Annotated in this window: 48 protein-coding genes (1 of these 48 cut by a window edge); 26 read left to right on the forward strand and 22 right to left on the reverse strand. The window is 59.4% G+C overall.

The annotated features are described in order from the left end of the window. From NV64_RS08795 to NV64_RS08825, 7 genes are all read left to right on the forward strand, one after another. Positions 1 to 1,722: ImcF-related family protein (locus NV64_RS08795; protein ID WP_304529217.1), on the forward strand; the 1,722-nt coding region annotated here is incomplete at its 5' end. After that, complete coding sequence (tssA, locus tag NV64_RS08800; protein ID WP_101505762.1) at positions 1,722 to 3,326, forward strand: type VI secretion system protein TssA; 1,605 nt, start codon at positions 1,722 to 1,724, stop codon at positions 3,324 to 3,326. The genes NV64_RS08795 and tssA, both read left to right, overlap by 1 nt. 34 nt (positions 3,327 to 3,360) lie before the next feature. Then, positions 3,361 to 5,124: a type VI secretion system baseplate subunit TssF gene (gene tssF, locus NV64_RS08805; RefSeq protein ID WP_101505763.1), complete on the forward strand. Its 1,764-nt coding sequence runs from the start codon at positions 3,361 to 3,363 to the stop codon at positions 5,122 to 5,124. After that, on the forward strand, positions 5,079 to 6,182 hold the full coding sequence (tssG, locus tag NV64_RS08810; protein WP_101505764.1) for a type VI secretion system baseplate subunit TssG: 1,104 nt from the start codon (positions 5,079 to 5,081) through the stop codon (positions 6,180 to 6,182). Before tssF ends, tssG begins: the two co-directional genes overlap by 46 nt. Continuing rightward, positions 6,163 to 6,699, forward strand: a complete 537-nt coding sequence (tssJ, locus tag NV64_RS08815; protein WP_199177639.1) for a type VI secretion system lipoprotein TssJ — start codon at positions 6,163 to 6,165, stop codon at positions 6,697 to 6,699. The genes tssG and tssJ overlap by 20 nt, the downstream gene beginning before the upstream one ends. A 1-nt stretch (position 6,700) precedes the next feature. Continuing rightward, on the forward strand, positions 6,701 to 7,144 hold the full coding sequence (gene tssE / locus NV64_RS08820) for a type VI secretion system baseplate subunit TssE (protein WP_056231017.1): 444 nt from the start codon (positions 6,701 to 6,703) through the stop codon (positions 7,142 to 7,144). A gap of 39 nt (positions 7,145 to 7,183) precedes the next feature. Next, positions 7,184 to 8,569, forward strand: a complete 1,386-nt coding sequence (locus NV64_RS08825; RefSeq protein ID WP_101505765.1) for a VasL domain-containing protein — start codon at positions 7,184 to 7,186, stop codon at positions 8,567 to 8,569. Positions 8,570 to 8,832: 263 nt separating this feature from the next. Here NV64_RS08825 and fis read toward each other — a convergent pair whose 3' ends face one another. The 8 genes from fis to msrP form a co-directional block, all read right to left on the reverse strand. Next, positions 8,833 to 9,129, reverse strand: a complete 297-nt coding sequence (fis, locus tag NV64_RS08830) for a DNA-binding transcriptional regulator Fis (RefSeq protein ID WP_000462905.1) — start codon at positions 9,127 to 9,129, stop codon at positions 8,833 to 8,835. A 25-nt stretch (positions 9,130 to 9,154) separates the two neighbouring features. Beyond that, positions 9,155 to 10,120, reverse strand: coding sequence for a tRNA dihydrouridine synthase DusB (gene dusB / locus NV64_RS08835; protein ID WP_056232282.1), 966 nt, complete (start codon positions 10,118 to 10,120; stop codon positions 9,155 to 9,157). Between the two features lie 305 nt (positions 10,121 to 10,425). Further along, positions 10,426 to 11,307 (reverse strand): 50S ribosomal protein L11 methyltransferase, encoded by an 882-nt coding sequence (prmA, locus tag NV64_RS08840; RefSeq protein ID WP_101505766.1) that lies wholly within the window; start codon positions 11,305 to 11,307, stop codon positions 10,426 to 10,428. Between the two features lie 122 nt (positions 11,308 to 11,429). After that, on the reverse strand, positions 11,430 to 12,779 hold the full coding sequence (gene accC, locus NV64_RS08845; protein WP_056231024.1) for an acetyl-CoA carboxylase biotin carboxylase subunit: 1,350 nt from the start codon (positions 12,777 to 12,779) through the stop codon (positions 11,430 to 11,432). Positions 12,780 to 12,790: 11 nt separating this feature from the next. Further along, positions 12,791 to 13,264 carry an acetyl-CoA carboxylase biotin carboxyl carrier protein gene (accB, locus tag NV64_RS23675; RefSeq protein ID WP_056231026.1) on the reverse strand — a complete coding sequence of 158 codons (474 nt, stop codon included), beginning with the start codon at positions 13,262 to 13,264 and terminating at the stop codon, positions 12,791 to 12,793. 21 nt (positions 13,265 to 13,285) lie between these two features. After that, positions 13,286 to 13,741, reverse strand: coding sequence for a type II 3-dehydroquinate dehydratase (aroQ, locus tag NV64_RS23680; RefSeq protein ID WP_056231029.1), 456 nt, complete (start codon positions 13,739 to 13,741; stop codon positions 13,286 to 13,288). A gap of 249 nt (positions 13,742 to 13,990) precedes the next feature. Further along, the gene (gene msrQ, locus NV64_RS08855; protein ID WP_101505767.1) at positions 13,991 to 14,596 is read right to left on the reverse strand and encodes a protein-methionine-sulfoxide reductase heme-binding subunit MsrQ; all 606 of its coding nucleotides are present in this window, start codon (positions 14,594 to 14,596) and stop codon (positions 13,991 to 13,993) included. A gap of 1 nt (position 14,597) precedes the next feature. Further along, the gene (msrP, locus tag NV64_RS08860; protein ID WP_101505768.1) at positions 14,598 to 15,602 is read right to left on the reverse strand and encodes a protein-methionine-sulfoxide reductase catalytic subunit MsrP; all 1,005 of its coding nucleotides are present in this window, start codon (positions 15,600 to 15,602) and stop codon (positions 14,598 to 14,600) included. A 382-nt stretch (positions 15,603 to 15,984) separates the two neighbouring features. On the opposite strand from msrP, the gene csrD reads away from it, so the two are divergent. The 8 genes from csrD to tldD all read left to right on the forward strand — a co-directional run bounded on the left by csrD (position 15,985) and on the right by tldD (position 28,405). After that, a complete protein-coding gene (gene csrD, locus NV64_RS08865) occupies positions 15,985 to 17,934 on the forward strand; it encodes an RNase E specificity factor CsrD (protein ID WP_056231038.1) in 1,950 nt (649 codons plus the stop codon). 313 nt (positions 17,935 to 18,247) lie between these two features. Beyond that, the gene (gene mreB / locus NV64_RS08870; protein WP_003855260.1) at positions 18,248 to 19,291 is read left to right on the forward strand and encodes a rod shape-determining protein MreB; all 1,044 of its coding nucleotides are present in this window, start codon (positions 18,248 to 18,250) and stop codon (positions 19,289 to 19,291) included. 69 nt (positions 19,292 to 19,360) lie between these two features. Next, positions 19,361 to 20,485 (forward strand): rod shape-determining protein MreC, encoded by a 1,125-nt coding sequence (gene mreC, locus NV64_RS08875; protein ID WP_072166244.1) that lies wholly within the window; start codon positions 19,361 to 19,363, stop codon positions 20,483 to 20,485. Then, positions 20,482 to 20,970 (forward strand): rod shape-determining protein MreD, encoded by a 489-nt coding sequence (gene mreD, locus NV64_RS08880; RefSeq protein WP_056231040.1) that lies wholly within the window; start codon positions 20,482 to 20,484, stop codon positions 20,968 to 20,970. The genes mreC and mreD overlap by 4 nt, the downstream gene beginning before the upstream one ends. Positions 20,971 to 20,979: 9 nt before the next feature. Next, a complete protein-coding gene (locus tag NV64_RS08885) occupies positions 20,980 to 21,573 on the forward strand; it encodes a nucleoside triphosphate pyrophosphatase (protein WP_056231043.1) in 594 nt (197 codons plus the stop codon). Further along, positions 21,563 to 23,032, forward strand: a complete 1,470-nt coding sequence (gene rng / locus NV64_RS08890) for a ribonuclease G (RefSeq protein WP_056231046.1) — start codon at positions 21,563 to 21,565, stop codon at positions 23,030 to 23,032. The genes NV64_RS08885 and rng overlap by 11 nt, the downstream gene beginning before the upstream one ends. Before the next feature lie 15 nt (positions 23,033 to 23,047). Further along, positions 23,048 to 26,860, forward strand: a complete 3,813-nt coding sequence (gene yhdP, locus NV64_RS08895; RefSeq protein ID WP_101505769.1) for an AsmA2 domain-containing protein YhdP — start codon at positions 23,048 to 23,050, stop codon at positions 26,858 to 26,860. A 99-nt stretch (positions 26,861 to 26,959) separates the two neighbouring features. Beyond that, positions 26,960 to 28,405 carry a metalloprotease TldD gene (tldD, locus tag NV64_RS08900; protein ID WP_101505770.1) on the forward strand — a complete coding sequence of 482 codons (1,446 nt, stop codon included), beginning with the start codon at positions 26,960 to 26,962 and terminating at the stop codon, positions 28,403 to 28,405. Positions 28,406 to 28,475: 70 nt separating this feature from the next. Here tldD and aaeR read toward each other — a convergent pair whose 3' ends face one another. Further along, positions 28,476 to 29,393 (reverse strand): HTH-type transcriptional activator AaeR, encoded by a 918-nt coding sequence (gene aaeR, locus NV64_RS08905; RefSeq protein ID WP_056231056.1) that lies wholly within the window; start codon positions 29,391 to 29,393, stop codon positions 28,476 to 28,478. A 271-nt stretch (positions 29,394 to 29,664) separates the two neighbouring features. Here aaeR and aaeX point away from each other — a divergent pair, with 271 nt between their 5' ends. The 3 genes from aaeX to aaeB are packed head-to-tail and all read left to right on the forward strand — an operon-like array spanning position 29,665 to position 32,780. After that, entirely contained in the window at positions 29,665 to 29,868 is a 204-nt protein-coding gene (gene aaeX / locus NV64_RS08910; RefSeq protein ID WP_056231059.1) for a p-hydroxybenzoic acid efflux pump operon protein AaeX, read from the forward strand. A gap of 7 nt (positions 29,869 to 29,875) precedes the next feature. Further along, a complete protein-coding gene (gene aaeA / locus NV64_RS08915) occupies positions 29,876 to 30,808 on the forward strand; it encodes a p-hydroxybenzoic acid efflux pump subunit AaeA (protein WP_056231062.1) in 933 nt (310 codons plus the stop codon). 13 nt (positions 30,809 to 30,821) lie between these two features. Continuing rightward, positions 30,822 to 32,780 (forward strand): p-hydroxybenzoic acid efflux pump subunit AaeB, encoded by a 1,959-nt coding sequence (aaeB, locus tag NV64_RS08920; RefSeq protein WP_056231065.1) that lies wholly within the window; start codon positions 30,822 to 30,824, stop codon positions 32,778 to 32,780. A 426-nt stretch (positions 32,781 to 33,206) separates the two neighbouring features. Here aaeB and yhcN (NV64_RS08925) read toward each other — a convergent pair whose 3' ends face one another. From yhcN (NV64_RS08925) to argR, 4 genes are all read right to left on the reverse strand, one after another. Beyond that, on the reverse strand, positions 33,207 to 33,470 hold the full coding sequence (yhcN, locus tag NV64_RS08925) for a peroxide/acid stress response protein YhcN (protein ID WP_056231067.1): 264 nt from the start codon (positions 33,468 to 33,470) through the stop codon (positions 33,207 to 33,209). A 105-nt stretch (positions 33,471 to 33,575) separates the two neighbouring features. Beyond that, positions 33,576 to 33,845 carry a peroxide/acid stress response protein YhcN gene (gene yhcN / locus NV64_RS08930; protein WP_056231070.1) on the reverse strand — a complete coding sequence of 90 codons (270 nt, stop codon included), beginning with the start codon at positions 33,843 to 33,845 and terminating at the stop codon, positions 33,576 to 33,578. Between the two features lie 105 nt (positions 33,846 to 33,950). After that, positions 33,951 to 34,214: a peroxide/acid stress response protein YhcN gene (yhcN, locus tag NV64_RS08935; RefSeq protein WP_056231072.1), complete on the reverse strand. Its 264-nt coding sequence runs from the start codon at positions 34,212 to 34,214 to the stop codon at positions 33,951 to 33,953. 460 nt (positions 34,215 to 34,674) lie between these two features. Continuing rightward, positions 34,675 to 35,145, reverse strand: coding sequence for a transcriptional regulator ArgR (gene argR / locus NV64_RS08940; protein WP_056231075.1), 471 nt, complete (start codon positions 35,143 to 35,145; stop codon positions 34,675 to 34,677). Positions 35,146 to 35,571: 426 nt separating this feature from the next. On the opposite strand from argR, the gene mdh reads away from it, so the two are divergent. After that, positions 35,572 to 36,507 carry a malate dehydrogenase gene (mdh, locus tag NV64_RS08945; protein ID WP_056231078.1) on the forward strand — a complete coding sequence of 312 codons (936 nt, stop codon included), beginning with the start codon at positions 35,572 to 35,574 and terminating at the stop codon, positions 36,505 to 36,507. Positions 36,508 to 36,550: 43 nt separating this feature from the next. Here the strand turns inward: mdh and degS are convergent, their stop codons facing one another. The 3 genes from degS to zapG all read right to left on the reverse strand — a co-directional run bounded on the left by degS (position 36,551) and on the right by zapG (position 39,560). Then, a complete protein-coding gene (gene degS / locus NV64_RS08950; RefSeq protein ID WP_056231082.1) occupies positions 36,551 to 37,612 on the reverse strand; it encodes an outer membrane-stress sensor serine endopeptidase DegS in 1,062 nt (353 codons plus the stop codon). An 80-nt stretch (positions 37,613 to 37,692) separates the two neighbouring features. Beyond that, positions 37,693 to 39,066: a serine endoprotease DegQ gene (gene degQ, locus NV64_RS08955; protein WP_056231084.1), complete on the reverse strand. Its 1,374-nt coding sequence runs from the start codon at positions 39,064 to 39,066 to the stop codon at positions 37,693 to 37,695. A 92-nt stretch (positions 39,067 to 39,158) separates the two neighbouring features. Then, complete coding sequence (gene zapG, locus NV64_RS08960; protein WP_056231087.1) at positions 39,159 to 39,560, reverse strand: Z-ring associated protein ZapG; 402 nt, start codon at positions 39,558 to 39,560, stop codon at positions 39,159 to 39,161. Positions 39,561 to 39,738: 178 nt separating this feature from the next. Between zapG and zapE the strand changes: the two genes are divergently transcribed. The 5 genes from zapE to sspB all read left to right on the forward strand — a co-directional run bounded on the left by zapE (position 39,739) and on the right by sspB (position 43,407). After that, positions 39,739 to 40,866, forward strand: coding sequence for a cell division protein ZapE (gene zapE / locus NV64_RS08965; RefSeq protein WP_056231090.1), 1,128 nt, complete (start codon positions 39,739 to 39,741; stop codon positions 40,864 to 40,866). Between the two features lie 247 nt (positions 40,867 to 41,113). Continuing rightward, a complete protein-coding gene (gene rplM / locus NV64_RS08975; protein WP_056231094.1) occupies positions 41,114 to 41,542 on the forward strand; it encodes a 50S ribosomal protein L13 in 429 nt (142 codons plus the stop codon). 15 nt (positions 41,543 to 41,557) lie between these two features. Further along, positions 41,558 to 41,950, forward strand: coding sequence for a 30S ribosomal protein S9 (gene rpsI, locus NV64_RS08980; RefSeq protein ID WP_056231096.1), 393 nt, complete (start codon positions 41,558 to 41,560; stop codon positions 41,948 to 41,950). A gap of 309 nt (positions 41,951 to 42,259) precedes the next feature. After that, on the forward strand, positions 42,260 to 42,901 hold the full coding sequence (gene sspA, locus NV64_RS08985; RefSeq protein ID WP_056231101.1) for a stringent starvation protein SspA: 642 nt from the start codon (positions 42,260 to 42,262) through the stop codon (positions 42,899 to 42,901). A 5-nt stretch (positions 42,902 to 42,906) separates the two neighbouring features. Then, on the forward strand, positions 42,907 to 43,407 hold the full coding sequence (gene sspB / locus NV64_RS08990; RefSeq protein ID WP_101505771.1) for a ClpXP protease specificity-enhancing factor: 501 nt from the start codon (positions 42,907 to 42,909) through the stop codon (positions 43,405 to 43,407). A 124-nt stretch (positions 43,408 to 43,531) separates the two neighbouring features. On the opposite strand, the gene NV64_RS08995 is transcribed toward sspB, so the two are convergent. Both NV64_RS08995 and NV64_RS09000 read right to left on the reverse strand, forming a co-directional pair. After that, on the reverse strand, positions 43,532 to 45,283 hold the full coding sequence (locus tag NV64_RS08995; protein WP_056231107.1) for a sulfite reductase subunit alpha: 1,752 nt from the start codon (positions 45,281 to 45,283) through the stop codon (positions 43,532 to 43,534). Positions 45,284 to 45,369: 86 nt separating this feature from the next. Continuing rightward, positions 45,370 to 50,901, reverse strand: a complete 5,532-nt coding sequence (locus NV64_RS09000; RefSeq protein WP_101505772.1) for a glutamate synthase-related protein — start codon at positions 50,899 to 50,901, stop codon at positions 45,370 to 45,372. A 1,009-nt stretch (positions 50,902 to 51,910) separates the two neighbouring features. Here NV64_RS09000 and arcB point away from each other — a divergent pair. After that, entirely contained in the window at positions 51,911 to 54,244 is a 2,334-nt protein-coding gene (arcB, locus tag NV64_RS09005; RefSeq protein ID WP_101505773.1) for an aerobic respiration two-component sensor histidine kinase ArcB, read from the forward strand. Positions 54,245 to 55,050: 806 nt separating this feature from the next. Next, positions 55,051 to 55,746 (forward strand): monofunctional biosynthetic peptidoglycan transglycosylase, encoded by a 696-nt coding sequence (mtgA, locus tag NV64_RS09010; RefSeq protein WP_369814350.1) that lies wholly within the window; start codon positions 55,051 to 55,053, stop codon positions 55,744 to 55,746. Positions 55,747 to 55,817: 71 nt separating this feature from the next. Here mtgA and npr read toward each other — a convergent pair whose 3' ends face one another. The 4 genes from npr to hpf all read right to left on the reverse strand — a co-directional run. After that, positions 55,818 to 56,090, reverse strand: coding sequence for a PTS phosphocarrier protein NPr (gene npr / locus NV64_RS09015; protein ID WP_056231120.1), 273 nt, complete (start codon positions 56,088 to 56,090; stop codon positions 55,818 to 55,820). Continuing rightward, positions 56,087 to 56,941, reverse strand: coding sequence for an RNase adapter RapZ (rapZ, locus tag NV64_RS09020; RefSeq protein WP_056231123.1), 855 nt, complete (start codon positions 56,939 to 56,941; stop codon positions 56,087 to 56,089). The genes npr and rapZ overlap by 4 nt, the downstream gene beginning before the upstream one ends. 67 nt (positions 56,942 to 57,008) lie before the next feature. Continuing rightward, entirely contained in the window at positions 57,009 to 57,497 is a 489-nt protein-coding gene (gene ptsN, locus NV64_RS09025) for a PTS IIA-like nitrogen regulatory protein PtsN (RefSeq protein WP_056231126.1), read from the reverse strand. Between the two features lie 166 nt (positions 57,498 to 57,663). Further along, positions 57,664 to 57,671 carry the 3' end of a ribosome hibernation promoting factor gene (gene hpf / locus NV64_RS09030; protein ID WP_056231129.1) on the reverse strand. It continues 280 nt past the right edge of the window, so the window shows 8 of its 288 coding nt (coding positions 281–288); its start codon lies off the right edge, out of view — the gene reads right to left on this strand; it ends in the stop codon at positions 57,664 to 57,666.

The following is a 57,671-nucleotide window of genomic DNA, read 5'->3' on the forward strand; positions in this document are numbered from 1 at the left end:
AACACGGTGAGCCAGGCCCGCACCCGGCTGGTTCGCCTGACCGGCATGCGTAACAGCGAATCGACGCTGTACCAGAAAATGCTCTCTCAGGTGGCGCACCAGTACGCCGACCTGCGCCTGAGCGATATGGTGGCGGACACCGACGCCGCGCGGCTGTTCAGCAGCGAAGAGGTGGTGCCGGGGATGTTCACCCGCCAGGCATGGGAGCAGGCCGTTCAGCCGGCCATTGAAAAGGTGGTGAAAGCGCGCCGGAACGAGCTCGACTGGGTGCTGACCGACGGCAGGCAGCAGCCGCAGCAGGCGGGCTCGCCTGACGCGCTGAAAAAACGGCTGACGGAGCGTTATTTCGCTGATTTTGCCGGGGCGTGGCTGGCGTTTCTTAACAGCCTGCGCTGGAACCACGCCGCCACCCTGTCGGACTCCATCGACCAGCTGACCCTGATGGCGGACGTCCGCCAGTCGCCGCTGGTGGCGCTGATGAACCAGCTGAACGTCCAGGGGCGGACCGGGCAGACCGGGGGAGCGATCGCCGACTCGCTGGTGAAATCGGCGAAAAATCTGCTGGGCAGCAACGACCGGGATGCCATTGACCAGAGCGCCGGCGTGCAGGGGCCGCTGGATGCAACCTTTGGTCCGCTGCTGGCGCTGATGGACAAAACCCGCGCCGGCGCGCAGGCCCAGAGCCTGCAGTCTTATCTGACCCGCGTCACCCAGGTGCGTTTACGCCTGCAGCAGGTGACCAACGCCGCCGACCCGCAGGCGATGACCCGGACGCTGGCGCAGACGGTGTTCCAGGGCAAAGCGGTGGATCTGACCGAAACCCGCGACTACGGCAGCCTGGTGGCCGCCGGGCTGGGGCAGGAGTGGAGCGGCTTTGGCCGCACGGTGTTTGTGAACCCGCTGGAGCAGGCGTGGCAGCAGGTGCTGACCCCGGCGGCAGAGAGCCTGAACGCCCAGTGGCGGCAGGCGGTGGTTGCTGAGTGGAACGGCGCCTTCGGCGGGCGCTATCCGTTCAGCAGCGCCAGCAGCGACGCGTCGCTGCCGCTGCTGGCGAAATACCTGGACGCCGACGCCGGGCGCATCGCGCAGTTCCTGCAAACCCGTCTTAACGGCGTGCTGCACCGCGAGGGCAGCCACTGGGTGCCGGACGGCATCAACGCGCAGGGGCTGACCTTCAACCCAAAATTTATCGCCGCGATGAATACCCTCAGCCACATCGCCGACGTCGCCTTCACCCAGGGCACCGCCGGGATGCGCTTTGAGCTGCGCCCGGGCACCTCTGAAGGCGTGATGCAGACCAGCATGATCATCGACAGCCAGAAGCTGGTGTATATGAACCAGATGCCGCAGTGGCGGCGGGTGAACTGGCCTGCGGACACCGAAGCGCCGGGCGCCACCCTGAGCTGGGTAAGCACCCAGGCGGGGACGCGGCAGTTCGCCGATATTCCCGGCACCTGGGGCTGGATCCGCCTGCTGGACGCCGCCACCGTCAGCGCGTATCCCGGCGTAAGCAGCAGCTACAGCCTGAGCTGGAAGGCGCAGGACGGGCGCCCGCTTAACTACACCCTGCGCACCGAAGCGGGCGAGGGGCCGCTGGTCCTGCTCAGGCTGCGCAACTTCCGCCTGCCGGAAGCCATCTTCAGCGTGAACGCCACGCAGGCAGCGGCCCCGCTGACGGACACCCATGATGCCAAAACTGCCGGTGTGCAGGAGGATTACTGATGTCATCCCTGACCGTATTGCTTAGCGCCTGCCAGGCCGATCCCAAAACGTTACGGCAGCAGGCCTGCCAGCGTATCGCGCTGTGGGAAAGCTGGTTACTGCCGATCCCAGGCGACTCTCCAGCGGGTTCAGACCCGGGCTACGACGATGACTTCCAGCAGATCCGTGAAGAGGTCAACAAGCTGTCCGGAGCGGATACCGAACTGATCTGCCGGCTGGCAGAAAAACTCCTCACCGGCAGCGCCAAAGACATCCGCGTGGCGACCTGTTACTGCTGGGCGAAGCTGCACCGGGAAGGCGAACGCGGGCTGGCCGACGGGCTGGAGCTGCTGGCCGGTTTGCTGGAGCGCTTTGGTGCGCAGCTGCACCCGCAGCGCGACCGCAGCCGTAAAGCCGCGCTGGAGTGGCTGGCGAGTTCGCGCATCACCGACAGCCTCTCCCTGTACCCGGAAGTGGTGCGGGAAGAGGCGCTGCGCACCGCAGGCGCACTGTTGCAGATCGCTCAGCTCACCGCCCTGGAGCCGGATGAAACCCGCCCGGAGCTCGGTGGTCTGTACGGCGCCCTCGAATCGCGGCTGCAAAAAGCCGGCGGCGTGGATGCGCTGGTGCCGCAGAACGTCAGCGACAGCTCACCGGTGGTACAAAACGATGCCCCTGAAATCAGCCGCGTGACCTCCGGCCAGGATTTACTGGCCCAGGCGCGCACGCTGGCGGCGTATCTGCGCGAACAGCCGGACGGCTGGCTGTCGGCGCACCACCTGATGAAATGCGTGCGCCACGACACGCTGCAGCAGCTGCCCCCCCTGACGGGGGAGGGAAAAACCCGCATCGACCCGCCAAAACCCGATCAGCGTGCCCTCCTTAAGCGGCTTTATCTGCAGCAAAGCTGGAGCGAAATGCTGGAGCAGGCCGACAGCCTGTTCGGGCGCGGGGCCAACCATCTGTGGCTGGATTTACAGTGGTATGTCCACCAGGCCCTGCTGAAGCTGGGCAGAGAGAAACTGGCAGACATTATTGAGGCCGACCTGAAAGGCCTGCTGTCACGCCTTTCCGGGCTGGAAAGCCTGGCATTCAGTGACGGCACACCGTTCGCCGATGAAGTGACGATCCGCTGGATCCAGCAGAGCGTAACGGACACCGCCGGCGGCTGGGGCGAAGAGATCCAGGCCGCTCAGACCGGATCCGGACAGGATGACATCCTGGCGCTGGAGCCCGAAGCCGTGGCCGTAGCCGACAACGACGGCGCAGAGGCGGCGCTGAACTGGCTGCAAAACCGTCCGGGCATCACCACCGAACGGCAGAAATGGCTGCTGCGCCTGCTGATGGCGCGCGTGGCCGAGCAATACGGCAGGAACGCGCTGGCGACCTGCCTGTTCAGCGAACTGGGTACGCAGGCCGACGGCATCACCCTGACGCAGTGGGAACCCGCGCTGCTGTTTGAAGTCCGCGCCCGTCATCTCAGGCTCCTGCGCCTGAAAGCCGGACGCAGCGAAGCCGATAAAAAACGCCTCGCCCCGGAGATGGAACAGCTGCTGGCCGGGCTGATCCGGCTTGATCCTGCACGGGCTGCGGTGCTCTGTGATCAGGAAAGACTGACTTGTTAAGAACATTCTTTCTAAATTCTGAGTGATTATTTCTATGAAAGACCTGACCCTACGTTATTACGAAGCGGAAATGCGTTATCTCCGCGAAGCGGCGAAAGAGTTCGCCCGGACTCACCCCGATCGCGCCGCGATGCTGGATCTTGATAAGGCTGGCACGCCCGATCCCTACGTTGAGCGGCTGTTTGAAGGCTTTGCCTTCTCGATGGGGCGGCTGCGTGAAAAAATTGATGATGATCTGCCGGAGCTGACGGAAGGGCTGGTCAGCATGCTCTGGCCACACTATCTGCGCACCATTCCGTCGCTGTCGATTGTGGCGTTCACGCCGGAGCTGCAGGCCATGAAAATCGCCGAAACGGTGCCTGCGGGGACTGAAGTCTACTCCCGCCCGGTGGGGCCAAAGAACACCGTCTGCCGCTACCGCACCACGCGCGAAATGAGGCTCAACCCGCTGAGTGTCTCCGGCGTTACCATGACCACCGAGCCGGACGGGCGCTCGCTGCTGCGGCTGCGGCTGGCCTGCAGCGGCCAGGCGGACTGGTCGCATGCCGATCTCAGCCAGCTGAATTTTTATCTGGCGGCCGACGCGCCGGTCAGCAGCCAGCTGCACCAGATGCTGACCCGGCGTCAGGCGGCGCTGTATCTGCGTCTGCCCGGTCAGACGGAGCGCGTCCGGCTGGAGGGGCGCTTCACGCCGGGCGGGTTTGATGAGGACGACGGCCTGTGGCCGAAAGGGGATACCGGGTTCAGCGGCTATCAGCTGCTGCTGGAGTATTTCACCTTTCGCGAGAAATTTATGTTCGTGCGGCTGCACGGCCTGGAGGGCATTACGCCACCTGCGGGCGTGGCGTATTTCGATATCGAGGTGGTCTTTAATCAGCAGTGGCCGTCGGATTTGCCCGTTACGGATGACGCCATTCGCCTGCACTGTGTTCCGGTGATCAACCTGTTCACGCTGGAGGCCGATCCGCTGACGATTTCAGGGCTGGAGAGCGAATATCTGCTGCGGCCAAAGCGTTTGCAGGACGGGTATACCGAGATTTATTCGGTGGATTCGGTCACCGGCTCCAGCCGTACCAGCCATGCCGAGTATGTGCCGTTCAGCAGTTTTCGCCACAAAGGTGGCATGATGCGCCGCCATGCGCCGCCCCGCTATTACCACACGCGGGTGAAGCGTGGCGTCACCGGGCTGCACGACACCTGGCTCATTCTGGGCGGAATGCACTGGGAGGAAGATCGCAGCGTTGTTCGTGAAACCGTCTCCCTGCAGATCACCGGCACCAACGGACAGCTGCCGCGCCGGGCGCTGCAGAGCACACTGCTGGATCGCTGCGAGCAGGTGGTGCAGGCCAGAGTGACGGTGAATAACCTTTGCAAGCCAACGCTGCCGGTGTATCCCCCGGCCGAAGACCGGTTTCACTGGCGCGTGCTGAGCCATCTCGGCTCCGGTTTTCTCAATATGATGAGCAGCGCCGAGGTGCTGCGCGGCACGCTGGCACTCTACAACTGGCAGGAGGACGAACTCAACAACCGTCGGCTTGAGGCTATCCGGCAGGTCGACCATCACCGCATTCAGCGCTTTGAACAGGGGTTCCTGCTGCGCGGGCTGGAGATTGAAGTCACCCTCGACAGCAGCGGTTTTACCGGGGAAGGGGATATCCACCTGTTCGGCGAACTGCTTAACCGCTTCTTTGCGCTCTACGCCGATATGAACCAGTTTAACCAGCTCACCCTTATCGTTCAGCCAGAAGGAAAATGCATCCGGTGGAAAGAGAATCACAGTCCGCGCCTGCCCGGCTGATGGCACAACTGGGCGACCGGTTGCCGGTCACCAACTTTTATCGTTTTTGTCAGCTGCTGGAGCAAAGTCAGCCCGATAAACCGGTAACCGGCAGCAGCTGGCAGCTGCGCCATGAACCGGTGCGCTTTCGTCCGCATCCGGGAATGGGGTTTCCGGCGTCGGAAATCAAAGGGCTGGAAGCGCCGGAACATCCGCATCTGCCGCCGACGATCCGCGTCACCTTTATGGGGCTTTACGGCGTTGAATCGCCGCTGCCCACGCACTATATCAACGACATTACCCAGTGCCGGGAAGGGTATGAGGCCACGGCGGATTTTCTCGATATCTTCAACCACCGGCTGATTGCTCAGTACTACCGCATCTGGCGGAAATACGCTTATCCGGCCACGTTTGCCGAGGGCGGAACGGACAAAACCTCGCAGTATCTGCTGGGGCTGGCCGGGTTGGGGATCGACGGCTGTGCGGAGACTATCGCCACCCCGGCTTCGCGTTTTCTGGCGCTGCTGCCGGTGATGCTGCTGCCTGGTCGTACTGCAGAAGGCATGGCGTCGCTGGTGCGCCTGCTGGCGCCCGATACGCAGGCGAAAGTCTGGCATCACGATAAACGGCGGGTACCCCTGAAAAAGCCGCTGTGTATGAGCGTGCGCACGCCTGCCACGCTGAAGAGGCGCCCGGTGATGGGCGCGTATGCCACCGATGTGAACGGCCAGGTGCTGATGCAGCTGACAACAACAAACCGGGCCGAGGTGCAGGGCTGGCTACCCGGCGGCGACCTGCATACGGACCTGACGGCGCTGCTGCATGTGTATCTGGGCTCCCGCCTTGATGTACGGCTCCAGCTGCGGGTGGAGCGCAGCTTATTACCGGATGCGACTCTGAGCAGTCAGCCCCGGATGGGGGACGCACAACTCGGGCGTACGGCGATATTACGGCCGCTTAACACGGCAAAGACCCCCACACACACTCAAACAATAACCATCAATCTGGGCCGCTATGCGCGCGTCCGGGAGAATAATCACCGCAGGGAGACCGATGAAGATGGCGATTACTACTGGTAAAACCCCGATGCTCATGCTGGCATCGGGCATCGTGATGCTGCTGGCCGGCTGTGGCCTGACGCAGAAAGTCACCGACGGCACCGTAGCCGTCACAAAGTCGATTTTTTATAAGCAGGTCAAAACACTGCATCTTGATATCCGCGCCCGTGAGGCCGTGAACAGCAATGCCGGGGGCGTGGCGCTCTCTGCGGTGGTGCGCATCTATCAGCTGAAAGACCGTAAAAAGTTCGACAGCACGGATTATCCGTCGCTGTTCGCCACCGACAGCCAGGCCATTAAGGCTGATTTGCTGGCAGAGAAAGATATTCGCCTGCAGCCGGGCGGCGCGGTGACTATCGATATGCCGATGGAAGAGGATGCACAGTATGTGGCCGTGGCAGGGATGTTTATGACCCCGGACCAGGCGAATAACACCTGGCGGGTGGTGCTCTCCCGCGAAGACCTCGACCCGGACAAAGCCCGGGTGATTGAGGCGGGCAATAACCAGCTGACGCTGATACCGCTTAAGGAGAAGTGAGATGCCGCATCCCTCGATCTATGAAACGCTGTTCGGCAACTTCGCCGGCGGCCTCGACATCAACCAGGTCAGCGAACAAAACCAGGTGATTCTGTCGGTGCTCGACAATATGCAACGCATTCTTAGCTGCCGCGCCGGCACGCTGGAGCACCTGCCCGATTATGGCCTGCCGGATATGACCATCATCCTGCAGGGGATGCCCGGCACCGCGCACCAGCTGATGACCACGCTGTCTGACGTGCTGCTGCGCTACGAGCCGCGCCTGAGCCGTATCAGGGTCGACATGCTACCGCAGGTCATTCCCGGCGAACTGCGCTACACCCTCGACGCGGAACTGAAAGGTATCGGCCTGGTGCGCTACGGCACCGAATTTCAGCCCGAGGGCCGGGTGCTGATCCGCCATATGAAACAGCAGCAGTATCTGGACGCGCGCGCCTCGCTGTAGCAGGCGCAACCCTTCTGTCATCACAATCTGAAAGCTGATATGAATAACTTATCTGAACGTTACCTGAAAACCGGCGGCGATCCGCGCACGCTGGTGGATTACACGGCCCTGCGCGACGAGCTGGGCAAGCTGTCTCACCCCGCGCGACCGGACGTTAACTGGCCGCTGGTTGAAAAACGCTGCCTCTCGCTGTTCGAACATAACGGCGTCGAGCTGCAAACGGCGGCCTGGTACACTCAGGCTCGCGCGCAGCTGGGGGGCCTTGCCGGGCTGAACGAGGGGCTGGCTATTCTTGAGGCGTTAATCAGTCATCAGTGGGGCAGCCTGTGGCCGCAGCAGGCGCATGCACGGGTGGAGATCCTGAGCACGCTCAGCCGTCGTTTGCAGCAGATGATGCGCACGCTGCCGGTCAGCTACGGCGACCTCAGCCAGCTGTACTGCGCAGAACAACAGCTCAACCGTCTGAACGAGGTATTGCAGCGCCTGGAGCTGCGGCACCTGAGCCAGTTCGATGCGCTGGCCGCGCTGATGCACGCCAGCGCGGTGCGGCTGGAGAATAGCGAGGCCACCTCGGGTAGCGGTGCTGCACCGCCGTCCACCGTTTTTCTGCCGGCCGGCGCGCCGCGTTTATCGGGTGCTGAACCGGCGGCGGCTGAAATCCGGCCCGCCGCGATCAAGTGGGTGTATGTTGCGCAGGCACAGCCGGAGCCTGATATCGCGTGCAATCCGGAAATATCGCCAAAGCCCGGCCGCTGGCTGCCCTTTGCCGCCGGGATGCTCGCCATGCTGCTGCTGGGCGGGGCGGGGCAGTGGATTTGGCACCACCTGCAGCGGTCCGATCCGCGGGAATCGCAACTGCAGGCGTCCCTGTCGCCGCTGCCGCTGCCGCTCACCCCCGGGGAGGCTCAGGGGCTGAAACCTGAAAGCCTGTCTGCGGAGGACGTTGTCCGCCGTACGGAACAACAGCTGGCGCGCTTAACGGCGTTGCCCCCGGACGGGGCACTGGAATTTGCGCAGCGGCTTATCCGCCAGGCACGGGCGCTTAACCCCGGTGATGCAGCAGTCAACACAATAGCCACAGAGTGGCAGCAGCAGCTGAAGGCCGCGGCGCTGCCTGAAGAGGCACTGGACGGCTGGCAGCAGGGGATGGCGCAGTTACAGCAGCTGACGGCGAAGCTGAATGCCCTTGACGGCCAGCGCGGTAAATATATGACGGTCAGCGAGCTGAAATCGGTGGTGTATAACGCCACCCAGGCGTTCAACCGTTCGGTCCCCGCCGAAGAGCAGCTGCGCCTCTTTTCACTCAGCCCTTCCGACTTTCAGCGGCGGCAAGTGGAGCTGGCGCTGGAACAGCTGCAGAAGCGCTATTTTTTACTTAAACAAGAGAATACGGGAGATAAAACTGAGGGGCGCGGCGCGGGGTGAGGCGCGTTCCGGGATTTGCATCAAGGCGGGCTTGCGCTGGTGAACATCGGAGATGCTACCGATCGCTGTCGGGAAGGTTGCAGCATGCCGGGCGTTGCATCAATGCAGGGGTACGCAAGGAAGGCCGCTGAGGCGCTCTTTTTAGATCTCTGATGACCTGCCAGCGTTCACGCCCCGGTGAAGCCGGTGGTGTGGAGCATCCAATAAAAAGCGCCTGGCCCATAGGGACAAGCGCTTTCGAAACAACATGATAGCCGGGGCTATTAGTTCATGCCGTATTTTTTCAGTTTCTTACGCAGTGTACCGCGGTTGATACCCATCATCAGGGCTGCACGGGTCTGGTTGCCACGGGTGTATTGCATCACCATGTCCAACAGAGGCTGTTCTACTTCAGCCAGTACCAGCTCATACAGGTCATTAACGTCCTGACCGTTCAGTTGAGCAAAATAGTTCTTCAGTGCCTGTTTAACCGAATCACGCAGTGGCTTTTGGGTCACCTGATCCTGTGAGTTAACGGTTGAAACAGTCAGTACGTCAGAATTTACGCGTTGTTCGAACATAGTTCTGTCAGCTCTTTATTTCTAATTACGCAAGATTTTCGAAGTATGCCTCCAACGCCTCCAGCTGTTCGCTGGCATCCTCAATGGCGTTGAATGTGCGCCGAAACTGGTCGTTAGGGGCGTGCTCCTGCAGATACCAGGAGACGTGTTTCCGGGCAATACGGTATCCCTTGCCGTGACCATAAAAGTCGTGCAGTTCCCGTAAGTGCCCGATGAGCAAGTGCTTTACCTCAGCCAGCGGCTTCGGTGCCAGCAGCTCCCCTGTGTCCAGATAATGCTGGATTTCCCGGAAGATCCACGGTCTTCCCTGAGCTGCACGTCCTATCATCAGGGCATCGGCCCCCGTATAGTCAAGTACCGCTCTGGCTTTATGCGGGTCAGTAATGTCCCCATTCGCGATAACCGGAATGGATACGTTCTGCTTAACTGTCCGAATGCTGTCGTACTCAGCGTTGCCGTTGAACAAACACGCGCGTGTGCGTCCGTGAATGGTCAGGGCCTGAATACCGCAGCGTTCAGCCAATTGGGCAATCTCTACGCAATTGCGGTTGTCGCTGTCCCAGCCGGTGCGAATTTTCAGGGTGACAGGCACGTCAACTGCATTGACCACCGCCGAGAGGATAGACCTCACCAGCTCAGGGTGTTGCAGCAGCGCGGAACCTGCCATCTTACGATTCACTTTTTTGGCCGGGCACCCCATATTGATGTCGATCACCTGCGCGCCTGATGCTGCATTGATGCGCGCGGCGGCGGCCATCTCGTCCGGGTCACAACCGGCAATTTGCACGGTGCGGATACCGGGTTCGTCACTGTGTACCATACGCAAACGGGATTTATCGCTGGCCCAGACTTCCGGGTTCGACGACAGCATCTCGGAAACGGTCATCCCGGCTCCCATTGCATAGCAAAGGGTCCTGAATGGCCTGTCGGTAATGCCGGCCATTGGGGCTGCAATCAAACGATTACGAAGCTGGTGATTTCCTATGCGCATGAAAAAAAAGTGACCATAGTGTGTCCGCAAGGCGGCGTATATTACGCATTTTTTCAGGAAGATGAAAGGCCAAACTTTGAACAATCCTGCTTCACCCCCCCATCCAGGGCCTTACAGGATGTGGTAATTTAAATTTTATCTTTAAAATACAGTTAATTATAAAAATTTAGATTAAATTGTGTACAAAGATTTTTCTTTTTTTGTGAGCGGGATAACAACATAAATCACGTCAGTTTGCCGCATATTCGATACATGTGACGTAAGAAGAGGCCTGGTACAGCGTATCCAGGCTGCACCAGTTCGCCTTAGCGACGTACGCCGGTAATGCGGCACCACTCCTCTTTTTCGGCTACCGGGTCCAGCGCAAAGGTGTCGGCATACGCCTCGCACACGCTCTCCGCCTGGCTGGCCAGCACGCCCGAAAGACCAAGGTGGCCGCCGTTGACCGGCAGGACGCTAATCAGCGGAGCCAGCTCGCGCAGCGGGCCGGCGAGGATGTTAGCGACCACCACGTCAGCGCTGAGGTTGTCCGGCTGCTGCTGCGGCAGGTACAGTGACAGGCGTTCAGAGACGCCGTTACGTTCGGCGTTATCGCGGCTGGCCTGGATCGCCTGCGGATCGATGTCGATCCCGATGGCCTGGGCGGCACCGAGCTTCAGCGCGGCGATAGCCAGAATGCCGGAGCCGCAGCCGAAGTCGATAACCGTTTTACCCACCAGATCGAGGCCGTCCAGCCATGCAAGGCACAGTGCGGTGGTCGGGTGCGTGCCGGTACCAAATGCCAGCCCCGGATCGAGCATCACGTTGACCGCGTTCGGGTCCGGCACGTCGCGCCAGCTCGGGCAGATCCACAGCCGCTCGCCGAAACGCATCGGGTGGAAGTTGTCCATCCACTCGCGCTCCCAGTCTTTATCCTCGATCTGCTCGATCTTATGGCGGAAACCGGCGCCGAGCAGCGGATGCTGTTCCAGCCCGGCGACCACGTCCGGCATCTCGGTTTCGGCGTCAAACAGGCCAATCACGTCGGTATCGCCCCACAGCAGGGTTTCACCTGGCAGCGGTTCGAACACCGGGTTATCGTGGGTGTCCTGGAAGGTCACCGAGACGGCACCGTTCTCAATCAGCGCGTCGCCCAGCTCTTCAGCCTGAGCGCCGGTGGTGTTGATCTTCATTTGAATCCACGGCATAGCGGCTCTCTCAACAAATTCAGCATAGAAAAAGGGCCGAACGCAGTCGGCCCCTGAAGATGTGCGGGCCAGCTGGCTGGCCCGCGACGGCAGGGCTGACCGCAGTCAGACCCGCCCGGCAGTTACTTCTCCTGCAGGCCGAGTTTCTTCTCCAGATAGTGGATGTTGGTACCACCCTTCTGGAAGTTCTCGTCTGACATGATTTTCATCTGCAGTTCGATGTTGGTTTTGATGCCGTCGATAATCAGCTCGGCCAGCGCATTTTTCATGCGCGAGATCGCCACTTCGCGGGTCTCACCAAAGGTGATCAGCTTGCCAATCATCGAATCGTAGTACGGTGGCACCGTGTAGCCGGCATAGATATGCGATTCCCAGCGCACGCCAAAACCGCCTGGCGCGTGGAAGCGGGTAATCTTGCCCGGGCTAGGCAGGAAGGTGTTCGGGTCTTCGGCGTTGATACGGCATTCTACCGCATGGCCGCGCACCACCACGTCTTCCTGTTTGATCGACAGCGGCTGACCGGCAGCGATGCGCAGCTGCTCTTTGATCAGATCCACGCCGGTGATCATCTCGGTTACCGGATGCTCTACCTGGATACGGGTGTTCATCTCAATGAAGTAGAACTCGCCGTTTTCAAACAGGAACTCGAAGGTACCCGCGCCGCGATAGCCGATATCAATACAGGCTTTCGCGCAGCGTTCGCCGATAAAGCGGCGCAGCTCTTCGGTGATGCCCGGTGCCGGAGCCTCTTCCACCACTTTCTGGTGGCGGCGCTGCATCGAACAGTCACGTTCGGCGAGGTAAACCGCGTTGCCCTGGCCGTCTGCCATCACCTGAATTTCAATGTGGCGCGGGTTTTCCAGGTACTTCTCCATGTACACCATGTCGTTGTTGAAAGCCGCTTTGGCTTCCGCTTTCGTCATGAGAATGGACTGTTCCAGCTCTTTTTCGCTGCGCACGACGCGCATGCCGCGACCGCCGCCGCCGCCGGAGGCTTTGATGATCACCGGGTAGCCGATGCGCTGGCCGTGGGCACGGTTTTTATCCATGTCTTCGGTCAGCGGGCCGTCGGAGCCGGGTACGGTCGGCACGCCGGTTTTTTTCATCGCGGTGATGGCCGACACTTTGTCACCCATCAGGCGGATGGTTTCCGCTTTCGGACCAACAAAGATAAAGCCTGAACGCTCAACCTGCTCGGCGAAATCGGCATTCTCAGAGAGGAAGCCGTAGCCCGGGTGGATGGCGACCGCACCGGTGATCTCGGCCGCTGAGATCAGCGCCGGGATATTCAGGTAACTTTTAACCGACTGCGCCGGGCCGATGCAGACGGTTTCATCCGCCAGCAGCACGTGCTTCAGGTCACGGTCCGCGGTAGAGTGCACGGCAACGGTTTTGATGCCCAGTTCTTTACAGGCGCGCAGAATACGCAGCGCGATCTCACCACGGTTAGCAATTACAATTTTATCCAGCATGCTTGGCCTCGTTATTCGATGATGACCAGCGGCTCGTCAAATTCGACTGGCTGACCGCTTTCTACCAGGATCGCTTTCACGGTACCGGATTTATCGGCTTCGATCTGGTTCATCATTTTCATCGCTTCAACGATGCACAGGGTTTCCCCGGCGGTGACTTTCTGGCCTACTTCAACAAAGGCTTTCGCATCCGGAGAAGGGGTACGGTAGAAGGTACCGACCATCGGAGAACGCACGATATGGCCACTGATCGCAGCAGGAGCCGGAGCTTCCATCGCAGGCACGGTCGCGGGTGCAACGGCGGTTGCCAGCGCAGGCTGTTGCTGCATCATAGGTGCAGCATACGCCTGCTGCATCATTGGGTAACCCATGCTGGCCGGGGAACGGCTGATGCGTACCGACTCTTCACCTTCAGAAATTTCCAGTTCTGCGATGCCTGATTCTTCAACCAGTTCGATCAGTTTTTTAATCTTACGAATATCCATGAGTGTGGTTCCGTACTCTGTTTAATTAGATGATGATAACAGGCGTTTTACGGCCGTCTGTAAAGCCCAGGAGTAACCGTCGGCGCCAAGCCCACAGATCACTCCGGCAGAAATATCAGAAAGATATGAATGATGGCGAAAGGGCTCGCGGGCATGCACGTTGGACAGATGCACCTCGATAAACGGGATGCTCACCGCCAGCAGCGCATCACGCAGTGCGACGCTGGTATGGGTGAATGCCGCCGGGTTAATAACGATATAATCGACGTTGCCTCTCGCCTCATGAATGCGGTCAATCAGCGCGTACTCCGCGTTCGACTGCAGATGGCTGAGCCGCACGTGCAGCCGTTCAGCCTCGGCGGTCAGCCCGCTGACGATCTCGGCCAGCGTGGTGCTGCCATACTTCTCAGGTTCGCGGGTGCCCAGCAGATTCAGGTTGGGACCGTTCAAAACGAGTACGTGAAACTTATCCGTCATCTTGCTGCTATCTCCTGCGATAAGTGAGGCATCGCACAAAATACATGGGCAGAAGCGATTTGTCACCTTTTCTGGTAAAAATCAGCGCGGTCTGAGCCTCAAAGGCGGGCATTATAACCATATCACTGCAATTAGCAGCTAAATACTGGTCGTATCAGCGAAGATGATCAACTGCGCCAGGACAAAAAGGCGCAGTCGGTTAACGGGAATGTGCCGCAGCGCACGCATTTTAACGGCCGATGGGCCATTTCAACGCGTCAGCCACGAACGCAGCTTTTTGTAGCGTAATGCCAGCAGGATCGCCGCCGCCAGCGCATAAATCCACGGCTGCGGCGACAGGGTTTTCACCGACCACAGATAGTGGACAGGCGCGAGGATGGCGACCAGATAGACGCCGTTGTGCAACGTCTGCCAGCGCTTACCCAGCCGGTTCTGCGCGCGTTTGAACGAGGTGGCGGCCAGCAGCAGCAAAATAGCCCAGCAGAGGATGCCCAGCGTCAGGTAGGGCCGCGAGATTAACTCCGATCCCAGCAGGCTGAGGTTGCTCAGCCCCAGCTCCAGCAGCGAGTAGCTGACCAGATGCAGGCTTGCCCAGGCAAAACACCAGAGACCCAGCAGCCGGCGCACGCGGATCAGCAGCGGCTGTTTCGCGTAGCGCGCCACCGGCGTAACCAGCAGCGAGGCCAGCAGGAACTTCAGCGCCATTCGCCCGGTGAAGTGCTGGATATCTTTCGCCGGATCGGCGCTGAACGCGCCCTGATCGATAGCAAACAGCAGCCAGAGAAAGGGCAACAGCCCGGCCAGGTGCAGCAGCCCTTTCAGCCACGTAATCTGCCTGACCGTCAGGCGCGGCATGTCAGTAGTTCTCCCGCAGGTCAAGGCCGCGGTACAGCGACGCCACCTGGTCGCCGTAGCCGTTAAACAGCAGCGTCGGCTGGCGCTTCACGTCCAGGATCCCGCCCGGTCCGATAATGCGCTCACTGGCCTGCGACCAGCGCGGATGGTCCACGTGCGGGTTCACGTTGGCGTAGAAGCCGTACTCGTCGCCGGCCAGCTGGTTCCAGGTGGTGGGCGGCAGGTCGCGCACCAGGCTGATTTTGACGATCGACTTAATGCCCTTAAAGCCATACTTCCATGGCACCGTAAGGCGGATCGGCGCACCGTTTTGCGGCGGCAGCGCTTTGCCGTAAACGCCGGTGGTCAGCAGGGTCAGCGGATGCATCGCCTCGTCCAGCCGCAGCCCTTCAACATAGGGATAGTTCAGGCCACCGCCGATAAAACGATCCTGCTGTCCGGGCATCTGATCCGGAGCGTAGAGGGTCTGAAACGCCACGTAGCGCGCATGGCTGGTTGGCTCTGCTGCCTGCAGCAGCTTGCCAAGTTCAAAACCAATCCACGGCACCACCATCGACCAGGCCTCCACGCAGCGCATGCGGTAGATACGCTGTTCGAGCGGAAAACGTTTAAAGATGTCGTCCATATCCAGCGTCAGCGGTTTGGCAACTTCACCGTCGATCTGCACCTTCCAGTCGGCGGTTTTAAGCGTGCCGGCATTGGCCGCCGGGTCAGCCTTATCCAGGCCGAACTCATAGAAGTTGTTATAGCCGGTGACCTTATCTTCCGGCGTCAGAATCAGGTCGGCCTGGTACTGCGCGGGTTTACTGTAGTCAAGCGGCTTGCCTGGCGGGGCCTTCGGGCGATCGTTGCCTTTAAACCAGGAGAGTACGTCGGCGTGGGCCGCCGTGGGCAATGCCAGCGCCGCGGTGCTGATGCCCAGCGCCTTCAGCAGTTCCCGGCGGCGGGTGTTAAAGACGCTCTCCGGGGTGACATCATTTTCTGTGAGCTTTCTGTGAGCTTTCATCGGTCGTTACTCGGGTTCTGAGGGGATTAAGTAAAATCATGGCCTGTCCGGAGCCATTCAGCGAATTTCCGCACGAAAATAGTCCCGGCTGACAGGCTCAGGGTATTGACCAGCTAACGCGGCGTGGATCTGTCTGAATGAGCGTGTAAGAATTCCCTTAAAAGGGAGCTTCGCTATTTCATCAGTAACAGTAATGACTATACTCGGGAAAAACTCATCTTTATCTGAGTGAAAGTAAGCACAAGGTAAGCAAACGTAACCAGAGATGTGATATTTTCCCTCAACTCTGCCAGCGGCCATACCGGTTCGCTCAGGCCATCAGCAACCGGGCTGCGGCGGCGCGCTAATAACGTGCGATCGTCACAGTGATATGGGCACAAGGATGCGATTAACCAGTAAACTCTCTGCGATTTTTTCCCTGCTGTGTCTGCTGGCGGTGCTGCTGATGCTGGCCGGCTCGGCGCTGAGTTTTTTTACCCTCAGCAGCCAGCGCGCGGAAGATCGCCTGCAGCGAATGGCAGAGGATATCGACCGGGCGCTGGAGACGCAGCCCGCGGCGCAGATTGAACCCGCGCTGCAGCCGCTGATGAACCCGCTACAGCTGGAGCACATCGCGCTGTATCAACGGGGGGAGCGGATTTTTCTTATCACCCGCCATCAGCAGCCGCTGATTGATGACCTGCCAAACCGCTATCGCCAGACCCGCCTTACCCTCTCGCAGCACCCCGACGTGACGCTGGAAATAACCCGCATCGATACCACCAAAACCTGGTTTACCTCGATGATAGGCGCGTCGACGCTGCTGGCGGTGATCGTGGTGGTGACGATCATGTCGCTGCTGCTGCTGCAGGCCCATCGCTGGCTGCGGCAGCAGTTGCAGGGGATGGAACGGCTGGAAGCGCGCGCGGCGGCGATTATCCGCGGTGAGCGCGCCGGTATCCGCCAGGGGTCGGTTCACGAGTGGCCACCCAAGGCCAGCAGCGCCATCGACCTGCTGCTGGCCGACCTGAAAGAGGCCGGGGAACAGCATACCCGTATTGATACCTTAATCCGCGCCTTTGCCGCGCAGGACGCGCGCACCGGGCTGAATAACCGGCTGTTTTTTGATAACCAGCTGGCAACGCTGCTGGAAGATTCGGAAGCGGTCGGCACCCACGGCATGGTAATGATGATCCGCCTGCCGGATTTTGACAGCCTGCGCGAACGCTGGGGCAGCGGGCCGGTACAGGAGTATCTGTTTGCACTGGTGAACATGCTCTCTACTTTTGTGTTGCGCTATCCGGGCGCGCTGCTGGCGCGCTATTTCCGCACCGATTTTGCCGTGCTGCTGCCACACCGCAGCGTCAGGGATGCCGACGGCATTGCCTCGCAGCTGATCAAGGCGGTCGATTCGCTGCCGCCGACGCGGATGGTCGACAGCAGCGATATGATTCATATCGGTATTAGCGGCTGGCGGGGTGGGCAGACCACCCAGCAGGTGATGGAGAGCGCCGAACTGGCGACCCGCAACGCGATGCTGCAGGGCGGTAACGGCTGGTCGCTCGGCGACGGGGCACAAAATGATTTCACCCGCGGCAGCGTCAGGTGGCGCACGCTGCTGGAGAATACGGTGAACCGCGGTGGGCCCCGGTTGTACCAGAAACCTGCGGTAATGCACGACGGGCTGGTGCACCACCGCGAGTTGCTGCCGCGCATTTTTGATGGCGATAAAGAGCTGCTGGCGGCGGAATACCTGCCGCTGGTTCAGCAGCTGGGTCTGGCTGAGCGCTACGACCGCCAGCTGGTCGCCCGGGTGGTGGCGCTGACGGCGCAGTGGCCGGAAGAGACGCTGGCCATTCCGCTGACGCTTGACTCGCTGCTGCAGCGATCTTTCCTGCTCTGGCTGCGTGACAGCCTGCTGCAATGCACTAAATCACAACGAAAACGCATTTTATTTGAACTTGCAGAAGCAGATGTTTGTCAACACATCAACCGTCTGGCACCGGTGTTCCGTTTGCTCTACGGTTTCGGCTGTCGGGTGGCGGTCACCCAGGCGGGATTAACGGTGGTCAGCACCGCTTATATCAGGCAGTTTCAGGTCGGGCTGATCAAGCTGCATCCAGGGCTGGTGCGCAACATTGAACGGCGCACGGAAAATCAGCTGTTTGTGCAGAGTCTGCTGGAAAGCTGTAAGCACACCTCAACGCAGGTTTTCGCCACCGGCGTGCGCTTCAAACAGGAGTGGCAGACGCTGGTGGAACTGGGTGTCACCGGGGGGCAGGGGGACTTTTTCGCCACCTCCCAACCGGTTAACAGTAACGTGAAAAAATATTCGCAAAGATATCGAGTTTAGTCTGCCGTTACGCGGCTTTTCACGTAGAATAGCCGCGCGGTTGTGGTTCGACGCGGCTTTCACGTTGGCCGGGGCGAAACTGAAATGTTAAATATTATGTATGTTATGTCTGCCAAAAAGTCGGAAAACCCGGGTTGAATGCTGAAATTACGGCTTTCGTATTACAGTGCTCTGTAAAGGTTGTGACGCTGGCATGAGATAGCATGTTTTTTCACCGAAGCAGAACGTTTATGCGCCTTGTCGCTGCTTCGCGTGGTTGGTAAAGTAAGCGGATTTTATTTTCCGCCCCCAGCTTGCAGGATTATCCTTCAGTATGTTTAAAAAATTCCGTGGCATGTTTTCCAACGACTTGTCCATCGACCTGGGTACCGCCAATACCCTGATTTACGTCAAAGGGCAGGGCATTGTTCTTAATGAGCCTTCTGTCGTTGCTATCCGTCAGGATCGTGCCGGTTCCCCAAAGAGCGTGGCTGCGGTCGGCCATGACGCCAAACAGATGCTGGGTCGCACGCCCGGCAATATTGCCGCTATTCGCCCAATGAAAGACGGCGTTATCGCCGACTTCTTTGTTACCGAAAAAATGCTGCAGCACTTCATCAAACAGGTTCACAGCAACAGCTTTATGCGCCCAAGCCCGCGTGTACTGGTATGCGTGCCGGTCGGCGCGACCCAGGTTGAGCGTCGTGCGATTCGTGAATCGGCCCAGGGGGCAGGTGCCCGCGAAGTGTTCCTGATCGAAGAGCCAATGGCTGCCGCGATCGGTGCCGGCCTGCCGGTTTCCGAAGCGACCGGCTCGATGGTGGTGGATATCGGCGGCGGTACCACCGAAGTTGCGGTGATCTCGCTGAACGGCGTGGTTTACTCTTCTTCTGTCCGTATCGGCGGTGACCGCTTCGACGAAGCGATTATCAATTATGTGCGTCGCAACTACGGCTCGCTGATTGGTGAGGCGACCGCAGAACGCATCAAACACGAAATCGGCTCGGCTTATCCGGGTGATGAAGTGCGCGAAATTGAAGTGCGTGGCCGTAACCTGGCTGAAGGTGTTCCGCGTGGTTTCACGCTGAACTCCAATGAGATTCTGGAAGCGTTACAGGAACCATTAACCGGTATCGTCAGTGCGGTGATGGTTGCGCTGGAACAGTGTCCGCCAGAACTGGCGTCTGATATCTCCGAACGCGGCATGGTACTGACCGGCGGGGGAGCGCTGCTGCGCAACCTGGATCGCCTGCTTATGGAAGAGACCGGGATCCCGGTGGTCGTGGCAGAAGACCCGCTGACCTGCGTTGCACGCGGTGGCGGTAAAGCGTTGGAAATGATCGACATGCACGGCGGCGATTTGTTCAGCGAAGAATAATCTGCCTGAAGGAGTGCCGGGGCGCTGCCCGCACTCCTTTTTCATGTTGTCGAGGAAAACGCCGAGTTTATGAAGCCGATGTTCAGCAGGGGGCCGTCCCTGCAGTTACGCTTATTTTTAGCGGTTGTGGTGGCCATTGGTGTCATCGTTGCCGACAGCCGTATGGGTGCCTTCACCCAGATCCGCACCTACATGGACACTGCCGTCAGTCCATTCTATTTCCTGGCCAACGGGCCACGACAAATTCTGGACAATGTGTCTGACACATTGGCCTCCCGCCAGCAGATCGAGCTGGAAAACAAAGCGCTCCACCGTGAACTGATCTTAAAGAACAGTGAACTGCTGATGCTCGGGCAATTTAAGCAGGAAAACGCCCGCCTGCGTGAGCTGCTGGGTTCACCGCTGCGTCAGGATGAGCAGAAGATGGTCACCCAGGTGATCTCCACCGGTACCGATCCCTATACCGACCAGGTGGTGATCGACAAAGGCAGCGTCAACGGCGTCTATGAAGGCCAGCCGGTGATCAGTGATAAGGGCGTGGTCGGCCAGGTCGTCGCCGTCGGCAAAATCACCAGCCGGGTTCTGCTGATTTGCGATGCTTCCCACGCGCTGCCGATTCAGGTGCTGCGCAACGATATTCGGGTGATCGCCGCCGGCAACGGCTGCACCGAAGACCTGCAGCTGGAACATCTGCCGGGCAACACCGACATTCGCGTCGGCGATGTGCTGGTCACCTCCGGCCTCGGCGGGCGTTTCCCGGAAGGCTATCCGGTGGGCGTGGTTTCTTCGGTGAAGGTTGATACCCAGCGCGCCTACACGGTGATTCAGGCCCGGCCAACCGCCGGCCTGCAGCGCCTGCGCTATCTGCTGCTGCTGTGGGGCGCTGACCGTAATGGCAGCATGCCGATGGCACCGGAGGAGGTGCACCGCGTCGCCAACGAGCGTCTGATGCAGATGATGCCGCAGGTGCTGCCGGCGGCCAGCGAGATGATGGGGCCGCCCGCTCCGTCCCAGCCTGAAACTGCCGTGCCCGCTGCCGCCGGTAGTAACGCAACCGCACCCGCTACTTCGGCCGTGTCCGGTAATGCGGCTGTGCCGCGCAACGCGACGGGCAATGCCGCTGGCAACCGCGGCAGCGCACCGGCTACCGCTACTGGCGCCACACCGCCGACATCACGCGGAGAGAGCCGTTGAGCCGCTATCGCACCCAGGGGCGCTGGGTGATCTGGCTCTCTTTCCTGGTGGCGCTGGTGCTGCAGATTATGCCGTGGCCCGAGCAGCTGTTTATGTACCGGCCTTCATGGCTGCTGCTGATCCTGATCTACTGGGTGCTGGCGCTGCCGCACCGGGTGAACGTCGGCAGCGGCTTCCTGATGGGCTCGATCATGGATCTGGTTACCGGCTCCACGCTGGGCGTGCGCGCGCTGGCGTTCAGCATTATCGCCTACCTGGTGGCGTTCAAATTCCAGCTGTTCCGCAACCTGGCGCTGTGGCAGCAGGCTCTGATGGTGATGGTGCTGTCACTGGCGATGGACGTGATCGTCTTCTGGGCCGAGTTCCTGGTGATTAACGTCTCCTTCCGTCCGGAAATCTTCTGGAGCAGCGTGATTGACGGTGTGCTGTGGCCCTGGCTGTTCCTGCTGATGAGAAAAATTCGCCGCCAGTTTGCCGTACAATAAAGGAAAATTATGCTATCCCTCTATCTGGCTTCTGGCTCTCCCCGCCGCCGTGAACTGCTGACCCAGCTGGGGCTGTCGTTTACACGGCTGACAAGTGAAGTGGAAGAGCAGCGCCGCGCCGGTGAAGCGGCCGAAGCCTACGTGCGCCGGCTGGCGCGCGATAAAGCACGGGCGGGCGTCGCCATTGCTCCGCTTGATCTGCCGGTGCTTGGGGCGGATACCATCGTGGTACTCAATGGCGAGGTGCTGGAAAAACCAGCGGACAGCGCGGCGGCGGCGGTGATGCTGGCCAAACTGTCGGGCCAGACGCATCAGGTCATGACCGCCGTGGCGCTGGCCGACAGCCAGCGGCTGCTGGAGTGCCTGGTGGTCACCGAGGTGACGTTCCGCCTGCTTAGCGCCGACGATATCCGTGACTATATCGCCAGCGGCGAGCCGATGGATAAGGCCGGCAGCTATGGTATTCAGGGGCTGGGTGGCAATTTTGTCAGAAAAATCAACGGAAGTTATCATGCGGTCGTCGGCCTGCCGCTGGTGGAAACAGCCGAGCTGTTCAGCCAGTTTCAGGCGCTGCGTGAAGTGAGAGGACAACATGACAGCTGAGCTACTGGTAAACATTACGCCGTCGGAAACGCGGGTAGCCTATATTGATGGCGGCATCCTGCAGGAGATCCACATCGAGCGCGAAGCGCGCCGTGGCATCGTCGGCAATATCTACAAAGGCCGCGTCAGCCGGGTGCTGCCCGGCATGCAGGCGGCGTTTGTCGATATCGGCCTGGAAAAAGCCGCCTTCCTGCACGCCTCCGACATCATGCCGCACACCGAATGCGTGGCGGGTGATGAGAAGAAGAACTTTATCGTCCGCGACATCTCCGAGCTGGTGCGTCAGGGCCAGGATCTGATGGTGCAGGTGGTGAAAGATCCGCTCGGCACCAAGGGCGCGCGCCTGACCACCGACATTACGCTGCCCTCACGTTACCTGGTGTTTATGCCAGGGGCCTCCCACGTCGGCGTGTCACAGCGCATTGAGAGTGAGAAAGAGCGCGACCGCCTGAAGGCGGTGGTGGCCGCCCACTGTGACGAACTGGGTGGCTACATCATCCGCACCGCCGCCGAAGGCGTCGGTGAAGATGAGCTGGCCTCCGATGCCGCCTTCCTGAAGCGCCTGTGGACCAAGGTTGTCCAGCGTAAGAAGCGCAATCAGACCCGCTGCCGCCTGTACGGTGAAGTGGCGCTGTCGCAGCGTATTCTGCGTGATTTTGCCGGCGCGGCTCTGGACAGGGTGCGCATTGATTCACGCCAGACCTATGAGCAGCTGATCGAATTCACCGGTGAATATATCCCGGAGATGACGGCTAAACTGGAACTCTACGTCGGTAAACAGCCGATCTTCGATCTCTATGACGTCGAGAACGAGATCCAGCGGTCGCTCGATCGTAAGGTGGAGCTGAAGTCCGGTGGCTACCTGATCATCGATCAGACCGAGGCGATGACCACCATCGATATCAATACCGGGGCCTTCGTCGGCCACCGTAATCTTGATGAAACCATCTTTAACACCAATATCGAAGCCACCCAGGCGATCGCCCGTCAGCTGCGGCTGCGTAATCTGGGCGGGATCATCATTATCGACTTTATTGATATGAGTAATGAAGACCACCGTCGTCGGGTGCTGCATTCGCTGGAGCAGGGGCTGAGCAAGGACCGGGTGAAGAGCGGGATCAACGGCTTCTCGCAGCTGGGCCTGGTCGAGATGACCCGTAAGCGCACCCGTGAAAGCATTGAGCACGTGCTGTGCAAGGACTGCCCGGTCTGTAAAGGACGCGGCACGCTGAAAACGGTGGAGACGGTCTGTTACGAGATTATGCGTGAGGTAGTACGCGTACATCATGCCTATGATTCGGACCGTTTCCTGGTCTATGCGTCACCCGCGGTGGGCGAGGCGCTGAAAAGCGACGAATCGCACGCGCTGGCGGAAGTCGAGATTTTCGTCGGCAAACAGGTGAAGGTTCAGATAGAACCGCTCTATACTCAGGAACAGTTTGACGTAGTGATGATGTAACCCAGGGAGACGTGTGTGAGGCAATTGCCGAGGATTTTGCTGCTGACAGGCGCAACACTGGTGGTGGTGACGGCGCTGGTGGTGAGCGGCTTACGCCTGCTGATGCCGCATATGAATGCCTGGCGTGTGCCGATCCTTGAGCGCGTTTCGGCCGTTACCGGCACGCGGGTCGAGGCCAGCTCGCTGGAAGGCGCATGGGAAAATTTTGGCCCGCGCGTTGAAATTAAAGACGTTCAGGCCGCGTTGAACGACGGCGGCCAGCTCAGCATCCAGCGCGTTACCCTGGCGCTGGACGTCTGGCAGTCGCTGCTGCACCTGCGCTGGCAGTTTCGCGATCTCACCTTCTGGCAGTTCAACCTGGTCACAAACACCCCGCTGAGCGGCGGTAACGCTGCATCCCCCGACCTGCAGAGCGATCGGCTCAACGACCTGTTTTTACGCCAGTTTGACCATTTCGATCTGCGCGACAGCCTGATCGACTTCGTTACGCCTTCCGGCCAGCGCGCCCGCCTGACCGTGCCCCAGCTCACCTGGCTGAATGAGAAAAATCGCCACTGTGCCGAAGGGCTGGTCAGCTTGTCCAGCTTTACCGGCCAGCACGGCGTGGTGCAGGTGCGGCTCGACCTCAGTGACAGCAACGGCTATCTCGACAACGGCCGGGTGTGGATGCAGGCTGATGACGTCGACGTCAAACCCTGGCTGGGGCAGTGGATGCGCGATAACACCAGCCTGGAGAGCGCCCGCTTCAGCCTTGCGGCGTGGATGACGGTCAAAAACGGCGAGGTGCACGAGGGCGACGTCTGGCTGAAACGCGGCGGCGCGCGCTGGCGGGGCGACCCGCAGATGCACGAACTGCGGGTTGACGATCTGACCGCCCACATCAGCCGTTTTAACGGCGGCTGGAGCCTGGCCGTTCCGCAGACGCGGCTAATCACCGACGGCGACCCCTGGCCTGCCGGTGAGCTGTCGCTGCTGTGGCAGCCGGACAACCCTCAGTTGCCGGGGCCGGAGCACAATCAGGAACTACGGGTGCGCGCCACCCATCTCGACCTGCAGCACCTGGCCCCGCTGGTGCCGCTGTTTGCCAAACTCTCACCGCAGCTGCAGGAGAACTGGCAGGCGCTGCAGCCGCGCGGGCAACTGCAGGCGCTGGCGGTGGATATTCCACTGCAGCAGCCGGAACGTACGCGCTTTCAGGGCAACTGGCAGAACCTCAGCTGGCAGCCGTGGAAGCTGCTGCCGGGCATGGAGCACCTAAACGGCAGCCTCAGCGGCAGCGTTGGCGACGGACGGCTTGATTTCAGCATTAACCAGGCGACGCTGCCCTACGCGGAGATGTTCCGCGCGCCGCTAAACATTCAGTACGCGGGTGGGGGCATCCGCTGGCAGTATGGCTCGCAGGGGCTGACGCTGGCGGGCGTTGGGCTTGACGTGCAGGCGCAGGCGCTGTGGGCGCGCGGGGATTTCCGCTATCAGCAGCCTGAAGACCAGCCGCCGCGGCTGGATATTCTGGCCGGGATCAATCTGAGCGACGCCGCCCAGGCGTGGCGCTACTTCCCGGAACCGCTGATGGGCACCTCGCTCACCGACTACCTCAGCGGTGCGCTGAAGGGGGGGCAGGTACAGGATGCCACGCTGATTTTTGCCGGCGATCCGCACCAGTTCCCGTTCCGTCGCAACGACGGCATGTTCGAGGTGGCGGTGCCGCTGCGTAAAGCGACCTACGAGTTCGAACCGGGCTGGCCGCCGCTGGAAAATCTGGCCATTGACCTCGACTTCGCGAACAACGGGCTGTGGATGAAGGCGGCAGAGACCCACCTTGGCGCGGCACTGGGGCGTAATATCTCGGCGGTGATCCCGGATTACACCCGCGAAAAGCTGCTGATTGATGGCGATATCAGCGGCAGCGGGCCGCAGATCCGCGACTACTTTAATCAGTCACCGCTCAAACCCTCGCTGGGCGCAGCGCTGGACGAGCTGCAGATTGGCGGCAACGTCAGTGGGCGCTTACATCTCGATATCCCGCTGGACGGCGGGGAGGTGCGCGCCAGCGGCGACGTCGACCTGAACAAAAACTCGCTGTTTATCGCCCCGATTGGCACCCGCTTCGAGCAGCTCAGCGGGCGCTTCAGCTATGACAACGGCAACCTGAACAGCGAGGCGCTCACCGCGCGCTGGTTCGGCCAGCCGCTGGGGGTGCGTTTTACCACCCGCGAAGGTGAGAAAGATTACCAGATCGGCGTGAATATGGACGCCAGCTGGCAACCGGCCACGCTGGAACCGCTGCCGGATGCGCTGCGCCAGCGGCTGGCCGGTAGCCTGCCGTGGCAGGGTAAGGTGCAGATTAATCTGCCGCACGGCGGCGGCGCGAACTACTCGGTGGCTATCGACGGCGACCTGAAAAATGTAAGCAGTCACTTACCTGCGCCGCTGGATAAAACGGCGGGCAGCGCGCTGCCGGTCAAACTGGCGGCCAGCGGTAACCTGAGAGGCTTTGAGCTGAGCGGCGCGCTGGGCGCGGAGCAGCGTTTCAACAGCCGCTGGCTGCTGGGTAAGCAGCTGCATCTGGATCGCGGCATCTGGCAGGGCGACGTTAAGCGCACGCCGCCCCTGCCGGAAAACAGCGGCATGGTGCTGAACCTGCCGCCGCTGGACGGCGAAGCCTGGCTGGGCCTGCTGAGCAGCAACCTGGCCGGCAGCGGCAAAGCGGGCGCTGGCAAAACGGGCACGCCGTCGCTGCCTGGCGATATCCGCCTGCATACCCCGGCCCTGACGCTGGGCGGCCAGCAGTGGCAGGATCTGGACCTGACGGTGTCGCAGGGCGTCGCCGGTCAGACCCGCGTGGCCGCCAGAGGGCGCGAGATTGACGGCAGCCTGGTCAGCCAGGCGTCCGGCCCGTGGCAGGCCAGTCTGAAGTACCTCTACTACAACCCGCAGTGGGCCGACGGCGGCGGCGATTCACCGCTGCCTGCCGATGCCAATAGCATTGACTTCAGCCGCTGGCCGGCGCTGCGGCTTAACTGCGACGAATGCTGGCTGCGCGGGCAGAAATTCGGCCGCATGCAGGCGGAACTGACCCCCGCCGGCGATACCCTGACCCTGAAACAGGGCCTGATCGACAGCGGCAACGCGCGCCTGACGGTGGCCGGTGAGTGGGTCAACCGCCCCGGCGAGGCGCGCACGTCGCTGAAAGGCGTGCTGAGCGGCAAGAATATCAGCGATGCTACCAACTGGTTTGGCGTCAGCAGCCCGCTGCGCGACGCGCCGTTTAAGCTCGATTACGACCTGCACTGGCGCTCTGCGCCGTGGCAGCCCTCGCTGGAGACGCTGAGCGGCGTGCTCAAATCACACCTGGGAGCCGGGCAGATTGCCGATGTCTCTACCGGTCGTGCCGGGCAGCTGCTGCGGCTGGTCAGCTTCGACGCGCTGCTGCGCAAGTTGCGGCTGGACTTCAGCGATACCTTCAGCGAGGGCTTTTACTTTGACTCGATTAACGGCACCGCGTGGGTTGAAAACGGCGTGATGCACACCGATAACCTGCTGGTGGACGGGCTGGAAGCCGATATCGCCATGCAGGGGAAGCTGGACCTGGTGAAACGGCGCATCGATATGCAGGCGGTGGTGGCCCCGGAGATCTCCGCCACCGTTGGCGTGGCTACCGCATTTGCGGTCAACCCGGTGATCGGCGCGGCGGTGTTTGCCGCCAGCAAGGTGCTCGGGCCATTGTGGAGTAAGATATCTGTGCTGCGCTATCACATCGGCGGGCCGATCGATAAACCGGAAATCAACGAGGTGTTGCGTAAACCTCGTAAAAACGATGATAAGTGAGTTTGACGTAGCAGCAGATTTGACTCAGGCTAACGTAAACGCATAGACGATATTGAACATTAAGGCAGCCGACGGCGGCTCCCTGTTAAGTGAGAATTCATGAGCCTGAATCTGGTAAGTGAGCAGTTACTGACTGCCAATAACATTAGTCACAGCGACCTCTTTTCCATCCTTGGTCAGCTTTCCGAGCGCAAGCTGGACTACGCCGACCTCTATTTCCAGGCCAGCTATCACGAATCCTGGGTGCTGGAAGACCGCATTATTAAAGATGGCTCGTACAACATCGATCAGGGCGTGGGCGTGCGCGCGGTCAGCGGTGAGAAGACCGGCTTTGCCTACGCCGATCAGCTGACGCTGAACGCATTGCAGCAGAGCGCCACCGCCGCGCGCAGCATCGTGCGTGAGCAGGGCAACGGCCGTTCACACACCCTTGGTGCGGTGCTGCACCGCCCGCTTTACCCGGCGCTGGACCCGCTGCAAAGCCTGTCGCGCGAAGATAAAATTGCTCTCTTGCACCGGGTGGACAGCGCTGCACGCGCGGCCGACCCGCGCGTGCAGGAGGTCTCCGCCAGCCTGACCGGCGTCTATGAACTGGTGCTGGTGGCGGCGACCGACGGCACGCTGGCAACGGATGTTCGCCCGCTGGTGCGCCTGTCGGTCAGCGTGCAGGTCGACGACAACGGCAAACGCGAGCGCGGCAGCAGCGGCGGCGGCGGCCGTTCCGGCTACGAATTCTTCCTCGCCGACGAAAATGGCGAAGTGCGTGCCGAAGCCTGGGCGCGCGAAGCGGTGCGTATGGCGCTGGTTAATCTGAGCGCGGTGGCGGCCCCGGCTGGGACGATTCCGGTGGTGCTCGGTGCCGGCTGGCCGGGCGTACTGCTGCATGAGGCGGTTGGCCACGGTCTGGAAGGCGACTTCAACCGTCGCGGCACCTCGGTGTTCAGCGGCCAGCTCGGTCAGCAGGTGGCGTCAGAGCTTTGTACGGTGGTGGATGACGGTACCATTGAAGGCCTGCGCGGCTCGCTGGCGGTGGATGATGAAGGCGTGCCTGGCCAGTACAACGTGCTGATTGAGAAGGGCATCCTGAAAGGCTATATGCAGGACAAGCTTAATGCCCGGCTGATGGGCGTGGCGCCGACCGGCAACGGCCGTCGCGAATCCTATGCTCACCTGCCGATGCCGCGTATGACCAATACCTATATGCTGGCCGGTAAGTCGACGCCGCAGGAGATTATCGAAAGCGTGGAGTACGGCCTGTATGCGCCGAACTTCGGCGGCGGCCAGGTAGATATCACCTCCGGCAAGTTTGTCTTCTCGACCTCGGAAGCCTATCTGATCGAAAACGGTAAGGTGACCAAACCGGTTAAGGGGGCGACCCTGATCGGCTCCGGCATTGAGGCGATGCAGCAGATTTCGATGGTCGGTAACGACCTGGCGCTGGATAAGGGCGTTGGCGTCTGTGGTAAAGAGGGGCAGAGCCTGCCGGTGGGCGTGGGCCAGCCGACGCTGAAGCTCGATAAAATTACCGTCGGCGGCACCGAGTAACCTCCCCGGTTGCTGATAATAAAGATTGCCCTCACCCCTGAGGGCAATCCTGTTCTGTTTTCCCCCGCCGTCAGGGCTGACGAAACTCCTGATATATCTCCGCCACCTTATCGAAGTAGTCGGTCAGGTAGTTGATACACACCTGCACCTTCAGCGGCAGCTTGTCTTTCTGGGTGTAGACCGCATACACCGGTCGCGGTACCGACTGATAGTGGGCAAACAGGATCTCCACCTCACCGCTATTAATCTCATCGATGATCCACATCAGCGGCACGTAGGCGATGCCGGTACCGGCCTTCAGCCAGCGGATCAGCGTCTGTGAATCGTTGGTGGCAAAGCGTCCGCGCGGCGACAGGCGCGTGGTGGTGCCCTGCGGGGAGGTCAGCTCAAAGTCGTTATCCGGCCGCACGCTGTATTCCAGCCACGAGAAGTGGCCGATACCGGCCGGATTTTCCGGCGTGCCGTGCTGCGCGAGATAGCTCTTTGCCGCGCAGACCACCATTGGCATCGATCCGACGCGCTTGGAAAACAGGCTGGAGTCCTGCAGCGCACCCACGCGCAACACCAGATCCAGCCCGTCGGCGATCAGATCGGGGGCCGGAATGCCGGTCACCAGATTAACCGTCAGGCCCGGGTGCTCTTTCAGCATCTCGGCGGTCATCGTGGCCAGCACGTTTTGCGCCATGGTGGAGGAGCTGCCGATACGCAGCGTGCCGATCGGCGTATTGTTAAAGGCGTAGAGCTGTTCGTGCACCTGCTGGGCTTCCGACAGCATCCGCCGGCAGCCCTGAAAATAGATCTTGCCGGCTTCCGTCAGCCCCAGGCTGCGGGTGCTGCGGTTGAGCAGCTTGACCTGCAGCTCGTCTTCAAGCCTGGCCACAATCTGACTGACCGCCGATACGCTCATCTGCAGCTGCTGCGACGCGGCGGTAAACGATCCCAGCTCTACCACGCGGGTAAACACCGACATGCCCTTCAGTCTTTCCATTATTAATCCTGGCTTAAAAGTGATTTAGATCACATTGGGTAGAAAAGATATAGTCAAGCGCGTTACTATAGCACCGCCGGGCCATCGTTCCGACGTTCTACTCCCTTTAATACTGGCACGCTGGATAGGCTATTATTCAGTAAACGCCGGTCTCGCGTCTGTACGTTCATTCACCGTATGAACACAATTTGTCTGCATGGCTTCGCCGATGCCAGAAAGGGAGCGGGTTGATGGTGCCTCAGGCCCGGTATGGTATCGACAAGGATAAGAGATGAGTGTGCTTCCGGTTATTGTGGTGTTTGGGCTGTCTTTTCCGCCCATCTTCTTTGAAATTATTGTGTCACTGATGCTGTTCTGGTTGGTGCGTCGGCTGATCACGCCTACCGGTCTGTACGATCTGGTGTGGCATCCCGCCCTGTTTAATACGGCGCTCTACTGCTGCCTGTTTTATCTTGTCTCCCGTTTGTTCGTCTGAGGTCATTGTGAAAGCGCTAACAAGAAAAATATCCCGTTTCGCCATTACGCTGCTGCTGGTGGTGGTGGCCGTCGTGCTGATTTTCCGCGTCTGGGTGTTCTACACCGAATCCCCGTGGACGCGTGATGCCAAATTCTCCGCTGACGTGGTGGCGATTGCCCCGGATGTCAGTGGCCTGATCACCGATGTGCGCGTGCGCGACAACCAGCTGGTGCAGAAAGACCAGGTGCTGTTCACCATCGACCAGCCGCGTTATCAGAAGGCGCTGGAAGAGGCTGAAGCCGATGTTGCCTACTACCAGGCGCTGCTGAGTGAAAAACGCCGCGAAGCGTCGCGCCGTAACCAGCTCGGCACCTCGGCGATGTCGCGTGAGGCGATTGACCAGGCGAACAGCGATTTCCAGACCACCGAGCACCAGCTGGCCAAAGCGGTGGCCACCCGCGATCTGGCGAAGCTCGATCTGGAGCGCACGGTGATCAAAGCGCCGTCGGCGGGCTGGGTAACCAACCTCAACGTCTATACCGGCGAGTTCATTACCCGCGGGTCGACGTCGGTGGCGCTGGTAAAACAGGGCTCGTTCTACGTGCTGGCGTACCTGGAAGAGACCAAGCTTGACGGTATCCGTCCCGGCTATCGCGTTGAGATCACCCCGCTGGGCAGCAACCAGCTGCTGCGCGGCACGGTGGACAGCGTTGCCGCCGGGGTGACCAACAGCAGCAGCACCATTGACAGCAAAGGCATGGCCACCATTGACTCGAACCTCGAGTGGGTGCGCCTGGCGCAGCGCGTGCCGGTGCGGATCCACCTCGATCGGCAGCCGGGGAATCTGTTCCCTTCCGGCACCACGGCCACCGTGGTGGTAACCGGGCCCGCCGACCGTAAAGCCGAGCCGCTGTCGCCGTTTATGCAGCTGATGCATCGCCTGCGCGAGTTTGGCTGAGGCCGGGGGCACCATGCAGTGGTATCGTCTGCGTTTTCCGATCAAGCTTACCTTCGCCATCGTGATGGCGCTGTTTGTCGGCTTTGAATTCAATCTTGAAACCCCGCGCTGGGCGGTGATGACCGCCGCTATCGTGGCGGGCGGCACCGGCTTTGCCGCCGGTGGCGATCCCTTCTCCGGCGCGCTGCGCCACCGCGGCATGCTGCGCATTATCGGCACCTTTATCGGCTGTATCGCCGCGCTGACCATTATGATTGCCACCATTCGTGCCCCGGCGTTAATGCTGATGCTGTGCTGCCTGTGGGCCGGAGTGTGCGTGTGGATCTCTTCGCTGATCAAGGTGGAGAACTCCTATGCGCTGGGGCTGGCCGGCTATACGGCGCTGATTATTGTGGTCAGCGTAGATGCCAACGGCTCACTGTTGCTGGCACCGCAGTTTGCCGTTGAGCGCTGTAGCGAGATCATCATCGGCATCGTCTGCGCCATTCTCGCCGACCTGCTGTTTTCGCCGCGCTCGATCAAGCTGGATATTGACCGCGAAGCGGAGTCGCTGCTGGTGGATCACTACCAGCTGATGCAGCTGTGCGTCGCGCACGGCGATAAAGACGAGGTGGACAAAGCCTGGGCCGGGCTGGTGCGGCGCACCACCGCGCTGAAGGGCATGCGTACGCATCTGATGATGGAGTCCGGGCGCTGGCACAAGGTGGAGCGGCGGATGACGGTGATGAACAGCCTGTCGCTGACGCTGATTACCCAGGCCTGCGAAACCTTCCTGATCCAGAACTCGCGGCCGGAATACGTGCCGCCGCAGTTTCAGCTGTTCTTTGAAAAGCCGGTCACCAGCGTGGCTGACGTGCATAAGCGGATGAAGATCCTGCGCCGGGTGATTACCGTCAGCGGCAGCAGAAATACCCCGGCCACGCTGACCAGCTGGGTCGGCGCCGCCAGCCGTTATCTGCTGCTGCTGAAGGGGATCCAGACCAACAGCCGCATCAGCCGCATTGAGGAAGAGGTGCTGGACGCCGAACCGGTGGTGAAGATGCGTTCGGCGGAAAGCCGTCACGCGCTGCTTAACGGCGTACGTACCTTTGTTGCCACCGGGGTGGGATCGCTGTTCTGGCTGTGGACCGGCTGGACCTCGGGCAGCGGGGCAATGGTGATGCTGGCGGTGATCACCGCGCTGGCGATGCGTATGCCGAACCCGGTGATGATGGCGAAAGATTTTGTCTACGGCATGATCGTGGCGATCCCGCTGGGATCGCTCTACTACATGGTGATCATGCCGGCCACCCAGCAGAGCCTGCTGCTGCTGCTGATCGCGCTGGGGGTGATGGCGTTTATCGCCGGGCTGCTGATCCAGCGCCGGCAGATCGGCACGCTGGGTGCACTGGTCGGCACCATCAACATCCTGACGCTGGATAATCCGATGAAATTTGAGGTCAGCGTGTTTATGGACGGCGCGCTGGGCCAGGCGATTGGTGCGATAGTGGCGCTGCTGGTGCTGCTGCTGATCCGCGACAGCTCGAAGGCCCGGGTGGCCCGTACCCTGCTGAACCGCTTTATGTACGCGGCGGTGGCGGCGATGACGACTAACACCGCGCGACGCAAAGAGAACCATCTTCCCGCGCTCTATCAGCAACTGTTTATGCTGCTGAATCTCTATCCCGGTGATATCGATAAGTTCCGCCTCGCACTGACGCTGATCATCGGTCATCAGCGGCTGCGCGATGCGGAGATCCCGATCAATGCCGATCTGTCGGCGTTTCATAAGCAAATGCGTCACACGGCGGACCGGGTGATCTCCGCCAGCAGCGACACCAAACGTCGCCACTACTTTACCCGGCTGCTGTCAGAGTTCGATATCTATCAGCAGAAGCTGGTCGAATATCAGGCTCCGCTCAGCGTCACCGAACCGGTCGCCCGGCTGGCGGCGATGCTGAAGAAATACCAGAACACCCTGATCAAGATTTAAATCCCACCGGCAGCTCACGCTGCCGGCTTTCCTTCCTGGCATGGCGTCTTCTCTCTGCTACCTGGCTGAAATCCCCCATCATCGCGGCTGAAAGCTGCCGGCTTACCTGACGGAAGTGGCTGGGATCAGAGCAGGAACAGGCAATCTGTCGCGAGGCTCACGGGGGTTACGCCTGACTTAGCACACAGGGGAAGCGGCGCGACGGCAGGCATGTGGTCGTAACAGGCGTTGTCAGAGATCGGGCGCGTAGCTGAGGGAGGAAGGATAATGTCAGGGGAAGACGCCGTGGGGCTTGCAGACAAAAGCGCAGCGGGAACAAACGCTGCGCTTTGATGATGGGGGACGGCGGGCCAAAAAGGGCCCCGACAAGCGGGGCCAAAGGGTTCGTCTTAGTGGGCCATCGTTCGACGGCCCGGTGACGAGGAATTACTTATACAGCTCGGCGGTGACGTGGTAGTTGTCCTGCAGGCGTGCTTCAATCACACGGAAAGCAGAAGCGCCCTGTTTATCCGCCTTCTCAGACAGCTGCTGACGGATATCGGTCGGTACGCCGTTCACGCCGCTAACGGTAATGGTGCCCGCAGATTGCAGATTCTGTACCTGCTCGCTGGTAACCAGCTGCGCGGCAGACGCGCCGAAAGCAACGGTAGAGAGCAGGCCGAGCACGGCGATGGTTGTTTTGATTTTCATTGTTCATTTCCTCAATAAGCTCAATGTTCAACAACCTGCGGGATTTCACATCTTAACCAGGTCGTCGATGTCACGGTCGGGCACGGCAGGTGCCCGCGTCATTATTTATTTGTACAGTTCAGCGGTGGCGTGATAGTTGCCGTTGTTATAGGCCTCAATCACCCGGTAGGCGCTGGCACCCTGCTGGTCCGCTTTTTCCGACAGCTGCTGACGGATATCGGTCGGTGCGCCGTCAATACCGCTAACGCTTACGGTGCCAACCGGCTGCAGGTTCTGGCTGGCAACCTGTTCGCTGGTGACCAGGCTGGCCGCGCTGGCACCGAAGGAGAGAACAGAAGCAAGACCTAATGCAGCAATGGTAAAGGTAGTTTTCATAATAGTGACTCCATAAAAGGGTGATGCGATAACCGAAAGGGCTAAAAAGCGTTTATTATTCTTGGGGTTATCGTACTGATTTTGTTGATGATCGTTTGGCCGGGCTTATTTATACAGTTCGGCGGTGGCGTGCCAGTTGCCGTTGTTGTAGGCCTCTACCACGCGGTAGGCGCTGGCGCCTTGCGCATCGGCTTTGGTGTTCAGTGCCTGACGGATATCCATCGGTGAGCCGCCCACGCCGCTGACGCTAATCACGCCAACAGACTGCAGATTTTTTGCCTGATCGGTGTTAACCGATTCTGCGGCAAAAGCACCGAATGACAGGGCAGAAAGCAGGCCAAAGGTGGCAACGGTAGTTTTAACGTTCATGATATTTTTCCTCGTCAATTTTATTATCTTTGCTTGTTAGTGTGATTTGCATCACGGAAACAAGTATAGATCTAATAACGCGAAATATTAATAGCATGCTAATAATTTTTTGTTGGGGTTATTGGTTTCGGATAGGTTTTTTTATAACCGGTTGTTATAAGCAATGCCTTAAATTTAACCACCATCAAAAAAATATGATAAAAATCAAGCCAATATGTCAAATTAACTATTTGTGCTGTTATTTGTGGTAGATCACATTACTACTGGCGTGATTGTGAACCGTCAGAACGCATCAGGCAGGAAAAAACCAGCGTATTGTGCTGTTTTAAGGGGAAGGGGAAAGACGAAAATCAGTCAGAGCCGCGGTGGCGCGGCTCTGACTGATAAGACCGGGGTTAACGGCCCGAAGTAACGTACCGTGGCCTGATACTGGCTGTGACGAGCGACAACGCGCTAAGGCTTACAGCTCCTGCTCAAACAGCACCAGCACTGCGTCGTGCAGCTGTTTCACCGTAAAGCTGCGCGCAGGCGTGATAAAGATGGTGTCATCACCGGCGATAGTGCCGAGGATACCCTCCGCTTTGCCCAGCGAATCCAGCAGGCGGGCGATCAGCTGCGCCGCGCCGGGGCTGGTATGGATCACCACCAGCGCATCGTTATAGTCGATGTCCAGCACCAGGTTTTTCAGCGGGCTGGTGGTGGTCGGCACGCCCAGCTCCGCCGGCAGGCAGTAGACCATCTCCATTTTGGCGTTGCGGGTGCGTACCGCGCCGAACTTGGTCAGCATCCGCGACACTTTCGACTGATTGATGTTCTCAAAGCCATCGTGCTGCAGTGCGCTGACGATCTCGCCCTGCGAGCTGAATTTTTCTTCTTTCAGTAAGGCCTTGAACGCCTTGATCAGTTCTTCTTGTTTTGACGGATTACGCATAGGTTACCGATAAAAGTGAGTTATTAAGGGATACCCGCAGCGGGATATTAAATTATTATGCAATTAAATGAATTTTTATGCAAACAGGAAGTGACAAAATCTGTCTGCAGACCGGCCGGGGAGCGCAGTCTAACAAAGTTTGGAACGAAAAAGTATTTGCCTGCCTTGAATTGATGTGACTAAAAAGTAAACATTTTGTTAGTGTTTAAATTGAAGTTGTTCCGATAAGTGCTATAGGTGTAAGGTAGCGCCGATTTTTTCCGTCTGCCGTTCTCACCGCGCAAAATTCCGTGATTCACGAGCGGCTAGCGCTTTTTCACTGTAAAGCACGCATAGCTCTCGTCATTTTCCTGCCAGATAAAATAAGGTCACAGGCAGACGGATTCTACGGCACTCAACAGATGCACTTATAATAAGGAGTTTAGGATGAAAGTTGCTGTTCTTGGTGCAGCAGGCGGTATCGGCCAGGCGCTGGCCCTCCTGCTTAAAACCCAGCTTCCGGCTGGATCAGAACTCTCCCTGTACGATATTGCGCCGGTGACCCCCGGCGTGGCGGTTGACCTCAGCCACATTCCCACCGCGGTGAGCATCGTTGGCTTCAGTGGTGAAGATGCCACGCCAGCGCTGGAAGGTGCCGATGTGGTGCTGATTTCTGCCGGCGTGGCGCGTAAGCCGGGCATGGACCGCTCTGATCTGTTTAACGTTAATGCCGGTATCGTGCGTAACCTGGTCGAGCAGGTGGCCTCCACCAGCCCGAAAGCCCTGATTGGTATTATCACCAACCCGGTGAACACCACCGTGGCGATTGCCGCCGAGGTGCTGAAAAAAGCCGGCGTTTACGATAAGAATCGCCTGTTTGGCGTCACCACGCTGGATATCATCCGCTCCAGTACCTTTGTGGCAGCGCTGAAAGGTAAGGATCCGCACCAGCTGAACGTGCCGGTGGTGGGCGGTCACTCGGGCGTGACCATTCTGCCACTTCTGTCGCAGATCCCGGGCGTCAGCTTCTCCGAGCAGGAAGCGGCCAGCCTGACCAAACGTATTCAGAACGCCGGTACCGAGGTAGTGGAAGCGAAAGCGGGCGGCGGTTCGGCTACCCTGTCGATGGGGCAGGCGGCGGCGAAATTTGGCCTGTCTCTGGTGCGCGCGCTGCAGGGTGAAGCCAACGTGGTGGAGTGTGCCTACGTGGAAGGCGATGGTGAACATGCGCGTTTCTTCTCACAGCCGCTGCTGTTAGGTAAAAACGGCGTTGAGAAACGCCTGCCGATCGGTGCGCTCAGCGCCTTTGAACAGCAGTCGCTGGAAGGGATGCTGGAAACCCTGAAGCAGGATATTGCCCAGGGCGAAGCGTTCGTTAAGTAATTCTGCTCGGCCAGCCCCACCGTCCGGTGGGGCAACCCTCAGATCAACTGGCCGGGGTGCCGCTGTCCTGCTGTGGATACTCCTGAACGGTGACCGGTAGCGTCATTTCACGCTCGTTACGAATCACCGTGATTTTAATCACCGTGCCCGGCCTGATCTCCGCTACCTGATCCATCGTCTCCAGCGCCGACATCGCCGGCTGGCCGTTGACGTGGGTAATCACATCATTAACCTGCATCCCCGCCAGCGCAGCCGGGCTACCGGGATAGACCTCTTTAATCTGAATGCCCTGAGTATGTTCCAGCCCGGATACCTGATCCGGCAGGCGACGCTCTTCACCATTAATGCCGATCCAGCCGCGGATCACCCGACCGTCACGGATCAGCTTTTCCATAATTTTGCTGGCCAGCCGGGTTGGGATGGCAAAACCGAGCCCTTCCGGCGTTTCGCCGTTGCTGCTTTTATCAAAGGTGAGGGTGTTGATGCCCATCAGCTCGCCCAGCGAGTTAATCAACGCACCGCCCGAGTTGCCGCGGTTGATTGACGCGTCGGTCTGCAGGAAATCCTGATGACGTGACGGGCTTAACCCCACGCGGCCGGTGGCACCGATGATGCCCTGGGTCACGGTCTGGCCAATGTTATAGGGGTTGCCAATCGCCATCACCAGGTCACCAATATGCGCCACCCGCTGCGGATTAATCGGGATCACAGGCAGGTTGGGGGCGCTGATCTTCAGCACCGCCAGGTCGGTCAGCTGGTCAGAACCGACCAGCATCGCCACCAGGCTGCGGCCATCCTGCAGGCGTACCACGATCTGGCTGGCGTCGTTGATCACGTGACGGTTGGTCAGAATATAGCCGCGCGGATCCATAATCACCCCGGACCCCAGCACATCGTTGCCGCTGCTGACGTTACGGCTGTAAACGTAGACCACCGCCGGCGCGGCGCGGCGTACCGCGGCGTTATAGCTGACGGGCTGCTCGTCGGCGCTGTCAACCTGCGGCGTCAGCAGGTTGCCGCCCACGCGCAGGGCGGGCACGGCGACCAGCAGGGCAGCGGCGACAATCAGGCCAAAGATCACGGAACGCAAAAGTTTAGGAAACATGGTTTTAAGCGGTGAATGAATGAACGAAGGGCAGAATAGCATGACTGAGGCGGGCACAGTAGCGGTGCCCGCCGGGGACGTTAACGCAACAGCAGATAAATACTCTCATTGCCGCGGATGACGTTCAGCGCCAGCAGCGCCGGTTTGCTCTCCAGCACCTTACGCAGCTCGGCGATGTTCTGCACCGGCGAGCGGTTGACGCCAACGATCACATCATCCTTCTGCAGGCCGAACTGGGCCGCCGGGGTAGATTTTTCAACGTTATCAACGTGAACGCCTTTGCTGCCATCTTTGGCTGCGCCGTCGCTCAGCGTGGCACCCTGCAGCGCCGGGGTTAGCGGCGCGCTGGTGGCGGTGCTGCTGTTATCGAGCTTAACGCCGACGGTAAGCGGCTTACCTTCGCGCAGCAGGGTGACCTGCACCTCCTGGCCCGGCGGCGTGGTACCAATTTTCACCCGCAGCTCGGCAAAGCTGTTAATCGCTTTATCGTTTACCCGGGTAATGATGTCACCGGCCTTGATACCGGCTTTCGCCGCAGCCGACTGCGGCAGCACTTCGTTGACGAAGGCCCCGCGCTGCACGTCAACGTTAAATGCCTTCGCCATATCGGCGGTCATCTCGGTGCCTTTAATACCCAACTGACCACGCTTCACCTCACCAAACTCAATCAGCTGCTGCGCGAGGTTGATCGCCATATTGGACGGGATAGCAAAGCCGATGCCGATATTGCCGCCGGAAGAGGCGAGGATCGCGGTATTCAATCCGATCAGCTCGCCGTTCAGGTTGACCAGCGCGCCGCCGGAGTTCCCCTGGTTGATCGCCGCATCGGTCTGGATAAAGTTCTCCAGCCCTTCGAGGTTCAGGCCGCTGCGCCCCAGCGCGGAAACGATGCCGGAGGTGGCCGTCTGGCCGAGGCCGAAGGGGTTACCGATGGCGACGGCAAAATCGCCCACTTTCAGCTGGTCTGAATCGGCGATTTTCACCTGGGTCAGCTTGCTGGCACCCTCCAGCTGGATCAGCGCCACGTCGGTCTGTTCATCGCGGCCAATCAGTTTGGCATCGAACTCGCGGCCGTCACTCAGCTGCACGCGGATTTTTTCCGCCCCGTCCACCACGTGGTTATTGGTCAGCACGTAGCCTTTTTCGGCGTTAATGATCACCCCGGAGGCCAGCCCTTCAAACGGCTGCTTTTGCTCCTCGCCGGGTTCCGCGCCGGGCGCACCCTGGCCGAAGAAACGCTTCAACTGCTCCGGGATCTGCTGCTCTTTATTTTCACTGCCTTCAACATGCACGCTGACTACGGCAGGCAGAACCTGCTCCAGCATCGGTGCCAGGCTGGGCAGCGCCTCGCCCTGAACCTGAGAGGGAAGCGATGCCTGCACAACGGGGATGGAAGCCAGGCTGATACCCAGACTCAGGGCTAATGCGCTGAACATAAATGATGTTTTTTTCATCGTGACGACGCTCTCGCTAGCAGGTGCTGAAAGTTCTGCCGGTACAGGCAGGTGGCAGGCAGAGAGGCGCGGTGCGCCCCTCTCAGTGTGGCTTATTTCGTGCTGGTACGCTCACCACGCAGCAGGCCGGTGGCGCTGTCAGGATAGTCGCGCGGCATCTGCACCGGCGCCTGATCGTTATCGGCTTCTGCTTCGGTCAGCTGCCAGGCAAACGGGTTCTTCTCACCCGGCAGGTTTGGCAGCAGATCGTTCGATCCTTTGGCCATATGCTGATACAGCTGGCGGTAATCGCGCGCCATATTGTCCAGCAGTTCGGCGCTGTGCGCGAAGTGGCTGGTCAGCTCTTCACGATAGTCTGACAGCTCGGCTTTGCTCTTTTCCAGCTCATACTGCAGGCTGCGTTGCTCACGCAGTTTGCGGTTACCAAAACGCATTGCCACCGCGCCGATGATAATTCCAACCACTAAGCCAATAAGCGCGTATTCCCACGTCATAAATTACTCCCATTTTCTCTTCGTTGTTTCACAGGGCCTTCACCATCAATACTAACCACTATAACCGCTAATGTTATCGAAGTGGAATCCTGCCGCTGCTTCGCTTAGTGTAGAGCGACTTTTTTTTCGACGATCGGCGGCCGTGTTCAGGCCTTTTTTCAGGGAATGTGACCAAACTATGCAAACGATGTCCCCGCTGGCGCGCTATGAGCAGGCGCTGGCAAACGGTGAGTACCAGCCTGATGAGGTACAGCGTGCCGCCATGACCCGTCTGAACGGGATCTGGCAGGCGTTGAGCCAGCAAACCCCGTCGGCGGTGAGCCAGGGCGGTGGCCTTTTTGGCAGGCTGAATAAGTTGCTGGGTAAAGGCAAGCCCGCGGTGCAACAGCCGGTGCGGGGCCTGTATATGTGGGGCGGCGTCGGGCGTGGCAAGACCTGGCTGATGGACAGCTTTTTTCAGTCAATTCCTGGTGAGCGCAAGCAGCGGCTGCACTTTCACCGCTTTATGCTGCGGGTGCATGAAGAGCTGACCCAGCTGCAGGGGCACAGCGATCCGCTGCAAATTGTTGCCGATCGTTTCAAAGCCGAAACCGACCTGCTGTGCTTCGATGAATTTTTTGTGTCAGACATCACCGACGCAATGCTGCTGGGCACGCTGATGGAGGCGCTGTTCAGCCGCGGCATCACCCTGGTGGCCACTTCCAACATCCCGCCGGACGATCTCTACCGCAACGGCCTGCAGCGCGCACGCTTTATGCCGGCGATTGCGATGATTAAACAGCACTGTGAAGTGATGAACGTCGATGCGGGCATCGATTACCGCCTGCGCACCCTGACCTCGGCCCATCTGTGGATGACGCCACTGGGCGCAGAGACCAGCAAAGAGATGGAGAGGATGTTCGTCGCGCTGGCCGGTAAGCCGCGGGTTGAGCACGAGCCGCTGACCATCAACCACCGTCAGCTGCCGACGCTGGGCGTGGCGGAAGGGGTGCTGGCGATGAATTTCCTCGCCCTGTGTGGGGAAGGGCGCAGCCAGCACGACTATATTGAGCTTTCCCGCCGTTTTCACAGCGTATTGCTGTATGATGTGCCGGTGATGATTTACAAGACCGAAGACCAGGCACGGCGCTTTCTGGCGCTGGTGGATGAATTTTACGAGCGTCACGTAAAATTGGTGGTTTCGGCGGAAGCATCGCTGTACGAAATTTATCAGGGCACGCGGCTGAAGTTTGAATACCAGCGCTGCGTCTCCCGTCTGCAGGAGATGCAGAGCGAAGAGTATTTGCGCCTGCCGCATCTGCCCTGAAACGTGAATCCGGACCGCAGCAGAACAGGAATTTTATCGCAAAAAACGTTCGATTTTTGCGGATGACTTCTCTATACTCTTGCGACCCCACGTTACTGCAAAGGTTTTTTTCCCAAAACTCTTTGTGCTCTGGTAACTCTATCCGAAGGGGTGGGCTTGCTGGACAAGATGGTCGTGTGAGCTCCAACCGTTTATTCAAGCGTTTGGGATTTCACCAACGTGTAACTTAATTTGGGTAAGCTTTTAGATGAAAACTTTTACAGCTAAGCCAGAAACCGTCCAACGTGACTGGTATGTTGTTGACGCAACAGGCAAAACCTTAGGTCGTTTAGCGACTGAACTGGCTCGTCGTCTGCGCGGTAAGCACAAAGCGGAATACACTCCGCACGTCGATACTGGTGATTACATCATCGTCCTGAACGCAGAAAAAGTTGCCGTAACCGGTAACAAGCGTACTGACAAGATTTATTACCATCACACCGGCTTCGTCGGTGGTATCAAGCAAGCGACCTTCGAAGAGATGATTGCTCGCCGTCCTGAGCGTGTGATTGAAATCGCGGTTAAAGGCATGCTGCCAAAGGGCCCGCTGGGTCGTGCTATGTACCGTAAACTGAAAGTTTACGCGGGCAACGAGCACAACCATGCGGCACAGCAACCGCAAGTTCTTGACATTTAATCGGGATTACAGGCAATGGCTGAGAATCAAAACTACGGCACTGGTCGCCGCAAAAGCTCTACCGCTCGCGTATTTATCAAGCCGGGCAGTGGTAACATCGTTATCAACCAGCGTTCATTAGAACAGTACTTCGGTCGCGAAACTGCCCGCATGGTAGTTCGTCAGCCGCTGGAACTGCTGGACATGGTCGGTAAATTCGATCTGTACATCACCGTTAAAGGTGGTGGTATCTCTGGTCAGGCTGGTGCGATCCGTCACGGTATCACCCGCGCTCTGATGGAGTTTGACGAGTCACTGCGTGGCGAACTGCGTAAAGCAGGCTTCGTTACTCGTGATGCACGTCAGGTTGAACGTAAGAAAGTCGGTCTGCGTAAAGCACGTCGTCGTCCTCAGTTCTCCAAACGTTAATCTGTTCTGCTCCGGCAGAATTGGTTATGCGAAAACCCGGCGCCTGGCGCCGGGTTTTTTACATTTTGTGACTGCAAAAAAAGCGAAACGTCTTCCGCTTTGGCATTTTCCCCGTCAAATCGGCGTTCCCTGCCCCACAAGCTGGCTAAAATCTGGTAAACTGTGTGTCACTTTGTGCCTATTGGCCGGGTAATGACGCGTGTATCCTGACTCGTTTTAGGGGCGGTCTATCTTCGGGCTAATGGCAATAATGAGTCGCCGCGTGGATGGCTATTCGCAGTAATTTTCTCGATAAACTTGGAGGTTTACATGGCTGTCGCTGCCAACAAACGTTCGGTAATGACGCTGTTTTCTGGTCCGACTGACATTTTTAGCCATCAGGTGCGTATCGTACTGGCTGAGAAAGGCGTGAGTGTCGAGATCGAGCAGGTTGAAACGGATAACCTGCCGCAGGATCTGATCGACCTCAACCCGTATCGTACCGTGCCAACGCTTGTCGATCGTGAACTGACGTTGTACGAGTCCCGCATCATCATGGAATACCTCGATGAGCGTTTCCCGCACCCTCCGCTGATGCCGGTTTACCCGGTTGCACGCGGTGAAAGCCGTCTGATGATGCACCGCGTCGAGCAGGACTGGTACAGCCTGATGTACAAAATTGAGCAGGGCACGGCGCAGGAAGCCGAGACCGCGCGCAAACAGCTGCGTGAAGAGCTGCTGGCGATTGCGCCACTGTTCGCCCGCACGCCGTTCTTTATGAGCGACGAGTTCAGCCTGGTTGACTGCTATCTGGCTCCGCTGCTGTGGCGTCTGCCGCTGCTGGGCATTGAGTTAATCGGTGCCGGTTCGAAAGAGCTGAAGGGCTATATGACCCGCGTCTTTGAGCGTGACTCCTTCCTGGCCTCGCTGACCGAAACAGAGCGTGAAATGCGCCTGCAAACGCGGGGCTAAGCCAGATGGAAATGTCGCAACTTACCGCCCGTCGACCTTACCTGTTGCGCGCTTTCTATGAGTGGTTACTTGAAAACCAGCTGACGCCGCACCTGGTGGTTGATATTAATCTGCCTGGCGTCAGAGTACCGCTGGAGTACGCGCGCGATGGGCAGATCGTACTGAACATTGCGCCCGGTGCCGTGGGCAACCTCGAACTGGGCAACGATGACGTGACCTTCAATGCCCGCTTCGGCGGCGTGCCGCGACACGTTTCCGTTCCACTGGCCGCCGTTCTGGCCATCTACGCCCGTGAAAACGGTGCCGGTACCATGTTTGAACCGGAACCGGCCTACGATGACGTCAGCGAGCATGATGCCGCTAACGTGGCGGACGACAGCAGTGAAACGGTGATGTCGGTGATCGATGGCGAGCGCCCTGACGACAGCGTACCCGGCGATGATGCCGGCCCGGATGACGAGCCGCCGCCGCGCGGTGGGCGCCCGGCGCTGCGCGTGGTCAAATAACGCCGAACAGCAAAGCAGTAACAAAAAAACGGGCCGCATGGCCCGTTTTTTATTGCCGCCAGAACAGGGTGCTTCCCCTTCTGGTGGTACCCGCAGCGGCCCTCAGCACGGGCCGCTCTGTCGGTTAATAGACGTCGCGCAGGTAACGCTTTTCTTTCTTCAGCTGGTCGATGTAATCGCCCGCACGTTCCGCCGACATGCCGCCGTGCTGAACCACGATCTCATACAGCGCCCTGTCGACGTCCTTAGCCATGCGTGAAGCATCGCCACAGACGTAGAAGCTGGCACCTTCTTCCAGCCAGGCAAACAGCTCAGCACCTTTTTCCAGCATGCGGGTCTGCACGTAGATTTTCTCGGCCTGATCGCGGGAGAACGCCAGGTCCAGGTGGGTCAGCAGGCCGCTTTCATGCCAGGCCAGCAGTTCATCCTGGTAGATATAGTCGTGTTCCTGATGCTGGTCGCCGAAGAACAGCCAGTTTTTGCCGGTGGCGCCTGTCGCTTCACGCTCCTGCAGGAAGGCGCGGAACGGTGCAATACCGGTGCCCGGGCCGATCATGATCATCGGCGCGGCACTGTTGGCCGGCACGCGGAACGCTTTATTCGGCGAGATAAAGATTGCCGGCTTGCCGCCACGGCCCACGCGCTCGGCCAGATAAGTGGAGCAGACGCCGTTACGCGCGCGTCCGGCGCTGTGGTAGCGCACCGACGCCACGGTCAGGTGCACCTGATTCGGGTGCGCCTTCGAGCTGGAGGAGATGGAGTACGCGCGGTACTGCAACGGACGCAGCAGGGTGACAAACTCTGCGCTGCTCAGCGTGCGGCTCAGATCCAGCTGCAGCAGGTCGAGGGTATCTTTGCCCCACAGCCATACGCCCAGCGCGTCCTTATCGTCATGCTGCAGCACGTGGCGCAGCTCCTGGTTGGTGGTGTTCTGGCCCACCCATTCGATCAGCTTGCGTGACGGCTCTGAGATTTCGAACTGATAGGTCAGCAGGTCACCCAGGCTACGGTCAAAGCCCGGCACCGGAGTCTGATAATCGGCTTTCAGCTGGGCCAGCAGCAGTTCCACCAGCAGCGGATCGTTGACCGGGATCACGCCCAGCGCATCACCGGCTTCATACTTCAGGCCGCTGTCGGTGAGATCAAACTCAAAGTGACGGATCTCTTTGCCTGACGCGTCGCCGGAAAGGCGCTTGTTGGTCACCAGCGCAGAGGCGTACGGATTATTCTTGTTGCTGCCCGGGATCACCGGCGCTTCAGGGGCGTTTTCCAGCGCTGTGCCGCTGCTGCCGGCGCTGGCCGCAAACTGCGGCATCGAGCTGTCAATCCAGGCGCTGGACGGCTCTTCAAAATCGATGTCGCAGTCGATACGATCGTAAACGCGCTTCGCGCCCAGCTGCTCCAGGCGCATATCGAAGAACTTCCCGGACTGGCAGAAGCCATCGTAGCTGGTATCACCAATCGCCAGTACCGCGAAGTGCATCTGCTCCAGACGCGGCGCGGTGCTGGCGGAAAGTGCCTGCCAGAACATTTCGGCGTTGTCCGGCATCTCGCCTTCACCGTAGGTGGAGGTGACGATCAGCACGTGACGCATGCTGGCGAACACCTCGATGTCTACTTCACCCAACCCCTGAACGACCGGTACCAGGCCTTTGGCACGTGCGGCTTTTGCCGCAGTCTGGGCCAGCGCTTCGGCGTTGCCGGTTTGCGAACCGAACAGGATATGCAGTTGCGTGGTTGCCGCAGCGGCAGCACCGGCCTGCGGCTTGTCTTCCAGCACCAGCAGGCGCGAATGTAAACCGGCGAGGAAACCAGCCAGCCAGAATTTCTGCTCGCCATTGAATGGCGCGTCTTCAGGAATATAAGGAATTTTCATAATGTCGTGTAACTCAATCCCGTTTCGTCGTGTTCAGTTACCCCTGACCGCCGGGCGCGCCGGCCGTCAGGGTTCTGGTCTTATTATCAGGCTAATTTGCCCACTGCGGCAGCCAGTTCCGGCAGTGCGGCACGGGCAAACAGTTCTTCAAAGTCCGGCAGCCCGCCCAGCACCTCGCGGTTACGCGCGTCCTGGTAAATGATCCAGCCGTAGGTGGCCAGGCTGTCCATCGAGCGAATATTACGCTGGGTCAGGGCAGCCTTATAGTCCGCCATACGCTTGGCGGCGATCAGGCAGGAGAGCTGCTCATCGCTGTAGTTCTCAATCGCCGCGCGGGCATGACGCTGCAGTTTGGCGATCAGCGCGAAGTCTTCAGTCATCAGCAGGTTACGCACCGCTTTCTCGACCGCCGCATCGTCCACCGCGGTGCCTTTCGGCAGACGGGAGAGCGCCACCTGCTGCGCCGAGCTCAGCACGGTGTAGTTGTTCAGCAGCACCAGCATTTCCGGGGTATCGGTCGCGCCGTAGGCCGGAACGGCACCGTTGGCGATCGGCTTACCTTCACGCCAGGCCGCTTTAAACTTGCTGACCTGGTGCGCTGCCAGCGCGGTAGAGAGCTCTTCCAGCAGATCCTTACGGGCTTTCGCCTTAAGGATTTCCCCGCTGTCCTGATACAGCAGCAGCGAACGCGGCATCACGTAGACAAAGTGCTGGCTCTCGCTCTCCCAGTGGTCAAGCAACCACTGCGCGCGTGCGGAGCCGGTGGCAGCCAGGTGCCACTGCAGCAGGGTCACCACCGCCTGCAGGTGCACGCGGGCCATCTCATTATCGTCGGTAATGCTGCCCAGCAGCACCGAATCCGCCGCAACGGAGCCGGCCAGCGTGCCGTACGGGTCGTACTGGTAGGCGAAGCCGCCGCTCATGCCGTTACCGAAGCCGGTACCGTAGGTACCGAGGTTCAGCACCGCGCCGTTGGTCATGTATTCGCAGCAGAAGTCGCCCACGCCTTCCACCACCGCGGTGGCGCCGGAGTTACGTACCGCGAAGCGGTCACCTGCCTGGCCCTGCACGAACAGACGTCCGCCGGTGGCGCCAAACAGCGCAAAGTTGCCCACCAGCACGTTGCCTTCGGCATCCTGCGAACCGCCGCCCGGCGACAGCACGATAATTTCGCCACCGCACTGGCCTTTGCCCACGCCATCGTTACAGGTGCCGGAGTGGGTCATCATCATGCCGTCGTTACAGAACACGCCGTAAGACTGGCCAGCAGAGCCGCTGGTGGCGATGGTCACGGTGCGTGGCGCCAGGTAGCGACGGCCGCGATCGTCTTGCAGCACGCCAGGCAGGGCATTCAACTGTTCTGCGCTCAGCTGATGGTTCAGCCTGCGTTCGATATCGATCGCCAGTTGACCGCCGACGCTCTTGTTACGGTTGTTCAGCGTCACGCCGTCACCCAGCTGAATATCGCTGGTGCGGGTGGCGACCAGCTGACCGTCGAGCAGCGCTACCCAGCCGTCGTCCAGCTCAAAATCTTTCTCCAGATAGACCGGACGGGCAATTTTCACTTCCGGTACGACGGTCAGCATGGCGCGCAGATCAAGGCGGCCCACTTCCAGCGGGTGGTCCATCAGGTGCAGCAGGTCGGAACGTCCGCGGGCTTCGCGCAGCGAGCGCAGGCCAAGGCGGGCCAGCATTTCACGCACTTCCTGCGCCACGTTGATGAAGTACTGCGCCAGCTGCCGCGGATCGCCGTCAAAGGCCTCCGCGTTGGTGGTCAGGCCGGCCGGGCACTTCACGTTACAGTTCTTCGCCATCACGCACTTCAGCATCATCAGCGCGGTGGTACCAAATTCGAAGCTGTCGCCGCCGAGCAGCGCGGATTTCACCACGTCGCTGCCGGTCTGCTGTGCGCCGGAGCAGCGCAGCAGCACCTTCTCACGCAGGCCGTTGGCGCACAGCGCCTGGTGCACTTCGGCGATGCCGATCTCGGCCACGCGGCCGGTGTACTTCAGGCTGGTGACCGAGGCTGCGCCGGTACCGCCGGTGTTGCCGGCGACGTTGATCACGTCCGCGCCGGCTTTCGCCACGCCGACGGCGATGGTGCCGATCCCTTCTGAGGAGACCAGCTTAACGATCACCTTCACGCGGGCGGCCTTACAGTCGTGGATCAGCTGGGCGAGATCCTCAATCGAGTATGTATCATGGTGCGGCGGCGGGGAAACCAGCTCCACGCCTGGCGTACCGCCACGCGCGGCCGCGATCTCTACCGTTACTTTTGGTGACGGCAGCTGGCCGCCTTCGCCGGGTTTTGCCCCCTGGCCGATTTTGATCTCCAGCTCTTCCAGCATCGGATCGGCCAGGTACGCCGCCCAGACGCCGAAGCGGCCGGACGCCAGCTGTTTAATCCGTGACGCGCGGATGGTGCCGTGACGGGAGTAGTGCTCACCGCCTTCACCGCAGTTGCTCATGCCGCCGACCATATTGGTACCGTGCGCCACCGCCTCGTGCGCCGGGGCGACCAGCGCACCGTGGCTCATTGCACCGGACGCAAAGGTGCGGGTGATCTCATGGGCCGGCTGCACCTCGCTTAACGGCAGCGACGGCAGGGTGGTGAAGATGCGCGACAGATAATCGGCCGCGTCGCCGGTAGCGGCGATCTGCAGGCCGTCGGCGGTGACTTCAGCGTGCTCAATCTGCCCGGCAAAACGGTTTTTCAGCGCGGTGGCCAGGGTCTGCAGACGCTCCGCGAGCGGCTTCAGCCCCTCGATGGCGTCAGTGAGGCGCAGCGTAAAGCGTCCTGCTTCGCCAGCAACGGCTTCGCACACCAGACCACGCACGGCAAAGCCGTTGTTGACCAGCGAATAGCGGCCCAGCTTGCGGCTGAACTCGGTCAGGCTGTCGACGTGGGTCAGGTCGCACGGGAAGGCCAGAATATCGCGCAACGCGGCCGGACGGCGTTTACGCTCTTCATGCATCAGGCTGGAGAACTGACGGTAGTCCGGCGTGATGGTAAAGGCGTCGATCACCGCGTCAGGGATGCGCTCAAAGCTGCTGTCCTCAAAGGCTTTCGCTTTGATGTTGAAGGCGTTATCCAGCCGTGCCAGGGTCAGCAGGCGAATAAACTGATCTTCTTCGCGCGCTTTGTCGGAGAAGCGGATTGGCTGCTCCGTCATATCAATAAAGGTGCGCACGGCGATGGTGCCGTAAGAGTGGCCCGCGCCTTCCGCACGCTCTTTAAACAGGCCGAGCAACGGCACTTCCGCTTCGCCCTGAATTCTCAGTGCGCTCTGATGCCAGTCCACCGCCATCTGGGCGATGGAGGCAAAGCCCGCGCCACCGACCGGAGTCTTAATGTTCGGGAAGTATTTTTTCAGCACGCGGTCTTCGGTATTCAGGAAGTTCGGCTCGAAGAATTCACCACAGCTGTAGCTCTCTACGGTACAGAGGCCGACTTTACCCATGGTTTTCATCAGCGCTTTTTCAGCCGCTTTGGCATAGCGCTTAAAGGCCTTGTTACCCTCTTCGCCTTCGCCGTACTTCTCTTCGGCACGCATCTGCACGCCGAGCGGATAGACGGCTGAGGCACCGAAGCCCAGCGTAGCGGCGATATGGTGTGAAGAGATGCTCTGGCCGCTCTCCACCACCAGCGAAACGTCAAGACGCAGGCCTTCCTGCACCAGGCGCTGGTTGATCGCTGACACCACCAGCAGCATCGGCATCGCCGCGCGGGTGGAGGAGATATGACGGTCGGTCAGGACGGCGATGCCGCCCTGTTCGCGGGCGAAGTCCACCACCTGCTGGGCCAGATCGTCGATGGCCTGTTCCAGCGCGTCGGCGTTGGCCTGACGGCTCTGTGCATCGCTGCCGGTGACCGGCAGGTAGAGCATCTCGAAGCGCGCATACGGCGCCACGTCCTGCTCGCGCAGCTGCAGCATATCAAGGTGGGTCAGGATCGGGCTTTTCACCACGATCTGACGGCCTTTGCTGCGGCCCAGATGCGGCTTGGCACCGAGCGCCACGCGCAGGGTCATGCCGTCTGCCTCGCGGATCGAGTCCAGCGGTGGGTTGGTGACCTGGGCAAAACGCTGGGAGAAGTAGTGCGCCATGCCGCCTTCGTGGTCGGACAGGGCGTTGATGGCGTTGCCGTAACCCATCGCCGAGATCTTCTCAGCGCCGGTGGTCAGCATCGGGTCCATCATGAACTTGAAGCTTTCCTGGTTGTAGTAGTAGGCCACAAACCGCTGGTAGGTCTTCAGATCGCCGCTGTAGCGCAGCGGGGAACCCTGTTTCTCGGCCGGGATCACCGGCAGGTCCTGCAGGGTCACGCGCGACTGTGCCAGCAGCGCCGGGTAGTCCTGTTCTGCGGCCAGCTTCTCCAGCGCTTCCACGGTGGTGTAGCTGCGCCGATCGTTATGGTCCCAGTAGAGCATACCGCCGGCTTCAATACGGCCGCGGCGCAGCACGCTCTCCGGTGGGAAGGCAATCTGGCCGGCTTCAGACATCGCGCCGATATAGTCAGCGGTTTCCACCGAACGCAGCGGGCGCAGGCCAAGGCGGTCAAGACGCGCGCCGATAATTTCACCGTTACCGAAGATCAGCGCCGCCGGGCCGTCATTCTTCTCTTCATACAGCGAGAAGTACTCAAGCATCGCGCGCACGTTGGCGGACAGCGCGTCATCGTTTTCCCAGGCCGGCGGCATCATCGATACCACGGCGAGGATCAGGTCGAGGTTATCTTCCATCAGGCGGCTGTGAATGCTCTGGTCAAGGCGCGAGCTGTCGGACTGCCCTTTAGGGCGAACGATAGTCTTACCGCGCGCGGAGGCCAGCGCCGACTCCGCAATGCGGTTTTTACGATCGGTATTCAGTTCACCGTTGTGCGCCATCAGGCGGAACGGCTGTGCCATGGTGGTGTGCGGATCGGTGTTGGTGGAGAAACGGGTATGGAAGAACAGGCCGCGTACGCCGTGATCGGGATCGGTCAGATCCTTAAAGTAAGGGATCACTTCATTAGAGTTGAGGCGAGCTTTAAATACCTGGGTACGTGATGAGAGCGACAGCGGGTAGAGGCCGCCAAATTCGCTTTCGGTAAAGGCACGGGCTTCGATATCCAGCAGGGCGCGATAGATGCGCTTTTCGAAATCGGTTTGATCCGCAAGGTCTTGTGGCGCGGCAAACACCCACTGCACGATCGGCAACTGGGAAGGGATGGCGGCCGGGCGCAGCACGCTAGTGTCCAGCGGCATATCGCGCCTGAGGATCACCGGCAGGCCATGTTTTGCCAGCGTCTCTTCGACCAGCTGCTCCGCATTGGTGCGCAGTGCACCATCTTTGGGCACAAAGAAGTTGCCAACGCCAAACTGGCCGAACTCCAGCGGCAGGCCGGTTACCTTGCGGAAGAACTGCAGGGAGATATCGACGTTAACGCCGGCACCATCGCCCACGCCCTCTGCTGACATGCCGCCACGATGCGGCACGGTGCACAGCGCGCTGTGCGCCATCCGGAGGACCTCGTGGGTTTGCTCGCCGTCCTTACGGGTAATAAAACCTACGCCACAACTGTCGCTCTCTTGAGCGGGATCATATAAGCCATAGGGATAAGGTTTTGAACTGGACATCGAGGGCCTCCTTAACTTCTTTTTGACATTACCTATATTATTTCAAGCACATAGCCAGGATGAGCAGCGCTCAGGGCGATGTAACATTTTCTTTTTTTGCCGCTATAAGGCGGACACCACTACGCCGGGCAAGCCATTAAAAGACGTGGGATAACGTCCCTGAATGGAGCCTGCTCTGAATTCCTGGTCTCATTTACGGAGAAACTGATATCACGAGGGGGTGGTCTTGTGGCAGAGATATGCCAGCACAAGGGCCCTTCAGGATTGCTTCCAGCGGATTTCCAACTTATCGGGAAAGCGAACCGAGGTCAAATAGGGTTCTTAGTTATGGTTTTTGGTGCTAATAAAATGCTACATGTATGATATTTATAGTTAAATTGTCACTTTTTGCTGCTATAGGCGTATATTTAGCAGGGGCGGAAGTGTGAGCTGACTCACTATAGGGCAGCGAGCAAATCTCTGCACCATGCTGGCGTTGGGTTTTTTTGCAGCAGAATATGCCGTCGTGGGGTCTGTAAACACATAAACGCACTGTTTTTAACCCGGCGGCAGATTTGAATTAAACAGGGGGGGTTATAAGCAAAATTAATCACCATAATGGTGCATAAATTCTCACATGGTGTGATTTGTTATTCGTTTTAGTTAAATGGAGGAGAACGTGGGAAAGGACGCAACATACTGATGAATACGGGCTGTAGCGGCTGGTGCGGGTCTGCGTGTCGCCCAGAAAGTTATGCAGTCATTAAATTCAGTCAATATGCAACCGGCTTGATTTTCCCTGCCGCACGGCCGCACGCGGCTCTGGCCTGATAACCTACGGACAGCGCGGCACCGCGCTGGTTTGCCGCCTGCGGCGGGGTGAAAGCGGCGCGGCGTCGAAAATACCGCTATCTCCCGGTTCAGGCGTCAGTGGTGCTGCACCGTTATTGTGCAACGACGGATCGGATCCCGCGTTGGTGTTTTAGCCATTTCCGGTATGATTACCGTATCGGAGCATAAGAGAATCTCTATGAAACAGATACGGTTATTAGCGCAGTACTACGTGGATTTGATGGTCAAACTGGGGCTGGTGCGCTTCTCGCTGCTGCTGGCATCGGCGCTGGTGGTGCTGGCGATGATCGTGCAGATGGCGGTGACCATGGTATTGCGCGGCCATGTGGAAAGCATCGACATGGTGCGTTCGGTGTTTTTCGGCCTGCTGATCACCCCGTGGGCGGTCTATTTCCTGTCGGTGGTGGTGGAGCAACTGGAAGAGTCCCGCCAGCGGCTGGCCCGGCTGGTGGATAAGCTGGAAGAGATGCGCCACCGCGATCTGGAGCTGAACCAGCAGATGAAGGAGAACATCACCCAGCTCAACCAGGAGATCGCCGACCGTATTAAGGCGGAAGAGGCGCGTCTGCAGGTGATGACCCGCTTAAAAGAGGAGATGGCGCGGCGCGAGCAGGCGCAGATCGAGCTGGAACAGCAGTCCTCCTTCTTACGCTCGTTCCTCGATGCCTCACCGGATCTGGTATTTTACCGCAACAGCGACCAGCAGTTTTCCGGCTGTAACCGTGCCATGGAGCTGCTGACCGGCAAAAGTGAAAAGCAGCTGATCGGCCTGACCCCGAACGACGTGTATGACAATGATGCCGCAACCAAGGTGCTGGAAACCGATGAGAAGGTGTTCCGCCATAATGTGTCGCTGACCTATGAGCAGTGGCTACAGTATCCGGACGGCCGCAAGACCTGTTTTGAGATCCGCAAAGTCCCTTATTACGATCGGGTTGGCAAGCGCAGCGGCCTGATGGGCTTCGGGCGCGATATTACCGAGCGTAAGCGCTACCAGGACGCGTTAGAGAACGCCAGCCGTGAGAAGACCACCTTTATCTCAACCATCAGCCACGAGCTGCGTACGCCGCTGAACGGCATCGTCGGTTTAAGCCGCATTCTGCTGGACACCGAACTGAATCAGGAGCAGCTGAAGTACCTGAAAACCATTCATGTCTCGGCAATCACCCTCGGCAATATCTTTAACGACGTGATTGAGATGGACAAAATTGAACGGCGCAAGGTGCAGCTGGATAACCAGCCGATCGATTTCACCGGTTTTCTTGCCGACCTGGAAAACCTCTCAGGACTGCTGGCGGAGCCAAAAGGGCTCAGGTTCATCCTGTCGCCGCGGCAGCCGCTGCCGCACAAAATCATCGCCGACGGCACGCGGTTGCGGCAGATCCTGTGGAACCTGATCGGCAATGCGGTGAAGTTTACCCGCGAGGGCGAGATCGTGGTGCGGGTGGGCTACCGCGAGGGCGATATTCTGTGCTTTGAGGTGGAAGACTCCGGGATGGGCATCCCACAGGACGAGCAGGACAAAATTTTTGCCATGTATTATCAGGTGAAAGACCAGCGCGGCGGTAAACCGGCGACCGGTACCGGCATCGGGCTGGCCGTTTCCCGGCGGCTGGCGCAGAACATGGGGGGCGACATTACGGTGCGCAGCGCGCCGGGTAAAGGCTCCTGCTTCACCCTGATGCTCAACGCCCCCAGGGTGGTGGAGGAGGTCGAGGACGAGCAGCCGGCAGACGATCTGCCGTTACCCGCGCTGCACGTGCTGCTGGTAGAGGATATTGAACTGAACGTGGTGGTGGCCCGCTCGGTGCTGGAGAAGCTGGGCAACAGCGTTGAGGTGGCGATGACCGGCCAGGCGGCGCTGGAGTTGTTCGACCCGGATGAGTTCGATCTGGTGCTGCTGGATATCCAGCTGCCGGACATGACCGGGCTGGACGTGGCGCGGGCGATCCATCAACGCTATGCAGGGCAGCCGCTGCCGCCGCTGGTGGCCCTGACGGCGAACGTGCTGAAGGACAAACGTGAGTATCTGGATGCCGGCATGGATGACGTGCTGAGCAAGCCGCTGGCGGTGCCTGCGCTAACCGCCACCATCAAAAAATACTGGGATTATCAGCCGGAGGGTGAACTGCCGGCAGAGGAGAGGATTATGGATGAGAAAAAACTGGCCTTACTCGATATCACCATGCTCGAGCAGTATATCGAGCTGGTCGGGCCAAAGCTGATTCATCAGAGCATGGAGATGTTCGAACAGATGATGCCGGGTTATCTGGAGGTGCTGGAGTCGAACATGATGGCGCGTGACCAGAAAGGCATTGCGGAAGAGGGGCACAAAATTAAGGGTGCCGCCGGCTCTGTCGGTCTGGTGCACTTACAACAGGTGGCGAAGCAGATCCAGAGCCCGGAACTTCCCGCCTGGTGGGACAACGTGCAGGAGTGGATCGACGAACTCAGACACGAATGGCGTAATGATGTCGCGGTACTGCGTGAATGGGTGAATGAGCGGGGCTAGAAAAAAATGACCCCGGCCGAGGCCGGGGTGCGCGAATACTGCGCCAACACCAGGGAAAAGGGTCATCTGCGCTAGGGTAATAAGAGTGTTCAGCACAGGTTCAGGTATTGGGTAAATCAACGCTACTACCTTAGCAAATCTATCATCACATGTTACCAGATTCATTAAAATGTGTGATGTTGAGCAGCGATATTGAACAGGAAACATTAATTCATCCGTTCAGTCAAGTTCGTAATGCAATTAGCGGTTTTTTTGTTTGTATTTTGAACGATTGTCATCTTTCAAATTGCCAGCACTCTGACGTAAATAGTCGACAATTTTGCCTGCAACGGATGGAAAGTGTTGTCTGGTGATTAATCCGGTACACCGGGTATTAAGGCCCTGTTTTTAGTCTTTTTTTAATTGCGGCTCCCTGATTTCCGAAACGTTTTGGTTTCTGCTAGCAAAAATGTGCAGCGCGTAATGATGTTATCGAAGCATGCTGACCCAATTCAGCAGAATAATTAACCAGCCACCCCGGAGGAAAGCCACTGTTTTTGGGTCGTCCGGCGCTGTTTTTCGCTGGCAAACAGCAATATGCCGTAAGAGTTCTTACGAAATTTATAAGCAGCATAAATCATTTGTGCGCATGTCAACTTGCCGGCGGCGTGCGGCCAGGGCCGGCGTTAAACCGTGTCTGTCGGACGGCGGCCAGGGTGAGAAATCCCTCAACGGCTGCCTGTGTCATAATGGTGGCTGGCCGAATTGAAATAACAGGGAGAGACCTGGGTGGAGTCTGGTAAATGAAGCGTGGTAATGGCCGCCTGATGGCGCGTTGTAAGGCGTACCTGTTGCGCCTGTTGCTGATTATTCCCGGCGTATGGCTGACAGGCATTGTCGCCTTTGCTTTTCTGCCGGTGCCGTTCTCTGCGGTGATGGTCGAGCGGCAGCTCGGGGCCTGGTTCGGCGGTAACTGGGGCTACGTGGCGCACTCTGACTGGGTCAGTATGGATCAGATTTCGCCGTGGATGGCGCTGGCGGTAGTGGCGTCGGAGGATCAGAAGTTTCCCGAACACTGGGGCTTCGATGTCGATGCGATTCAGTCGGTGCTCGACAGCGAAGGAAAACGCATGCGCGGTGCCTCAACGCTGTCACAGCAGACGGCGAAAAACGTTTTTTTGTGGGACGGGCGCAGCTGGCTGCGTAAAGGGCTGGAAGCCGGACTGACCGTGGGCATTGAGACCGTCTGGAGTAAGCGGCGTATTTTAACCGTCTATCTCAACGTGGCCGAGTTTGGCCCGGGGGTGTTTGGCGTAGAGGAGGCGGCCCAGCGCTACTTCCGTAAGCCCGCCAGCCGCCTGACGCCGGCGGAAGCGGCGCTGCTGGCGGCCGTGTTGCCGAGCCCGCTGCGCTTCAGTGCCGCGGCGCCCTCAGGCTACGTACGCCAGCGCCAGCAGTGGATCCAGCGCCAGATGCGTCAGCTGGGCGGCGAGGGGTTCCTGCGCCAGCACAGGCTACACTGAACGCAGCTGATCTCCCGATGACGCTACTGAACGGCGGCGTCATCGCAGCGGGCAGCGTGCTGCCCGGCCGGTTACTCTTCGTCGAAGCCGGCGTTAAACAGTTCGATCACCGCCGCCAGCGCCGCCTGCTCCTGCGGGCCGCTGGCCTCCACCTCGATATGGCCGCCTTTGGCCGAGTCGAGCATCAGCAACGCGATCACGCTGCTGGCTTCCGCTTCCGTACCACTCTCATTACGCAGCAGCACCTCGGCGTCGAAACTCTGTACCAGCTCAAACAGCTTCATTGCCGGACGGGCGTGCATCCCCAGCTTGTTCTTAATTTCAACGGTCTGCTTTACGGTCATGATTTACGTTTTTCCAGCGTACGGTGGCGGGACTGCACGTTTTTACCGCGCGAACGGAAGTAATCGGCCAGCTGCTCGGCAACGTAGACTGAACGGTGCTTGCCGCCGGTACAGCCAATCGCCACCGTCAGATAGCTGCGGTTGTTGGTTTCCAGCATTGGCAGCCACAGTTCCAGATAGCTGCGGGTCTGATAGATGAAGTTATGCACTTCCGTATGACGGTCAAGGAATGCCGCCACCGGACGATCGAGCCCGGTCATCGGGCGCAGTTTCGGATCCCAGTGCGGGTTGGGCAGAAAACGCACGTCAAACACGTAGTCCGCATCGATCGGAATACCGTGCTTAAAGCCAAAGGATTCAAACACCATGGTCAGTTCACGTTCGCGCTTGCCCAGCAGCCGCGTGCGCAGCATCTCTGCCAGCTCGTGCACCGACATTTCGGAGGTGTCGATGATCAGGTCAGCGCGGGAGCGCAGCGGCTCCAGCAGGTCGCTCTCTTCGTCGATAGCGCTTTCCAGCGACAGGTTCTTACTGGAAAGCGGATGCAGGCGGCGGGTATCGCTGTAGCGCCGGATCAACGTGTTGCGGTCCGCATCCAGGAACAGCAGCTGTGGGGAGAAACAGTCGGGCAGGCTGTTGAGTGCGGTTTCAAAAATCTCCGGTGACTCCGGCATATTACGCACGTCGATACTCACCGCCGCTGAGATATTGCGCGACGACAGCGAATTGGCCAGATCGGGAAGCAACACCACGGGCAGGTTATCCACGCAGTAAAAGCCCATATCCTCCAGCGCCCGCAGCGCGACGGACTTCCCGGAACCTGAACGACCGCTGACGATCATCAGCACCATTAACTCTTCCCCCAAATTAATCTCATTCCACGGACCGACGCGGCGTCAGTTACCGCGCTGCCATCACTCACGATGATGGACGATCGTGGTCTTCCGTCATAATCTCATACAGCTCTTCATCACTCTGCGCCGCACGCAGCCGGCGACAAACGCTCTTATCGGCCAGCCGCTTCGCTACCAGCGACAGCGTGTGAAGATGCGTTTTACACTGATCGGCAGGCACCAGCAGGGCGAATAACAGATCGACCGGCTGGTTATCGATCGCATCAAAGGCGATCGGCTGCTCCAGGCGGATAAAGACGCCCACCGCGCGCAGCGTATCTTCTTCCAGCTTACCGTGCGGGATGGCGATGCCGTTGCCGATACCGGTACTGCCCATTTTTTCGCGCGTCAGAATCGATTCAAAGATCGTCTGGTGCGGAAGGTTCAGCTGCTTTGCTGCCAGCTCACTGATGATTTCCAGCGCCCGCTTTTTACTCTGGCAGTGTACGTTGTTACGGGTGCAGGAGAGGGTCAGCACGGCGCCCAGTTCCAGTTTCAGATCGTTATTTGTCATAGTTTCACTTACGTATTCACTGCCGCAGGGCGGTTAGCGCGGGCCGCTGCTCTGGCCAGGCGTTAAGCTGCCGGATTGATTAACGGCTCGTCCCCTGACGGGAAAACGAGCCGAAAACGGTTTCAGGCGCCCGATGGCGGCTGAAAACATCAATGCATGGTGAAATTTAGTGTT

This window comes from Erwinia sp. B116, assembly GCF_002865965.1.
GTDB lineage: Bacteria > Pseudomonadota > Gammaproteobacteria > Enterobacterales > Enterobacteriaceae > Erwinia.

What these genes read in the sequence shown, in the direction of transcription:
- argR (WP_056231075.1), bottom strand. Translation starts at nt 35,145, where the DNA reads ATGCGTAATCCGTCAAAACAAGAAGAACTGATCAAGGCGTTCAAGGCC.
- tssE (WP_056231017.1), top strand. Translation starts at nt 6,701, where the DNA reads ATGCCGCATCCCTCGATCTATGAAACGCTGTTCGGCAACTTCGCCGGC.
- NV64_RS08885 (WP_056231043.1), top strand. Translation starts at nt 20,980, where the DNA reads ATGCTATCCCTCTATCTGGCTTCTGGCTCTCCCCGCCGCCGTGAACTG.
- rapZ (WP_056231123.1), bottom strand. Translation starts at nt 56,941, where the DNA reads ATGGTGCTGATGATCGTCAGCGGTCGTTCAGGTTCCGGGAAGTCCGTC.
- degQ (WP_056231084.1), bottom strand. Translation starts at nt 39,066, where the DNA reads ATGAAAAAAACATCATTTATGTTCAGCGCATTAGCCCTGAGTCTGGGT.
- csrD (WP_056231038.1), top strand. Translation starts at nt 15,985, where the DNA reads ATGCGATTAACCAGTAAACTCTCTGCGATTTTTTCCCTGCTGTGTCTG.
- tssJ (WP_199177639.1), top strand. Translation starts at nt 6,163, where the DNA reads ATGGCGATTACTACTGGTAAAACCCCGATGCTCATGCTGGCATCGGGC.
- npr (WP_056231120.1), bottom strand. Translation starts at nt 56,090, where the DNA reads ATGACCGTAAAGCAGACCGTTGAAATTAAGAACAAGCTGGGGATGCAC.
- dusB (WP_056232282.1), bottom strand. Translation starts at nt 10,120, where the DNA reads ATGCGCATAGGAAATCACCAGCTTCGTAATCGTTTGATTGCAGCCCCA.
- NV64_RS08825 (WP_101505765.1), top strand. Translation starts at nt 7,184, where the DNA reads ATGAATAACTTATCTGAACGTTACCTGAAAACCGGCGGCGATCCGCGC.
- sspB (WP_101505771.1), top strand. Translation starts at nt 42,907, where the DNA reads ATGGAAATGTCGCAACTTACCGCCCGTCGACCTTACCTGTTGCGCGCT.
- tldD (WP_101505770.1), top strand. Translation starts at nt 26,960, where the DNA reads ATGAGCCTGAATCTGGTAAGTGAGCAGTTACTGACTGCCAATAACATT.
- rpsI (WP_056231096.1), top strand. Translation starts at nt 41,558, where the DNA reads ATGGCTGAGAATCAAAACTACGGCACTGGTCGCCGCAAAAGCTCTACC.
- msrP (WP_101505768.1), bottom strand. Translation starts at nt 15,602, where the DNA reads ATGAAAGCTCACAGAAAGCTCACAGAAAATGATGTCACCCCGGAGAGC.
- rplM (WP_056231094.1), top strand. Translation starts at nt 41,114, where the DNA reads ATGAAAACTTTTACAGCTAAGCCAGAAACCGTCCAACGTGACTGGTAT.
- degS (WP_056231082.1), bottom strand. Translation starts at nt 37,612, where the DNA reads ATGTTTCCTAAACTTTTGCGTTCCGTGATCTTTGGCCTGATTGTCGCC.
- prmA (WP_101505766.1), bottom strand. Translation starts at nt 11,307, where the DNA reads ATGCCGTGGATTCAAATGAAGATCAACACCACCGGCGCTCAGGCTGAA.
- ptsN (WP_056231126.1), bottom strand. Translation starts at nt 57,497, where the DNA reads ATGACAAATAACGATCTGAAACTGGAACTGGGCGCCGTGCTGACCCTC.
- arcB (WP_101505773.1), top strand. Translation starts at nt 51,911, where the DNA reads ATGAAACAGATACGGTTATTAGCGCAGTACTACGTGGATTTGATGGTC.
- tssG (WP_101505764.1), top strand. Translation starts at nt 5,079, where the DNA reads ATGCATCCGGTGGAAAGAGAATCACAGTCCGCGCCTGCCCGGCTGATG.
- zapE (WP_056231090.1), top strand. Translation starts at nt 39,739, where the DNA reads ATGCAAACGATGTCCCCGCTGGCGCGCTATGAGCAGGCGCTGGCAAAC.
- aroQ (WP_056231029.1), bottom strand. Translation starts at nt 13,741, where the DNA reads ATGACGGATAAGTTTCACGTACTCGTTTTGAACGGTCCCAACCTGAAT.
- NV64_RS08995 (WP_056231107.1), bottom strand. Translation starts at nt 45,283, where the DNA reads ATGAAAATTCCTTATATTCCTGAAGACGCGCCATTCAATGGCGAGCAG.
- tssF (WP_101505763.1), top strand. Translation starts at nt 3,361, where the DNA reads ATGAAAGACCTGACCCTACGTTATTACGAAGCGGAAATGCGTTATCTC.
- aaeX (WP_056231059.1), top strand. Translation starts at nt 29,665, where the DNA reads ATGAGTGTGCTTCCGGTTATTGTGGTGTTTGGGCTGTCTTTTCCGCCC.
- yhcN (WP_056231072.1), bottom strand. Translation starts at nt 34,214, where the DNA reads ATGAACGTTAAAACTACCGTTGCCACCTTTGGCCTGCTTTCTGCCCTG.
- sspA (WP_056231101.1), top strand. Translation starts at nt 42,260, where the DNA reads ATGGCTGTCGCTGCCAACAAACGTTCGGTAATGACGCTGTTTTCTGGT.
- accC (WP_056231024.1), bottom strand. Translation starts at nt 12,779, where the DNA reads ATGCTGGATAAAATTGTAATTGCTAACCGTGGTGAGATCGCGCTGCGT.
- msrQ (WP_101505767.1), bottom strand. Translation starts at nt 14,596, where the DNA reads ATGCCGCGCCTGACGGTCAGGCAGATTACGTGGCTGAAAGGGCTGCTG.
- aaeB (WP_056231065.1), top strand. Translation starts at nt 30,822, where the DNA reads ATGCAGTGGTATCGTCTGCGTTTTCCGATCAAGCTTACCTTCGCCATC.
- NV64_RS09000 (WP_101505772.1), bottom strand. Translation starts at nt 50,901, where the DNA reads ATGTCCAGTTCAAAACCTTATCCCTATGGCTTATATGATCCCGCTCAA.
- rng (WP_056231046.1), top strand. Translation starts at nt 21,563, where the DNA reads ATGACAGCTGAGCTACTGGTAAACATTACGCCGTCGGAAACGCGGGTA.
- accB (WP_056231026.1), bottom strand. Translation starts at nt 13,264, where the DNA reads ATGGATATTCGTAAGATTAAAAAACTGATCGAACTGGTTGAAGAATCA.
- fis (WP_000462905.1), bottom strand. Translation starts at nt 9,129, where the DNA reads ATGTTCGAACAACGCGTAAATTCTGACGTACTGACTGTTTCAACCGTT.
- yhcN (WP_056231067.1), bottom strand. Translation starts at nt 33,470, where the DNA reads ATGAAAATCAAAACAACCATCGCCGTGCTCGGCCTGCTCTCTACCGTT.
- mreC (WP_072166244.1), top strand. Translation starts at nt 19,361, where the DNA reads ATGAAGCCGATGTTCAGCAGGGGGCCGTCCCTGCAGTTACGCTTATTT.
- yhcN (WP_056231070.1), bottom strand. Translation starts at nt 33,845, where the DNA reads ATGAAAACTACCTTTACCATTGCTGCATTAGGTCTTGCTTCTGTTCTC.
- mtgA (WP_369814350.1), top strand. Translation starts at nt 55,051, where the DNA reads ATGGCGCGTTGTAAGGCGTACCTGTTGCGCCTGTTGCTGATTATTCCC.
- mdh (WP_056231078.1), top strand. Translation starts at nt 35,572, where the DNA reads ATGAAAGTTGCTGTTCTTGGTGCAGCAGGCGGTATCGGCCAGGCGCTG.
- tssA (WP_101505762.1), top strand. Translation starts at nt 1,722, where the DNA reads ATGTCATCCCTGACCGTATTGCTTAGCGCCTGCCAGGCCGATCCCAAA.
- mreB (WP_003855260.1), top strand. Translation starts at nt 18,248, where the DNA reads ATGTTTAAAAAATTCCGTGGCATGTTTTCCAACGACTTGTCCATCGAC.
- aaeR (WP_056231056.1), bottom strand. Translation starts at nt 29,393, where the DNA reads ATGGAAAGACTGAAGGGCATGTCGGTGTTTACCCGCGTGGTAGAGCTG.
- zapG (WP_056231087.1), bottom strand. Translation starts at nt 39,560, where the DNA reads ATGACGTGGGAATACGCGCTTATTGGCTTAGTGGTTGGAATTATCATC.